Source organism: Marinobacter sp. ANT_B65 (assembly GCF_002407605.1).
Taxonomy (GTDB): domain Bacteria; phylum Pseudomonadota; class Gammaproteobacteria; order Pseudomonadales; family Oleiphilaceae; genus Marinobacter.
Genome location: NZ_NXGV01000001.1, coordinates 1,258,152 through 1,315,458 on the forward strand (window position 1 = coordinate 1,258,152; position 57,307 = coordinate 1,315,458).

The window sequence follows — 57,307 nt, forward strand, 5'->3', positions numbered from 1 at the left end:
GTGGTTTGTTGTGCGCTCGATCTCTTTTATACGCTCTGCATCCTGCAGACTGAACTCACTGATCATCTTGTCCAGGAAAGCGTTGGCGCTTGACGTAAATTCGGGAACTTCAGTGATTTCGGGGTGCGCTGCCAACTGCTGCAACCATCGGATTTCGACGGTCACGCGGTTCCTGATCAGGCCATACTCACTGAAAATGTCACGGAAAACGCTGACTTTACTGCCGTAGCGTCCATCGACCGGGGAAATGGCGGTCAGGGCGTTGAGTTCCATCGAAAACCTCTCAAATAATCAAAGAATCGGTTCAGAAAAAAGGGATGTAATATGATACACCAGCACCGCCGGTGAATCAGTGGTAACGGGTTACTAATCAAATGAGCGGTTCGCTTGCTCCGCAAGTTCCCGCGCATGCTGGATCACCTTGCGGCGGGATAGAATCAGTTGCCAGCGGCGGCCACCGGTTTGTCTCCAGAGCACGGCAGAGCGAATGCCTGCTAGCAGTAGTGCCCGGACTTTGGCAGCATTTTCGTCTCGTTGCAGTAGCGATGGGTTGCCGCTTACCTGAATGCGCAGACGGAAAGTGCTGATGGTATCCGTGTAGATAGAAGCCAGGTTACTGATCAGGTTTGTATGGACATAACCGAAGTGGCTGGCGGTATGGCGGGCCTGCTCTATACGGCTGCCTATCACTTCCATCATGTCGTTGTTCCGGTTGAGCTTTGACTCCAGGTGAATCAGGTTCAGTACGTAGCGAAGTACCTCGATATCCTGTTGTTTGCTCTGTTCGCTCATAACTGTTGAGAGCGTAACCAGTCCCTCGCGCACGTCAGTCAGTTCACCGCCATAGACATCAAGCGTGGTCGCCGGATTTGTTGCGAACAGTGATCGCAGACAGGTTTCCAGGCTGGTTTCGTTGCAGTGTCCGTTGTTAGCGATCTGTTGAACCAGATTGGCGGCCTGGAATACGCCCGCTAACGCCAGTGTCTGATCGTGAAGCGAACGGCTCATTGGCTTGATTCCTGATCATGAGAAGAGCGTGATGTGAGAGCAAGCCGGGCGGGAAGGGCCTGGTCGTCACGCCATGTCTCGGTAATTACCGCTCCCCCCAGGCAGATTTCGCCATCATAGAAAACGACAGACTGTCCGGGTGTGACGGCCCTCTGGGCCTCATCGAAAACGACTTTGACGCCTCCTTCGATAACCGTGACTTCGCAATCCTGATCAGGCTGCCGATAGCGGGTTTTTGCCTTGCAACGGAAAGAGCTTGCCGGTGCCTCGCCCGCGACCCAGTCAACCGGATCGGATAGCAGTCCCCGGGAGAACAGCAGTGAGTGGTGCTTGCCCTGGACAGCGGTCAGCACGTTACGCTCAAGGTCTTTTCCGGCAACGTACCAGGGATCGTCTCCGAAGTTGCTGAGTCCACCAATGCCAAGGCCCTGGCGCTGGCCAATAGTGTGATACATAAGGCCCTGATGCCGGCCGATTACCTGCCCTTCCGGAGTTTCGATATCACCTGGCTGTGCCGGCAGGTATTGTTTGAGGAAGTCGCTGAACTTGCGCTCGCCGATAAAGCAGATTCCGGTGGAGTCTTTCTTGTCGTGAGTGACAAATCCCTGCTGTTCAGCTATCCGGCGAACTACCGGCTTTTCCAGCTCTCCGACCGGGAACAGTGTACGGGCGATGCGTTCACCGGAAACTGCATGCAGGAAGTAACTCTGATCCTTGTTGCCATCAAGGCCTTTCAGCAACAGGGCCCTGCCTGAACCATCCGCAAGGGGGCGTTGACGGGTATAGTGCCCGGTGGCGATGTAGTCTGCTCCGAGTGTGAGGGCATAGTCCAGGAACGCCCGGAACTTGACCTCCTTGTTGCAGAGGATGTCCGGATTAGGTGTGCGCCCGGCCTGATACTCAGACAGGAAGTGCTCGAATACCCGGTCCCAGTATTCCGCAGCAAAGCTTGCCGTATGGAGTTTGATGCCGACGGCATCTGCGACTGCCTGGGCATCTGCCAGATCGGTCATGGCGGTACAGTATTCGGTACCGTCGTCTTCGTCCCAGTTCTTCATGAACAGGCCTTCGACCTGGTATCCCTGATCTTTGAGTAACCAGGCCGCAACCGAGGAATCGACGCCGCCGGACATGCCGACGATTACGTGAGTGTTTTCCGGGAGGCGGGCTTCGGGAGATGGATTTGTCATGGCAAGTCGGGGCACCGGTTCAAAACGCGGGAGTTTACCATTTTGTGCTGGTCACGTCTGCGAGTCTGTGATCACGTCCAGAGGATAGCAGCGTCCCTTCCGGTAATCTTCGATACTTCTGATAACCAGTGGGCTACGGACTCTGTCGCCCAGCTCACGAATATCTTCCAGAGATAGCCAGTGGGCAGCGATTATGCCAGTGTCCAGTTCTTCTGTTACCCGCCGGCGGGCTTTGCCCGTAAAGCAGAAGCGATAGTAGGTTATGCCGTTTGCCGGCGCCTTGTAGGTATAGAGGCCCAGAAAGTTTTCCGGCTCAATATCCCAGCCTGTTTCTTCCAGAGCTTCCCTGCGCACGGCGTCCAGAATTGCCTCGTCTTCCTCAATGTGCCCTGCAGGCTGGTTGAATACAATTTGCCCGCTGCTGCGTTCTTCAACGATCAGAAAACGACCAAGCTCATCTTCTACAACCACAGCAACCGTGGCATGGGGTGTCCAGATCATGATCTTCGGATTCTCCTTTGCATCCTGGCTCTGGCAGGTCGGGCGCGCGCAGGGTGCTTTTCAGTTTGGGTGGCTGCTGGCAGGTTGACGGATATTCTCCGGTATTTGCCCGGCTCAAGGCCGTCCAGGGTCCAGTCGCCGATACGATAGCGGATTAATCTCAGTGTCGGAAAACCGACAGCAGCGGTCATCCGTCGTACCTGTCTGTTGCGCCCCTCAGTTATGATCAGCTCAATCCAGCTGGTGGGCACCGTATCGCGCCGGCGGACGGGCGGGACTCTTGGCCACAGTTCCGGCTCTGGTATTTTGCGGGCCTGTGCCGGCCTGGTGTGGCCATCTTTAAGCCTGACGCCGGTAGAGAGTTCTCTTATTGCGCTTGCTGAAATATCGCCTTCTACCTGAACCCAGTAAGTTTTTGGCATCTTCAGGGCCGGCGATGCAATTCGATGCTGCAGCGCGCCGTCACTGGTTAACAGCAGAAGGCCCTCCGAGTCGTAGTCCAGTCTCCCGGCCGGGTAGATGTCAGGAATACGAATCCAGTCAGCCAGAGTGGCTCGGGGTTTTTGTCCGGCGGCGCGCTCATCTGTAAACTGGCAGAGCGCCTGGAAGGGCTTGTTGAAAAGGATGAGATCGGCCATGGCGGCTCCCCGGGCCTTGGAATTGGAATCAGGGTTAGAGGGTACTCAGAAAACGCGATATTTGAAAGCGCAGGCCTGATCCGGCCCTGGGCTTCGGTTGAATGCAGACAAACTCAACCCGCCGGGTTCAGCCCGGCAGGCTGGCTCATATGTGTTCGGCCTGCTCTATGGTTTCTTCAGGCGTTGGCTGCACGCGGGGGTGCATCGCCGCGGTCTGCGTCATCAGGCTCAGCTGATTGCTCCTGAGTATCTGTAGTGCCCACCTGGGGCTGCTCGCTGGCCGTTTCTTCGGGTACGATGTTGACCGCGTGTACACCTTTATCACTGGGCTTTTTGTCAAAATTGACTATCTGACCGGCTTTCAGTGTCTTGTAACCGTCAATCTGAACCGATGAAAAGTGGGCAAACAGGTCGTCACTGCAGCCATCTTCTATGATGAAACCGTACCCTTTGGCATTGTTGAACCACTTGACTTTGCCTCTTGGCATAATGAACTCCCCTGTACTTTTACTGTCACTTGTTGTTGTTCCGTGCGCTGACCGGGCCTGGTATCGCATTTGTGCCGGACTCTGTTACATGAATGTCTCATGTATTTACATTATTTAACACTACGGACTAACTGTCGACGAAACCCGGAGTCGAGTCAATAGCTTCTGTTACGTTAATGTGTGGTTGAAGGCAGTCCGGACGCGGTATCATGACCGTATAAGTAAATATCTCATCCCGGGGTTGGTGTCTCACTTGAAATCCCGGGGCCAGGCAACCACATTGATGAAAGGCACCGATAACCGGTAAAGAATGATGCGGACTATCGAAAATTCTCTACTAGTATTAAATCAGGGGGAGGATGAACAGCCTGGGCGTCATGATGACCTCAGCGTTGCCCCCGAAAAACCTGCGCTGAAGCGTCCGTCTCAATACAAGGTGATGCTTCTGAATGATGATTACACACCCATGGATTTTGTTGTGGATGTATTAATGACCTTCTTCGGAATGAATGAAGAAAAGGCGACACAGGTGATGCTGCTCGTCCATACGCAGGGAAAAGCGGTATGCGGGGTTTATACCCGGGACATCGCGGAAACAAAGGCGGCACAGGTAAACCAGTATTCCTCGGAATGCGAGCATCCGCTCCTTTGCGAGATTGAATGTGCAGACTGACAGACGGCGGGGTGGCCCATGCTGAGCAAAGATCTTGAAATTACGCTGAATACGGCCTTCAAAAGTGCCCGCGACAAGCGTCATGAATTCATGACAGTGGAGCATTTATTGCTGGCTTTGCTGGATAATGAATCGGCGGTGGGCGTTCTCAAAGCCTGTGGTGCAGATCTCAAGCAACTCCATGATGAGCTGATCGAGTTTGTGGACTCCACAACACCTTTAATTCCAAGCAGTGACGATGAGCGCGAGACCCAGCCAACACTTGGCTTCCAGCGAGTGCTTCAGCGTGCTGTGTTTCATGTGCAGTCTTCGGGTAAGAAAGAGGTTACCGGAGCCAATGTTCTGGTCGCTATTTTCAGCGAGCAGGAAAGTCAGGCTGTGTACGTGCTCAAAAAACAGAGTGTTGCACGGATTGATGTCGTTAATTTCGTTTCTCATGGGATTTCCCGTGTACAGGGAGCGGAAGATCAGGATGGTCACGAGCAGATTTCTCACGATGAGGCTGCTGATGAGGGTGCACCGCCCAAGCCTCTTGAAAACTATGCAACGAACCTGAATGAACAGGCGCGTCAGGGTCGTATTGATCCTCTTATCGGCCGCGAGCATGAAGTTGAGCGTGTGGTGCAGATACTGGTACGCCGGCGCAAAAACAACCCTTTACTGGTTGGCGAAGCTGGTGTGGGTAAAACAGCTATTGCTGAAGGGTTGGCCAAACGTATTGTTGATGGTGAGGTGCCTGGCATCATCGCCGATGGCGTGGTGTACTCTCTGGATCTTGGTGCTCTGCTTGCAGGGACCAAGTACCGTGGTGATTTTGAGAAACGACTCAAAGGGCTGCTTGCTGATCTGAAGAAAGAAAAACACGCAATATTATTCATTGATGAGATTCACACCATTATAGGGGCAGGGTCTGCCTCTGGCGGCGTGATGGATGCCTCAAACCTGCTCAAGCCTATGTTGAGCTCGGGAGAGATCCGGTGTATCGGTTCCACCACGTACCAGGAATTCCGGGGTATTTTCGAGAAAGACAGCGCGCTGGCCCGTCGCTTCCAGAAGATTGATGTGAATGAGCCCAGTGTTGAGGATACCTATCTGATTCTCAAAGGGCTGAAGCCGAACTTCGAAAAACATCATGATCTGAAATACACGGACAGAGCATTGCGCGTGGCAGCAGAGTTGGCGGATCGTTACATCACGGATCGTCACCTGCCGGATAAAGCTATTGATGTAATCGATGAGGCTGGTGCACGTCAGCGTCTTATGCCTGAGGACAAACGCCTGAAAACGGTCGATGTTCCGGAAATCGAGGATGTGGTCGCCAAAATTGCCCGTATCCCACCGAAGAATGTTTCCACCAGCGACAAGGATCTTCTGCGTAATCTGGAGCGGGATCTTAAAATGGTGGTGTTCGGGCAGGATCCGGCCATTGAGTCTTTGTCTATGGCAATCAAGCTGGCTCGTGCCGGCCTGAAGGCGCCGGAAAAACCGGAAGGTTCTTTCTTGTTTGCCGGGCCCACAGGCGTTGGTAAAACAGAAGTAACCAAGCAGTTGGCCAAGGCGCTGGGGGTTGAGCTGGTTCGGTTCGACATGTCCGAGTATATGGAGCGCCATACGGTGTCCAGGCTCATAGGTGCTCCTCCGGGGTATGTGGGCTACGATCAGGGTGGTCTGTTAACTGAAGCTGTAAACAAACATCCGCACTGTGTGCTGTTGCTGGACGAAATCGAGAAGGCGCATCCGGAGGTCTTCAATCTGTTATTGCAGGTTATGGATCATGGTACTCTGACCGATAATAACGGACGCAAAGCTGATTTCCGCCACGTTATTCTTGTGATGACTACGAATGCGGGAGCTGAAAGCATGGCTCGGCGTTCGATGGGCTTTAGCGAGCAGGATCACAGCAGTGATGGTATGGAGATTATCAGCAAGACCTTCACACCTGAGTTTCGCAATCGTCTGGATAGCATTATTCAGTTCGGAGATTTGCAGCGGGGAACCATCACCCATGTTGTGGATAAATTCCTTACCGAATTGCAGGCGCAGCTGGATGAGAAACACGTGGTGTTACACGTGGATGATGCTGCGAAGCTGTGGCTGGCTGACAAGGGTTATGATGTCACTATGGGGGCTCGCCCGATGTCGCGCCTGATCCAGGATAAGATCAAGCGTCCGCTTGCTGAGCAGATCCTGTTTGGCAGGTTATCCGAGAAGGGCGGCGATGTTTTTGTCCATCTCAAGGATGACGATCTGGTTTTTGACTATGAGGATGAGCCTGCGGAAGCCGTTTGACCGGTGTGCAGGCTGGGCGGAAATTTCGCCCATAAAAAAACCGCTGCATTCATGCAGCGGTTTTTTTATGTGTCCCGGACGTCGCTGTTGCCTTAGCGGGCGCGGTAAACAATCCGGCCTTTGCTCAGATCATAAGGCGTCAGTTCAACCTTAACCTTGTCGCCAGTCAGGATACGAATATAGTTTTTACGCATCTTGCCAGAGATGTGAGCAGTCACAACGTGTCCGTTGCTCAGCTCAACCCGAAACATGGTATTCGGAAGGGTATCAAGAATAACACCTTCCATTTCAACGACATCTGATTTCGCCATTCAGTAGAAACCTCTTTTGGAATACTTTCCGTAATTTTAAATTGCGCAATTCTGCCTGATTTTCAGGCGTTTGGCAAAGTGAGTTAGTACGTAGAACCTGGAAAAGGCGCCTTATTGCCTTATAACAGGCTATTTTCAACCAAAAGCCGGCGCTAAGCGATATCTATTGTCTGCCATTGGCCACTACGTAGCGCTTCTATGGGTCTGAAGCGGGTTTTGTAATTCATTTTTCTGCATTGCTTTATCCAGTAGCCCAGATAAAGGTGGGGCAGGTTACGCCGCCTGGTCTCTTCGATCTGCCAGAGAACAGCAAAGGTTCCCAGGCTTCGATGTTCATAGGTCGGGTCGAATACCGTATATATGGCTGAGAGCCCGTCATCCAGGGAATCTATAGCCGCAAGGCCTATCAGGGCTCCGTCTATCCGCATCTCCAGAAACCAGGAGTCCATAGCACCTTCAACGAGAAACGACGTGAACTGTTCCCGCGAGGGTGGATACATGTCGCCGTCTTTATGCCGTAGCTCCACGTAGTTGGCATAAAGTCTGTAATAATTTTCATCGAAGACTGCAGGTACAAGTCTGCACTCCACATCGCTGTTTTTTTTCAGAACCCGGCGCTGACTGCGGTCTGGCTGGAAGTCGGTTACGTTCAGCCTTACGGGAATACATGCGTTGCATGCTTCGCAGTGGGGCCGGTAATAGTGGGATCCGCTACGTCGGAAGCCCAGTGATGTCAGTTGGCTGTAAAGTTTTTTATCAATTTGGGCCCGGGGATCGACAAACATGGTTGTCGCTTCACGATCAGGAAGGTAACTGCAATCGTGCGCCGGTGTTGCAAAAAATACCAAGGTTCTCAGGCTACTCATTCAAGCCTCCCGCCCGCGCCATTGCCAATGGAGTGTCCAGTCGGTCTGATCCGGTTTCCGGTCTGCGTATGTACCGATTATAGATAAAAACTTACTTCTGGGTATGGTGCATGCACCCATAGTCAGAAGGTGGTCGCTTTCTACCTGGCAATCCATCAGACGATAACCCCAGTCCTGCAGTTGATGGGCCAGATGAACCATCAGGACTTTTGAGGCGTTCGTTTCCAGAGAAAACATGGATTCGCCGAAGAAACACTGGCCCATGGCCAGCCCGTACATACCTCCAGCCAAATCGCCATTCTGGTTCCATACTTCAATGGAGTGCGCAACTCCCTGGTGATGAAGTTCGGAATAGCTGGCGATCATGTCGTCGGTTATCCAGGTACCTTCGCTTCGGGTGGAGGCGCACAGGCGGATGATGCGGCTGAAAGCCTGGTCGGTGGTGACCCGGAAGCGTCCCTGGTTGAGGGTTCGGCGCAGGCTTCGAGAGATATGGATGTCTTCGGGGAAGAGCACGCAGCGAGGGTCTGGAGACCACCAGAGTATGGGCTGATCGTCGCTATACCAGGGAAAGATGCCACTGCGGTATGCAAGGATCAGGCGTTCTGTGGACAGGTCGCCGCCCAGCGCGAGGAGGCCATCGGGGTCGTCGAGGGCTTCTTCGGCTGGGGGGAACCATAGTTGGTCTGGGTCGAGCCAGGGTAGTGAGGTCATCCTGCCTTTTCCCTGTTTATCTTAATCCTGATGATCCAGGAATTTTTCCGCATCCAGAGCGGCCATGCAACCAAAGCCGGCGGAAGTGACGGCCTGACGGTATACGTGGTCGGCTACGTCGCCAGCAGCAAATACGCCCGGAATACTGGTCTGGGTGGCCATGCCCTGTAAGCCGGAGTTGATTTTCAGGTAGCCGTTTTCCATATCCAACTGGCCTTCGAAAAGGCTGGTGTTTGGCTTGTGTCCGATGGCGATGAACACGCCAGCAAGGTCAATGTCCTGCGTGGAACCGTCATCCATGCTTTTGATGCGCATGCCGGTTACGCCGGTACTGTCTCCCAGTACCTCATCGAGGGTGTGATTCCAGACGATGTTGACGTTGCCGTTTTCGGCCTTTTCGAAAAGCTTGTCCTGCAGGATTTTCTCGGCGCGCAGGCTGTCGCGGCGGTGAACCAGGGTGACTTCCGCGGCGATGTTGGACAGATACAGGGCTTCTTCGACAGCGGTGTTACCGCCACCGATGACGGCGACTTTCTGTTTTTTGTAGAAGAAACCGTCGCAGGTCGCACAGGCGGAAACGCCCTGGCCCTTGAAGCGCTCTTCGGATTCAAGGCCGAGATACATGGCAGATGCGCCTGTGGCGATAATAAGGGCGTCGCAGGTGTACTCGCCGCTGTCGCCTTTTAACCGGAAGGGACGCTGCTGCAGGTCAGTTTCGTTGATGGTGTCGTAAACGATACTGGTTTCAAAGCGCTCAGCGTGTTTTTGCATGCGCTGCATAAGCTCCGGACCCTGAACGCCGTCGTTGTCGCCGGGCCAGTTGTCTACGTCGGTGGTGGTCGTGAGCTGGCCGCCGACTTCGATTCCGGTGATCAGTGTCGGATTCAGGTTGGCTCTGGCGGCGTAAACTGCTGCAGTGTATCCGGCAGGGCCGGAGCCGAGGATGATCAGCCGGGAATGTTTGGTTTCGCTCATCGGTGTCTCTCACTAAATCGGTGCGTGTCAGGCTTTTTCAGAGCCAGTAATGCGGGAAGATGAAAAGGCTATCACGAAAGCAGCGGGCTGCCATTTGTTTTGGTCAATTCCATTGATAAAGCTTTGCTATCTGTCCTCCGGTTATGCGAGTACAGATACATTGGCCAACAGTTGTCGCACGCGTTCTGCGCTTTTGCCGGATTCGCCCTGTTCGAGACGGTGCTCGGCAATCGATGGGAACACTGCCTGAATATCGTCTGGCAAGGCGTGGTGCCGGCCTTCCATCAGGGCCCAGGCCTTCGTGGCCCTGAGTAATCCAAGCCCGGCTCTGGGTGACAGGCCATAGACTAATCCTGGCATACGGCGACTCTGCTCCAGCAGGCGCTGAATGTAGTCCAGGAGGGCAGGGCTGGCAGTCACGCGATTTACCTCATCCTGGAGTTTTACCAGGTTGGCTTCGGAAAGCAGTGTGCTGAGCCGGTCCGTCATTATACGGCGGTCTTCGCCTTCCAGTAGTTCTCGCTCGGCCCTGGGGTCCGGATAGCCAAGCCGGATGCGCATCAGAAACCGGTCGAGCTGAGATTCCGGCAAAGGGTAGGTGCCGCCCTGTTCGGTCGGATTCTGGGTGGCTATCACGAAGAAAGGGTGTGGTAACGGGCGGGTTTCGCCCTCAATGGAGACCTGACGCTCTTCCATGGCTTCAAGCAGCGCACTTTGGGTTCGTGGCGAGGCCCGGTTTATTTCATCCGCCAGTACAACCTGGGCAAAAATTGGCCCAGGATGAAATAAAAGGCTGCCAGCCTGTTTGTCGTACATGGAATAGCCCAGTACGTCAGCGGGCAGCAGGTCGTTGGTGAACTGAATACGTTGGTAGCTGAGTCCCATGATTTTGGCCAATGCGTGGGACAGTGTTGTTTTGCCCATGCCGGGGATGTCTTCAATCAGCAGATGGCCTTTGGCAAGCAGTCCGCACAGGGCCAGGCGAACCTGACGCTCTTTTCCAAGCAGGATTTGGTTCAGTTCTGTAACAACAGTGTCTACCAGATTTTTCATTCCGGGCTCAGTCCCTTACTCTTTTGAGAATATCGCCATAGGCGTCGATGCGTCGGTCTCTCAGATATGGCCAGATGCGGCGGATCGATTCGCTTCTCTGACGATCAAGGGTGACACTCAGAATGCACTCAGTGCTCTCATCGCCCCGGGCCAGAAATTCCCCCTGAGGGCCGCAGATAAAGCTGTTCCCCCAGAAATGAATGCCAGCGGATTGCCCTGTCGGGTCTGGTTCGATGCCAACCCTGTTGGGAGCTACGACAGGCAGGTTGTTGGCAACTGCGTGGCCGCGCTGAACGGTTACCCAGGCCTCCAGCTGGCGTGCCTGTTCATCCTGATCGTCGGTCGTATCCCAGCCAATAGCTGTGGGGTAAATCAGTATCTCTGCGCCCGCCAGTGCCATCAGGCGGGCCGCTTCCGGGTACCATTGATCCCAGCATACGAGAACGCCCAGTCTGCCTACTGAAGTTTCGATGGGGGAGAACCCGCTGCGGCCATCGTTAAATTGGGCATCTCCGGGGGTGAAATAGAACTTCTCGTAGAAACCTGGATCGTCCGGAATGTGCATTTTGCGATACAGCCCGGCTATGGATCCGTCGTTTTCGATGACGATGGCGGTGTTGTGATAGACACCGTTCATGCGGCGCTCAAAAACGGAGCCGACGATAACAACTCCCAGTTCACGGGCCAGATCCGAAAGCCGTTCGCTGGTGGGGCCGGGAATAGACTCGGCCAGGTCGAATATGCTTGTGTCCTCAGTCTGGCAAAAGTACTGAGTTGCATGAAGTTCCTGCAGAACGATCAGTTGAGCGCCACCTGCAGCTGCTTTGCGAACGAGCATTTCTGTTGTCGCCAGGCTGGCTGACTTGTCTTCACTGCATGCCTGCTGAATAGCCGCAATTACGAGCTGGCCCGAAAGCGGATGCTTGCCAGGGTTGTTGCTCATAAAGAAACTACTCCTTGGGGAATTTGCATGGTGACGCAGTGCAGGCTGCCATGTTGTTGCACCAGGGCGCGACAATCAATGGGAATAATCTCGCGTTCGGGAAATATCTGGCTGATAATTCTGATCGCTTCTTTATCCTGGGGTGCATTATAAACCGGTAACAATACTGCGCCATTTATAATGAGAAAGTTGGCGTAGGTTGCGGGGAGGCGTTCGCCATCATCGCCGAAAACCGGGTCGGGCCAGGGCAGTGGCGTCAGCTTGTAAGGTGAGCCATCGCGCTGCCGGAATTCCCGCAGATCCTCTTCCATGGCAGCCAGGGCGCTGTAGTGCTCATCAGCGACATCCGGGCAAGTTACGTAGCATATGTGGTCCGGAGCGCAGAACCTTGCAAGCGTATCAATGTGGCTGTCCGTATCGTCTCCTGCAAGATAACCGTGATTAAGCCAGAGAATGCGGTCTGCCCCCAGTATTTCAGACAGCAGTTGTTCAATGGCTCCACGATCCATGGAGGCGTTGCGCGTCGGAGTCAGCAGGCATTCGCTGGTAGTGAGCAGTGTTCCCTCCCCATCCGATTCAATGGAGCCTCCTTCCAGCACAAAATCCACAGGCTGCATGGGTGTGGTGCCGAACACTCCGAAATTGGCGAGGTGCCGGTTCAGGGCGTCATCCTTCTCCCAGGGGAATTTCCCGCCCCAGGCGTTAAAGCGGAAGTCCAGCAGGGCAGGCCCTTCATCTGTGGTTATGGTAATCGGGCCGTGATCGCGGGCCCAGGTATCGTTTGCGGGAGCCGGCACGGCCTGTACGCGCCCTGGCAGGCCTTGCTGGTTGGCCCAGGCATTAAGGTCCCGTTCCAGATCCTGCAATCTGACAACGTGTTCACAGCTGATAACCAGGTGTTCGAAGCGCAGAACTGAGCGGGCGATTTCAAGGAATACCGGCTCAACCTTGTCAAGACTCCCTGCCCAGTCAGTACCGGGGTGGGGCCAGGTAAGTATAACGGCGCTTTGGGGCGCCCACTCAGCGGGCAACACGCGTAGGGATGTCACTTTACAGTCACCTTAAAATTGCAAAAGCCGCCATTCTTTATAGAGGGCGGCATACCGTCAGGGTGTGTATTCTGGCTGACGGGCGGGGAAACACAATGCTTGATAATGTCAGCGCTGGTGTTTCAGTACCGAGTGAATAACACGGTCATTTTCAAAATAGACCACAAAATTATCGTAGTGCCATTGGCTGATCGGTGGCTGTCCGACGGGGCCTTCAGCTTTTGCCGGCTGCCCCCATGAGGCCCGCACTGATGCCTGTGTCAGTCCGGTCCGGGGCAGTTTTTCCTGGCTTCTGTCGGCCTGGCTGCCAACGGGAACGCGAAGCTCTTCGGCCAATACACCGGAAGCCGGAGTCAGGGTAAGTAGTATTGCCGTTGCCAGTGTCCCCGTCAGGGCTCGCTTTACTGTCATTGATGGTTCTCCACTAATACTGAGGCCGCCGGCACTTACTCCGGTGACATGGATAAAACGTAATATCCGAGAAATTCGGGTAAAAGTCACATGTTTTCGCCAGTCTACTCTTTTTGTCGCTGGCGAATTTGATAACGCATCACATGTCGGGCGATTTGCTGACGGTCTCTGTCGTGAATCCGGACAAAACCGGTATGAACCCTTGTCCTGCCTGTTCCATCAACCTGAACATCCAGAACCTGGGCGACGGCTCGGGGCCGGGAAAGTTCAGGTGGGAGAGTCATGTGAAGGGTAAGCCTGTCGCCGGCCTTCCATGCTTGCGGGCTTGCGCAAAATGACAGGCCGCCCTCGCTCAGGGTTACCTCCTGCCAGTCCTCAGGTTGCAAGGGATTTTGCTGAAAGGCCATAATGCGCGCAAGCGTGTCCAGCTTGCTGTTCAGGGACTTTACGAGTCCTGTGAGCAAGCGATCCTGATCTGCCAGGCTGGCAAGCTGGGATTTGATGTCCTGGTCCAGGCGCCTGAACTCTGCCTCCAGATTTTCGAGGTGGTCGTCATCAAAGGAGGCTTCACTGACGCCAGTTGATGGCTGCAGCTTATGGATCTTCAGGCCAATCCGGTCTTCGATCCGGTAAAACTCCCGGCGCTCAGGCACATAATCATCTGTCGGTTCGGATGGTGTATCTTGGATGTGCATTCAGTGCTCCGTAATATGAGTTCTGGCCAGTATCAAAAGTTTAGCAGTTTCCCCCGGCGCTGAATGGCTGTTGGGAATTCCAGACCACGATTGACCCGAAGGTAGCAACAGGCACCTCTTCATGTTCAGACCCTTATCGTTTTGTATCGGCTTGCGCTATACCGCAGCCAAACGGCGTAACCACTTTATCTCGTTTATCTCTCTCACATCCATGATCGGGCTGATGCTTGGTGTTGCAGTGCTGATCATCGTGCTTTCAGTCATGAACGGGTTCGATCGCGAGCTTAAACAGAGAATTCTGGGAATGGTACCCCACGCCATTATCCAGAGCAGTGGGCCGCTGGAGGATTGGGAAGCGGTGGATGCTCAGGTGCAGCAGCACCCAAGGGTTCTTGCCGCCGCTCCGTTTATTCAGGGGCAGGGCATGGTCACTGGTGGTGGTGAGGTGCGTGGAGTCATGCTCAATGGCGTGTTGCCTGAGGAGGAGCGCACAGTATCCATCATTGAAGATCACATGATTGAAGGCAAGCTGGACGACCTGGTTGCGGGCGAATTCGGGATCATCGTTGGCCGAACCATGGCGGCCAGTCTGCGTTTGCAGTTGGGCGACAAAGTGACCGTTGTCTTGCCTGAAGCCACAGTAACGCCGGCAGGGGTCTTGCCACGACTCAAGCGATTTACGGTGAAGGGTATTTTCAGCGTAGGCGCCGAACTCGATGGCAATTACACGCTTGTTCACATGGATGATGCTGCCAAGCTGATGCGAACGGGTGGCAAGGCCCAGGGCGTCAGGCTGCTGGTGGATGATCTTTTTGCCGCGCCCAAGGTTGCAGAAGAGGCGGCGAGAGGGCTTTCAGGCCGTTACTATATTTCTGACTGGACCCGTACTCATGGAAACCTTTTCCAGGCAATTCGCATGGAAAAAACCATGATCGGGCTGTTGCTGATGTTTATTGTGGCCGTTGCCGCATTCAACATTGTGTCTACCCTGGTCATGGTGGTGACGGACAAGACAGCGGATATTGCGATTCTGCGCACTATGGGGGCAACACCCGGGCGTATTATGAGGATCTTTATTGTCCAGGGCGCCGTCATCGGGATTTTTGGAACATTGATCGGTACTGCGCTCGGTATCCTTGGTGCGGTTAATATCAGCGCGTTTATTTCATGGCTTGAAGGGGTGCTCGGCCACAAGTTTCTGAGTGCTGATGTTTACTTTATCAGTTATCTGCCTTCTCAGTTGCAGTGGCAGGATGTGGCCATCATAAGTGGCTCTGGCCTTGCGCTAAGCCTGTTGGCAACTATATATCCGGCGTGGAGAGCGTCACGGGTGGATCCTGCGGAGGCTCTGCGTTATGAATAAGGAAAAGGGTGCCATGAAGGATATTCCCCTGGTAATTGACTGTCGTCAGGTTACCCGTACCTATACCCAGGGGCCCGAAGAGCTCACGATATTTTCTGATATCTCGCTGGAGGTTACTGCGGGTGAAACCGTTGCGATTGTAGGGAGCAGTGGCGCTGGTAAAACAACCCTGCTGAACCTTCTTGGCGGACTGGACAAGCCTTCGTCCGGGCATATCGCAATTTGTGGTAAGGATATTCACCGGTTGTCTGAGGGCGGGCGAGCGCGTTTTCGTAACCGGCATCTGGGCTTTGTTTACCAGTTCCATCATCTGTTGCCTGAATTCACTGCTCTTGAGAACGTTATGATGCCCTGTGTGCTTGGGGGTATGGCTGTCGCCGGCGCGCGGTCCCGGGCGCAATCAGTTTTACAGAAAGTCGGGCTTGCTGAGCGCCTGGAGCATAAGCCTGGTGAGCTTTCTGGCGGCGAGCGTCAGCGTGTTGCTATTGCTCGCGCATTGGTGAATGAACCCGATTGCGTTTTGATGGATGAGCCGACCGGTAATCTTGATGAACACACGGGTGAGGGCGTGCGAGACCTCATTGAGTCCTTGCGTGATCAGTTGGGAATTGCGTTTGTGATGGTTACCCATGACATGAAGATGGCCCGGAGTCTCGGGCGGGTATTGAGGTTGGAGCAGGGCAGGCTGGTTCAGGAGGTCTGATCGTGTGATGAGCGCCGGAGTTCTCTTCTCGCACGGAGGCGTAACTGCCAGTCGGTGCGGATTTTCCGGCGCCAGATAAATTGTATTACCAGGTAAGCCAGACAAGCGGATACTGTGGCGACCATCAGTGAGCCCAGATACAGTGGAATGCCTATATCCAGCAACCGCTCACTGATCCACGACCATGAAAGCTGGAAATCGAAGCTCAAGACCGGCCGGTTGAGCACCCAGGCTCCTACCTTGTAATTGAAATAAAACATGGGGGGCATGGTAATGGGGTTGCTGATCCATACCAGCACTACCGACAAAGGCAGGTTTGCGTTGAACCAGATGGCAAAGAAGGCTGCGGCCAGCATCTGGAATGGCATCGGGATAAAACAGAAAAAGACACCAATCAGAAACGCCCGGGCGACACTGTGACGGTTGATGTGCCAAAGGTTGGGTTCATTAAGGATATCGCCAAGAAAACCAAGCGATTGCATCGCTTGTACCTTCTCAGGTGATGGCAGATAGCGTTTCATGAACTTCTTTGGCATTGGGAAGCTCTACTTTCAGGTCGAATGAAACTCCGGCGCCAAGGAATCGCCGACGGGTTGAGTCATCGGGAGGACAAGGATTGTCCGGAAATTCTTCAGTGCGCTTTGCAATACTGGGCGTTTTCGCTTTTTCCTGCGGCGTCATCTTACTTTATAGATTGGCGGTGTTGCCACCTCCAGTGTGGTTGCCTGGTCTCGCACTTCCAGCTTTGTTGTGGTTTTTGCGCATTCGGAGGCCTCTGTTCCTGGTCTTTCGAGTGTCTTTTTTTGGTCTTTCCCTGGGTCTTTTGTGGGCATGTCTGTGGGCTCACGAACGCCTTGAACAGAGGCTTCCAGCGGGCCTTGAGGGTGAAAAACTCCTCGTTTCCGGTTACGTATGTGACCTTCCTGCGGCCGGCAGCTTCAACAGCACTCGCTTCAGCTTTTGTGTAACCCGATGGTACGGGAGTTTACTGACCCCCGGGCAGCATGATGCACTGCCGGAAAAGTTGCGTCTGGCCTGGTATGGTCAGCCTGTCGGCGGGCTTCCGGGGCACAGATTACGCCTGGAAGTGGTACTTAAAAGGCCTCATGGCACTCTGAATCCAGAAGGGTTTCGCTACGAGGACTGGCTGTTCCGAAAAGGCTACCGGGCAACAGGAAGCGTGCGTAGTGCGGTTCCGGACCCTTCCGTACGCTGTTCGCTGCCATGCCAGTATCATCGTTTGCACACAGGGCTGGCGCAGTGGGTCGACGAGCAGTTCGCTGATGCCCGGTACCATCCATTGATTGCTTCTCTGCTGATCGGAAACCGGGGGCATCTGTCTTCCGGGCATTGGGACGTGTTCAAGGCTACAGGCACCATTCATCTGGTCGCTATCTCGGGCCTTCACCTCGGGCTGGTGGCTCTGGGCGCAGGTTTTGTGGCTCGCCGGCTTCTGCTGACATTGTCCTCTTGCCGTATGAGTGAGAGCTCTGTGCGTTTTATGATATTCCTGACGGTCATCATATGTTGCACACTCTATGCGTTGGCTGCCGGTTTTACGGTGCCTACCCGGAGGGCGCTCGTGATGGTTGCTGTCGGAGGCTGGCTGCTACTGATGGCAAGGCAGGTATCCCCCTGGCAGTCTATCGTTGTGGCTCTCGGACTGGTGCTGTTCCTTGATCCTTTTGCCCCGCTGGATCAGGGCTTCTGGCTGTCATTTGGAGCGGTTTCGGTTCTGATCTGTGTCTTCGCAGGCAGGTTGAGCGGCCCCGGCTGGCTCGCAGGTCTTGTTCTCGCTCAGGGAGCTGTGTTTTCGGGGCTTTGGCCTCTACTTGAATTAACAGGCCAGGGTCAGCCGGTTGCCGGATTGCTGGCTAATCTTGTTTCTGTTCCCTGGGTATCGCTCGTGGTGATGCCCATATTGATTGCGGGCGGGTTAACGCTTGCCCTTTTTCCCCGCATATCTAACTCTGTTATTCCGATAATGGATGCGACGCTTGATGTGATGTGGCGTTTTCTCGAATGGGTTGCAGGCATAAGCTGGCCAGAGCTTGAAGGAACTGTCCCGGAAATTTTTGCCTTTGGTCTGCTGGTGCTGTTTATCATCATTATCCCGATAAGGGTGTTTCGCGTTACTGCGACAGTTCTTGTGCTGGCCTGGGTTGTTATGGCGAGGTCTCCCGCTGAGACTGGTAATCCCTGGGTCTCCAGGCCGGAAGTGTGGGTATGGGATGTCGGGCAGGGCTTGTCAGGGATGTTGCGGGAAGGCAACAAGGTGTTGCTGTACGACACAGGGCCTGAAGTGGACGGTGTTTTTTCCGCAGCAGAGTCGGTAATTCTGCCAAACCTCAGAGCGCTGGGCATCAGGCGCATTGACACCCTGGTTGTGAGTCATGCAGATAACGACCACTCCGGAGGCCTTTCTCTGCTCCTGGATAAGTTTCAGGTTGGCCGGATAGTTACAGGTGAGCCTGAGGCTATTCATCAAAAGCTGGGCCTGAGGGGTGGAGAAGGGGTGCGAAAACCGGTCAGTATTCAGAGCTGCGCTGGTGACGGCAAACTGGCAAACGAGGTTCAGCTTAACTTCTGGCAGGCAAATGGGATGCAGGAAGGTAATGATGCCTCCTGCGTCCTGACCGCCCGGTATGAAAATGCGGGGGTTGAGTGGGTCTTTCCGGGCGATATAACGGTTTCGGTAGAGCCCGGCTACCTGAAGACCATCGAGGCAAGGGTTTTGGCGAACCCGCCCCGGGAGATGGTTGTTATTGCGCCTCACCATGGCAGCAAAACATCGTCTTCTGATTTATGGGTCCGTACGCTTGGCCCGGACAGGGTGATCTACACGGCAGGATACCGGCACAGATACGGTCATCCTCACCCGGGGGTAACGGCCCGTTACCGTGAGGAAGGAGCAAAGGCATATAGCACTGCCTGCTCGGGTGCTCTTACTATGTCAGTAACTGATGGAACTGTTCAGGTCCGGGAATCACGACACCAGAGTCCCTTCTGGATAAGTGGTCCGGGGCTTGCCAGAGATCAGTGTAAAATACCGTGACATAGTGGGTGTGGCCTATGACGGAAGCTATGCTAAAGTAGCGCCGCTTGTAAACAATCAGGGAGATCAAGCGTGTTCGAGCTGTTGAAAGCTGGTGGCATTCTGATGGTGCCAATTATTGCCTGTTCCATTCTGGCGCTTGCGATCATACTGGAGCGTTTCTGGACGCTGAGGGTATCCCGGGTCGCGCCGCCTCAGACTACCAATGAACTGTGGCGGTGGATCAAGAAAAAAGAGCTTAATGGTCGTAAGCTGAAGGCGCTGCAAGCCTCTTCACCGCTGGGCCGCATTCTCGCTGGCGGCTTGATGAATGCGAAACACGGCCGTGAGATCATGAAAGAAAGTATTGAGCATGAAGCCAGCCAGGTCATTCATGATCTGGAGCGTTTCCTGAATCCGCTGGGCACCGTTGCGACAATAACCCCTTTGCTTGGTCTCCTCGGGACTGTCATAGGTATGATCAAGGTGTTTGCTGAAATCCAGCTTGCGGGTGTTGGTAATGCCGGCAACCTTGCTGGCGGCATCTCCGAGGCTCTGATCACTACAGCTGCGGGCCTGAGTGTCGCGATACCGGCACTGATCTGTCATCGCTATTTTATCCGGCGGGTAGACGAGCTTGTGGTTGGTATGGAGCAGGAAGCCATCAAACTGGTTGAAGTTGTGCACGGTGATCGCGAAATCGACGTGGAAGGGGCCTGAACGCTGTGAAGTTCACACGCCAGAGAAGTCAGGAAGTTGGTGTAGATCTGACGCCGCTGATCGATGTGGTTTTCCTGTTGCTGATTTTCTTTATGGTCTCTACGACCTTTACACGGGAAAGCCATTTGCAGGTGGAACTGCCTGAAGCCAGTGGTGAGCCAGCTTCACCGGCGGAGGTGAAGCAGATAGACGTAGTGATCAACGCAGAGGGTCAGTACGTTCTTAATGACAAGGCTTTGGTTAATAACCGTCGTGAGACGCTGGAACGCGGGGTTAGTGAGCTCGCCGAAGGTGATACAGCTCTTCCGTTCATCATCACTGCAGATGCCCGAACCGCGCATGAGTACGTAGTCAGGGCCATGGACGTTGCCGGTCGCCTGGGATTCTCGCGCCTGAGTATTACCACTGAACGTGAGGCCGATAGCCAGTGAGTCAAGCCGGATCGCTACCTGACCCTGAACATGTCAAATCTGGCGAGACCTGGCCAACCTACAAGCGGCTGCTGGCTTATGTAAAACCATTCTGGTTAGCTTTTTCTCTGGCTGTCGTCGGTAATGTTATCTATGCGGCGGCCTCCACCGGCATGGCAGCGGCAATGGAATATGTCATTGCCGCCATCGAAAACCCTACGGATCAGAACCGGTTGCTACTGACGTTTCTGATCATCGCAGTGTTTTCGTTCCGGGGCCTTGGTACGTTCATGAGCCAGTATTTCATCAGTTATGTTGGGCGAAAGGTTATCAATGCGCTCCGCAACGACGTGTTTAACCGGCTGATGACACTCCCATCCCGTTACTTTGACGAAAATGCCGCCGGAAGGCTGGTGTCCAAGCTTACCTTCAATGTAGAGCAGGTAGCGGAAGCTGCGACTAACGCCATCACCATTACCTTGAGGGAAGGCCTTACAATTTTGGGCCTGCTCGGGTTCATGCTTTACACAAACTGGAAGCTGACGCTGGTTTTCCTTGCGGTAGGGCCGTTGATTGCGGCTGTTGTCAGCTATGCGAGCAAGCGCTTTCGTAAAATCAGCCAGCGTATTCAAGGCTCCATGGGCGATATTACTCATGTGGCATCTGAATCCATTGCCGGCTATCGGGTAGTTCGAACCTTTGGTGGTATTGAGTATGAAAAGCAACGCTTTCAAAAGGTTAATGACAGAAATCTAAAGCAAAGTCTCAAGATGGCATCTACCCAGGCTATCAGTGTTCCTGTAATTCAGACGCTGGTGGCAGTTGCCATTGCTGCGCTTGTCTGGACCATGTTGTCGCCGGAGATACGGGGAGAGATGACAACGGGGCAGCTGGTGGCCTTTATTACAGCCGCCACCACCATGGCGAAACCTATTCGCCAGGTAACGTCAGTTCACGCCAAGATTCAGAAGGGCGTGGCAGCCGCGTACGATGTGTTTGAGACCATTGACGAAGCCCCTGAGCAGGACCCTGGAACTTATGCGCCTGAGCGTGTAGAGGGAGCCATCGAGTTTGACGCAGTGGCTTTCCGCTACCGTGATCAACTCGACAATGTTCTTGAGGGGATATCTGTTGAAATTCCGGCAGGACAAAGCGTGGCTCTGGTGGGGCGTTCTGGAAGTGGAAAATCAACACTGGTTAGCCTGTTGCCAAGATTTTATGAATATACGGGCGGTGATATCCGGATTGACGGGCGTTCGCTTAAGGACTTTTCCCTCAAGGCACTCAGATCCCAGATTGCACTGGTTACCCAGAATGTTGTGCTCTTTAACGATTCTATCGCTGCCAATATTGCCTATGGTGCGCTTAGGGACTGCAGCCGGGAAGAAATTCGCGAGGCGGCAGCAAAAGCCCATGCCCTGGAGTTTATCGATCGTATGCCGGATGGTCTGGATACCGTGATCGGAGACAACGGAGTGATGCTCTCCGGCGGCCAACGTCAACGTCTTGCAATCGCAAGAGCGTTGCTCAAAGACGCGCCTGTCCTGATTCTCGATGAGGCCACTTCCGCACTGGATACTGAATCGGAACGCCATATCCAGGAAGCGCTTGAAACGGTTATCCAGGGCCGGACGACGCTTGTGATTGCCCACAGACTCTCGACCATTGAGAAGGCCGACCGGATTCTGGTCATGGATAATGGACGCATTGTGGAATCCGGGTCCCATAAGGACCTTCTTGCCAGTAATGGTGTCTACGCCCAACTGCATCAGATGCAGTTCAGTGAGCATTCATGACCTCCCTCGTAGAGCGCCTTTGGTATGGAAAAGGCCGCCCGCTCGCTATTCTGCTGCCATTTTCCTGGCTTTACCGGGCGGTAGCTGAATCCAGGAGACGTAATGCCCTGAATATGCACGCACGGGCGTTACCGGTACCTGTTTTGGTTGTTGGAAATATCACCGCAGGCGGTACCGGTAAATCCCCGCTAACAGGCTGGCTTGTAGATGAAATCCGGGCTGCTGGCTGGCGGCCGGTGATTCTTAGTCGCGGCTACGGCGGTAAAGCATCCGGTTACCCACTCCTGGTAACAGAGGATACCTTGCCATCACTTGCAGGGGATGAGCCGGTTATGCTGGCTCAGGCAACCGGTGCGCCTGTAGTGGTTGATCCGGACCGTTGCCGGGGTGCGGCGTTTGCCCTGGATAATGCCCTGGGCGACGTGCTCATCAGCGATGACGGGTTGCAGCATTATCGCTTGCCCCGGGATATTGAACTGGCGGTGTTTGATAGCGCACGGGGCATCGGGAACGGCGCTCTGATTCCGGCAGGGCCTCTGCGCGAGCCAGTCAGTCGGCTGGACAGTGTAGATTTTGTTATTGTAAATGGCGCCGCTCCAGACGATGGACAAGACCGGGTTCCAACGCAGGGGCCAGGGGGGATTACGCACCCACATATCTACACCATGAATCTTGTCCCAACACGTCTTGTTAACCTGGGGGGCGGGGAAGTCAGAGCCCCGGAAAGCCTCCAAGGCAAACGAGTTCGTGCAGTAGCCGGTATCGGTAATCCGGGGCGTTTTTTCGATACACTCAAAGAGTTGGGGGCAAAGGTGACGGCAGTGCCTTTTCCTGATCACCATCATTTTCGCCCGGAAGATCTTGGTACCGATTCTGACCAGATGCTGGTGATGACGGCCAAGGACGGGGTTAAGTGCAGAGGCTTTGCACCCGATAATGCCTGGGTGCTGCACGTCGAAGCAAAGTTGCCAAAGACGTTTTCAGAGGCTGTCCTTGAAAAGCTGCGAGCCTGCTCCGGACCGTCAACCTCTTAACTGTCAGAGAGATTTGTATTATGGATAAAAAACTCTTGGCCCTGCTGGCCTGCCCGGTTTGTAAAGGTGACCTGAAGCTCAATGAAGCCAGAACTGAACTGGTTTGCTATCAGGATGCCATTGCATTTCCCATTCGCGAAGGTATTCCTGTCATGCTGGCTACTGAGGCCCGCACTCTCTCCACAGATGAACGCCTTCACAAAAACTGAATCAGCTCCCTGCAGGATCGAAACCCCATGTCTTTTACGGTTGTGATTCCGGCCCGCTATGCCTCCACCCGGTTGCCTGGTAAACCACTGCGGGATATTGTCGGCAAGCCTATGGTTCAGCACGTTTGTGAACGTGCATCTGAAAGCCGGGCGAGCCGGGTTGTTGTAGCAACGGACGACCCGCGTATCCAGTCTGCCTGTGAAGCATTCGGCGCCGAAGTGGTTATGACGTCGCCCAACCACGTAAGCGGTACCGATCGCCTGGAAGAAGTTGTACGCAAACTCGGGCTGGATCCGGATCATCGTGTTGTTAATGTTCAGGGTGATGAACCCTTGATCCCGCCGCGGTTGATAGACCAGGTTGCCGAGAATCTCGATCTCTACCCTGAAGCAGCCATCGCAACACTCTGCGAGCGTATTCACGACATTGAGCAGGTCTTCAATCCCAACGTTGTAAAGGTTGTTTTTGATCTAGAAGGGATGGCTCACTACTTTAGCCGGGCGCCCATTCCCTGGGCGCGCGATCACTGGAGTGAAACAGGTCAAGATACTCTTTCGGCGCCCAGTGCTGGCGCAGCCCTGAACGATGGTGCCGGATATTTTCGTCATATCGGTATTTATGGATATCGTGCCAGTGTGCTCAGCCGTTTTGTCAGTTGGCCACCTGCACCAACAGAGCAGGCGGAATCGCTGGAACAGCTTCGGGCTCTTTATAACGGCGCCCGGATTCATGTTGAGGTAGCTGCGGGTACCCCACCGGCAGGTGTTGATACTGAAGAAGATTTGCAGCGAGTCAGGGAGTGGATGGTCAAATCCATTAAAAGGGGAGCGCACGGGGCATGAGTATCCGTGCAAGTGTGCTTTTTGTTTGTCTGGGTAATATCTGTCGTTCGCCGACCGCGGAGGGCGTGTTTCGCAAGATGGTTGAGGCGGCCGGGCTGGAGGAGCAGATTCACATCGATTCCTGCGGCACCAGTAACTGGCACATAGGCAAGGGGCCTGATCCCCGGTCGATGGAGGCAGCCGGGAGGCGTGATATCGATATCAGCGCACTCAAGGCCCGACAGTTTACGGAAGTGGATCTGGACATCTTCGATTATGTGGTCGTGATGGATAGGCAAAACCTTGCGGATGTGAAGGATGTCTGGCACCAGAATGGAGGTACAGAGCCGACACTTTTTCTCGAGTATGGTCAATCGGATCTCGTTGAAGTTCCTGATCCCTATTTCGGTGGCGAGGACGGGTTTGAGCGGGTGCTTGACCTGATTGAAGATGCAAGTGAAGGTTTGCTCCGTGATATTCAGGAGCGTATGGCGTGAGGCAGCAGGCCGAATTTTCAGAAAAACTAAAGGAAAATGTTGGGCTTTCAGCATTTAATACGTTACGCGTACAGGCAGTTGCCCGGTTTTTCTTGGATGTCGGCAGCCTGGACGATTTACGCGCTGCCCTGTCATGGGCTGAAGCCAGGGGGCACAAAATACTGGTGCTCGGCGGTGGCAGTAATCTGGTTTTTGCCGGTGATTTCGACGGCCTCGTTATTCGTATGAAGATGGCTTCGCGTTGCTGGGAGCGGGTTGATAGTACTGGTGCAACACTGGTCTTAGGCGCTGGTGAAAACTGGCATCAAGCGGTGCTGTATGCGGCCAGAGCAGGGTATCGGGGTGTTGAGAACCTGGCACTGATACCTGGTACAGCCGGCGCTGCTCCTGTTCAGAATATAGGCGCTTATGGTGTTGAGCTGTGCGATACGCTGGTTTCTGTAACAGCTCTGGATCTCGAGTCCAACGAGCTTGTATGCCTTGATAACGCGGAATGTTGCTTTGCATATCGTGACAGCTTGTTCAAACGATCGCCTGGGCGTTACATCATTACCGAAATCAGATTGCGCCTGTCCCGTGATAAGCCCTTGCAACTGGGCTATCGGGACCTTGAGGAGTATCTGGGTGAGTCGCGTTCTCCGGATCTGAATGCTCTGGCGGTTGCCGAGGCTGTGATGGCTGTCCGTCGCCGAAAACTGCCGGATCCGGAGATTATTCCGAACGCTGGCAGTTTTTTCAAAAATCCTGTTGTGTCTGTCGGGCAATTTACTGAACTGCAGTCGGCACACCCGGATATCGTCGGTTACCCTCAGGAAAACTCAGTAAAACTGGCGGCGGCCTGGCTGATAGACCAGTGTGGGTGGAAGGGATATCGTAATGCCCGGGTAGGTGTTCATAATCGTCAGGCGCTGGTGTTAATCAATCATTCGGATGGTAGAGGGCAGGATGTGCTTGAACTGGCTTCGGATATTCGCCAGTCAGTGCAGAAACGCTTTGGTGTGACTCTCGACATGGAGCCTGGAGTTGTAGGCGGCTGACTGTTCACGATTGAACACCCAGCCGCCTGCCTTATAGTCTACAGCCCTGTGCGGGGCGATGCCTTGGCAAGAAGCGGCAGCGCGTCCTCTATTGCAATATCCTGTTTTTCAGCGTCCCTGCGTCCTTTGTATTCCAGCGTGCCGGCTGCAAGGCCACGATCAGAAATGACAAACCGGTGGGGGATCCCGATCAGTTCCATATCAGCAAATTTCACTCCCGGGCGCTCTTTGCGGTCATCCAGGAGCACGTCATAGCCAGCCTCTTTCAGCTGCTCATAGAGCTTCTCGCCAGCCTCTGCTACCGAGGGTGTTTTATGGGCGTTGAGTGTAACAATGGCCACCTGAAAGGGAGCAATGGAATCGGGCCAGATGATTCCTTTTTCATCGTGGTTCTGCTCAATTGATGCAGCTACGATGCGGGAGACGCCAATTCCGTAACAGCCCATGTCCATAATCACCGTTTTACCATTCTCATCAAGTACCGTGGCGTTCATGGCAGTGCTGTATTTGTTACCGAGCTTGAAGATATGACCGACTTCAATGCCTCGGCGTATCTCCAGCGTACCCTTGCCGTCGGGGCTGGGGTCGCCCTCAACAACATTACGGATGTCTTCAACGCGGCCCAGCGGCAGGTCCCGTTCCCAGTTGACGCCGGTCAGATGGTAGCCTTCCCGGTTAGCACCACATACAAAATCAGCCAGATGAGCCGCGCTGCGGTCTACGATAACGGGAAGCTTCAGGCCTACAGGGCCGATAGAGCCGGGCTTACAGCCGATCGCCGCCTCGATTTCTTCGTCGGTGGCCATGGTCAGAGGTTCTGCAACGCCTTCAAGGTTTTCTGCCTTGATCTCGTTCAGTGTATGGTCACCACGCAGGATCAGAGCGATCAGTCCGGCATTACCTTCGTCGTCGGCCTGGGCCTTCACCAGCAGTGTTTTTACCGTACGAGTGGCTTCGATATTCAGGAACTGTGAAATGGCCTCAATGGTTCGCTGATCCGGAGTTGCAATTTCCTGCAGTTGTTCAGCCGGTGCAGCACGTTCGCCGGATGGCGCCACAGCTTCAGCTTTTTCAATGTTGGCCGCGTAATCACTGTCAGTACTGAACACTATGTCGTCTTCGCCCGAAGAGGCGAGCACGTGGAATTCATGAGATGCATTGCCGCCAATTGCTCCCGAGTCTGCCTGCACCGGGCGGTAATCCAGCCCGAGACGGTCAAAAATGGCGCAGTAGGTTCGATGCATTTCCTGATAGGTTTCATCCAGAGACTCTGCGTTCACATGGAAAGAGTATGCATCCTTCATGATGAACTCCCGGGCGCGCATTACCCCGAAGCGGGGGCGGCGTTCGTCGCGGAACTTGGTCTGAATCTGATAGAAGTTAGCTGGCAGTTCTTTATAGCTTTTCAGCTCATTACGGACCAGATCGGTAATCACTTCTTCGTGGGTGGGCCCAAAGCAGAATTCACGGCCGTGGCGGTCGTTCATCCGCAGCAGTTCTCCGCCATATTGGGTCCAGCGCCCGGATTCCTGCCAGAGCTCTGCTGGCTGAACGGCTGGCATCAGAACTTCCTGGCCACCATTCTTGTCCATTTCTTCGCGAACAATCCGCTCAACTTTACGCAGTGTTCTCAGGCCCATGGGCAGCCAGGTATAAAGGCCTGCGGCCAGTTTCCGGATCATACCGGCACGCAACATCAGTTGGTGGCTGATAACCTCGGCATCAGACGGTGTTTCTTTCTGGGTTGCAATCAGATAACGGCTTGCTCGCATCGTGGTTTCCGTTCATTGGTGTTTCATAGAAGGGTAATTCGTAAAGTGTCGGTTATTGTACGGAGCATGCAGCACAAGGTACAGATGGCGAATGCTGCATCAGGACAAATACCCCAGCGGAAGGGCCGTACTGTCAATGACACGCCTCAGTACAAAGCTTGAGTGAACGCCGCTGACTCCCTGGATCCGGGTAATCCGGTTGAGCAGAAACTGGTGGTAGTGGTCCATGTCCGGTACCACTACTTTGAGCATGTAATCGGCATCGTGGCCGGTAACCAGGTAGCACTCCAGAACCTCAGGATATTCGCCTACTTTTTCTTCAAAGGCTGCGAATCGTTCAGGCGTGTGCCGGTCCATTCCTATCAGAATAATGGCTGTCAGGGACAGCCCCAGTTTTTTGTGATCAAGAATGGTTACCGTGCGCACAATGATGCCGGCATCCTCAAGCGCCCGAACACGCCTCAGGCAAGGTGAGGGCGATAGCCCCACTTTTTCTGCGAGTTGCTGGTTGGTCAGGGAGGCGTCTTTCTGTATCTGGTCCAGAATACGCCGGTCAGTTCTGTCGATTTGTATGAGTGTTTGAGTCTTTATAGGCATAAAATTGTCTGATTGTTCATTTTTGTGAAATTAATGACCTTTAAATTACGCTTTTGACTTTGAGTTAGCAATCACCTGCTTCAGAGAACAGGTTAAGCTTTAGGTTATTGATACACAGCCCCGAACAATGCAACGGAGAATGACAGACATGGCTTTTGATCATCGCAAATACCCGGCTTTCCGGCCCGTAGCAAAAACAGACCGCCGCTGGCCTGATAAGGTCATTGAAAAAGCACCCACCTGGTGTGCGGTGGACCTTCGCGATGGGAACCAGGCTCTGGTAAAGCCCATGAATGTTGCTCAGAAACAGCGCATGTTCGATTTGCTTGTAAAACTGGGGTTCAAGGAGATTGAAATCGGTTTTCCTGCGGCCAGTCAGCCGGATTTCGACTTCTGTCGCAAGCTCATTGAAGAAAACCGGATTCCCGACGATGTCAGAATCCAGGTGTTGACCCAGGCCAGACCGGAGTTGATCGAGCGCACCTATGAAGCGCTTGCGGGCGCCAGCCGCGCTATTGTTCACGTTTATAACTCCACCTCAACGGTGCAGCGGGAACAGGTGTTTGGTCTGGACCGGGCCGGGATTCTTGATATTGCAGTTAACGGTGCCCGGATGGTCAGGGATATTGCGGCGCTTAACCCGGGTACTGAGTGGACATTCCAGTACTCGCCAGAAAGCTTTACTGGTACTGAACTGGATTTTGCGGTTGAAGTTATAGATGCAGTAACCGACGTATGGCGCCCGGATGAAGGGCAGCCGGTTATCATCAACTTGCCTGCCACGGTGGAGATGGCTACTCCGAACGTGTTTGCAGATCAGATCGAATGGGTATGTGACAACATTCGCAGGCGGGAGCACCTCAGTATCAGTGTCCACACCCATAACGACCGGGGTTGTGGTGTGGCTGCGGCAGAACTGGCCGTTATGGCAGGTGCAGACCGCGTGGAAGGCACACTGATGGGTAACGGTGAGCGTACGGGTAACATGGATCTGGTGACCATGGCCATGAACCTGTATTCCCAGGGCATTGATCCGATGGTTGATTTGTCCAACATGGCGGAAATCACAGATGTTGTTGAAGCCTGCACTGAAATTTCGACTCACCCGCGCCATCCCTACGCTGGTGAACTGGTTTTCACTGCGTTTTCCGGAAGTCACCAGGACGCTATCCGCAAGTGTCTGGCGCGGAGAAAAGAAGGGGATATGTGGCACGTTGCCTACTTGCCAATAGATCCGTCTGATCTGGGTCGCCGATACGAAGAGGTTGTGCGTATCAACAGTCAGTCGGGCAAGGGTGGTGTTGCCTATGTTCTCGAACGGGATTACAACATCAGCCTGCCGCGCTGGTTGCAGATTGAGTTCAGCAAGTTGGTTCAGAAAGCTGCGGAGACTAACGGTGGCGAGATTGATTCAATGTCCATCCACGGTTTGTTCGAGCAGCGGTACCTGAAGGTCCACGAAGGCTGGGCGTTGCGTGCTTACGATTTGCACAGGGATGATCAGGGTGTGTTTGCTGAGGTAAGTTTCGGCAGTGAGCAGGCCCCCATACGTATTGAAGGCCGTGGTCTTGGCGCGGTAGAAGCAGTTTCGGCTGCCCTGCAAGACCGCTTTGGGTTTGCAATAGCCGTCGAAGCTTATGACGAGTTTGCATTGGGAGAGGGAACCCGGGCCAATGCGTTGGCTTGCATACGTCTGACTGCTGGTGGCAGGCATTGTAGTGCGGCAGCGTTGGCTGAGGACACAACCTCTGCGACTTTGCAGGCACTGTTTTCTGCCGTAGCCCAGGCGGCAGGTGAATCTTCAGATGAAGCAAGCTGTCAGGAAACTGCTATAACCGCTTAACTCAAAAAGAAAAAGCCGGCACAAGTGCCGGCTTTTTCTATCTTCTCGTTCCCGTGAGGGGCAGAGGACGAAAAATAACCTCAGACCGGGGTTACGTTTTCCGCCTGCGGACCTTTAGGGCCCTGTGTGACGGTAAACTGCACCTGCTGACCTTCTGTCAGAGTGCGGAAACCGCTGGAGGTAATGGCACTATAGTGTACGAAAACGTCACTACCACCATCCTGAGCTATGAATCCGAAACCCTTGGATTCGTTAAACCATTTTACGCTGCCTGTCTTTGTATCGGACATTGATCTTTCCTGTATTTCTGAGATTTCCCCCCACGGGGCACTGAAGATTTTCCACAGCAATTTCAGTATAGACCGAGTTTGGGGGGCGTCAATGTTTTTTGGATGCTTTTAAATCCTTTAAAAACAAAAAGTTAGACTTTTTTCAGTATGGTTCGCCCAAACTGTTCGCTGATCTCTTCAAGGATCGCCGGATCATCGATAGTGCTTGGGACTGCGTATTCCTCACCATCGGCAATCTGCCTGATAACACGCCGCAGAATCTTGCCTGAGCGAGTCTTTGGCAGACGGTCTACCACCAGGGCCCGACGGAAGCAGGCGATCGCACCGATTTTATCCCTTACCATCTCAATAAGTTCTTCCTCCAGCTCGTCGTGGTCGATGGTAGCGCCGTCTTTGATGAGCACCAGCCCGAGTGGGACCTGACCTTTCAGTTCATCGTGCGCACCTACCACGCAGCATTCTGCGATAGCTGGGTGGGAGGCAACCACTTCTTCCATTTCGCCGGTAGAGAGCCGGTGGCCTGCCACGTTAATCACATCGTCTGTTCGGCCCATAACAAAGACATAGCCGTCTTCATCAATAAAGCCGCCATCACCTGAACTGTAAAACCCGGGAATAGGATTGAGGTAGCTGTCCTGGAATCGCTGATCATCGCCCCATACTGTCATCAGGCATCCTGGCGGCAGTGGAAGTTTTACTGCGATCTGCCCTTGCTCTCCTGCTGGCATCTGACTGCCATCCAGGCTCACAACCTGTACGTTATATCCAGGGGAGGGAACGGTCGCCGAGCCGGGCTTGGTCTCCATTGTCTCGATTCCCACCGGGTTGCAGCAAATGGCCCAGCCGGTCTCTGTTTGCCACCAGTGATCCAGTACCGGGAGCTTGGTGTGTTCCCGGAGCCATTCGTAGGTTGGAGGGTCCAGGCGTTCACCGGCAAGGAAAATGCGCCGCAGGGAACTGATGTCATAGCGTGAAAGCTGATCGGCTTCCGGGTCTTCCTTGCGCACAGCGCGGAAAGCGGTAGGCGCTGTAAACAGAAGGTTTACGCCGTGATCCTGAACAACCCGCCAGAAAGCACCCGCATCGGGGGTTCTGACCGGCTTGCCTTCGTAAAGTATCGTTGTGCAGCCAGCAAACAGTGGGGCATAGACAATATAACTGTGGCCCACAACCCAGCCTACATCTGAAGCTGCCCAGAAGATGTCACCCGGGTTAGCGTCATACACCAGTTTCATACTGTATTTGAGAGCGACAGCATGCCCACCGTTGTCTCTGACAACACCTTTGGGCTTGCCTGTGGTGCCAGAGGTGTAAAGCACGTAAAGCGGGTCTGTTGCTTTCACTGGCACGGGATCAGCCGGCTCGGCGCTGGCTACCAGATCACTCCAGTCGTAATCACGGCCGGTTTGCATTTGGGCTTTAGCCTGCGGGCGCTGGTAGACAATGCAGAAATCCGGCTTATGTGAAGCCTGCTCAATGGCTTTGTCCACCAGGGGCTTGTATTCGATTACTTTTGTGATTTCTATGCCGCAGGAGGCCGTAATCACCGCTTTGGGTTTTGCGTCTTCAATCCGTACCGCGAGCTCGTGTGCTGCAAAACCGCCAAAGACTACTGAGTGAACGGCGCCAATACGGGCACAACCCAGCATCGCAATAGCGGCTTCCGGAATCATCGGCATATAGATGATTACCACGTCACCCTTGTTGATTCCCTGAGCTTTCAGGGCACCGGCAAAACGGGCAACTTCGTCAGTCAGCTCATTGTACGTATAGGTGCGTTTTGCACCCGTAACCGGTGAATCGTATATGAGGGCTTTCTGGTCGCCCCGGCCTGCCCGGACATTGGCGTCCAGCGCTATGTCGGATGTGTTGAGCATGCCATCAGGAAACCACTGGCCATGGCCGTTGTCGGTGGCTTGCCAGATGGTCTCTGGTGCTTGTGTCCAGTCGATCTTGCCTGCTTGTTCACGCCAGAAATCTTCCGGCTTGTCGATCGATCTCCGGAACTCTGAGTGGTAATCCATACATTCTGCCTCGTTGTGCCATTTGTTGTTTTGCTATCCGTATATTCCAACTTTAGGCGCTTTGAGACAGTGATCCAGTAGACCATAGGATTAGTTCGCAGGTTTTTTCAGGCTAGTTTTCGTCCACTTTGACGGAGGTCACTTTTGCGTCGATGGTTCCATGTGCTACGCGTGCAGAAATCCTGTCGCCGGAGGCGACATCAGTTGCATTCCGGATGATATTCCCGTGAGTGTCGCGAACGATGGCATACCCGCGCCCCAGCGTAGCCAGGGGGCTTACAACGTTGAGTGTTCCTGCGGTGTGCTCCAGACGGTCCTGTAGCTTTGTCAGGATTCCCTGTATGGCCTTGTCCAGCTGTGAAGCTGACCGGGCCATTATTTCACGGCTATCCGCGAGCTGTCTGCGAGGGGATTGCATGGCCAGTCGCTGGGCCAGGTGTGTACTGCTTGTCTGCGACCGTTCGAGGCGCTGGTGTATGGATTTGCCCAGTCGCAATTCCAGGTCGTCCAGCCTCTGGGATTTTTCCTGTAGTTCGCGCCTTGGGTCACGCAAACGTGCGGAGAGGTGTTCCAGTTTTGTCGTCAGTCTCTGCAGGGCTCTTCTGGCGGCATTTGCCAGCCGGAACTCTCTGTCGTTGATCTGGCGAAGCATATCACTCTGGTCGGGAGATACTTTCTCTGCCGCCGCAGATGGTGTGGGTGCTCGCAGATCCGCTACAAAATCTGCAATAGTTACGTCGGTCTCATGGCCGACGGCGCTCACCGTCGGAATAGGGCAGTCAGCTATGGCCCGTGCAACGGCTTCCTCATTGAAGCACCAGAGGTCCTCCAGAGAGCCGCCGCCGCGGCCGATGATCAATACGTCAGCTGCTCCATGTGCCCGGGCCAGCTCAATAGCCCTTACGATTTCCGCTGTCGCGGGCTGGCCCTGAACGGTTGTGGGGTAAAGCGTGACAGGTATGGCTGGGCAGCGGCGTGCCAGAACCGTGAGAATGTCGTGTATGGCCGCGCCGGTAGGAGAGGTAATAACGCCAATGTGTGCTGGCAATGTGGGAACCGGTTTTTTCCGGCCAGCTTCGAACAGTCCTTCTGACTGCAACTTACGCTTCAGCTCTTCGAAGGCTTGTTGCAGCGCTCCAAGGCCTGCCGGCTCCATATGCTCAACGATAACCTGGAAGTCGCCGCGGTTTTCGTACAGGGTGACCTTGCCGCGAATACGTACCTGGTCGCCTTCCTTCGGAATACTACGGATGCGTTGATTCATACCCCGGAACATGGCACAGCGCACCTGACACTTGCTGTCCTTCAGAGAGAAATACCAATGCCCGGACGAAGGCCGTGAAAAGCCCGATAACTCACCCTCTATCCACACTTGCATGAAGCTGGATTCCAGCAGGTGTCTGGCCTGATGGTTCAGTTCGCTGACGGTTAGCGCTCTGGGCCGGGTATCCTGAAACACGTGATTCACCAAAAGCTCCTGACCGGCGTATACGCAATAGCCGAAAAAAATGAGTGTAAAGTGCTTGAATTTCAACCGCATGCGGTTTTTGACAGGAAACAGCGCAGTTTACTGACCTGCGACACCTCTTTATAATAGCCCGATTACGCATTTTACTTTGCGGCTGCACCTTCTTTCCCTTCAGGTGCCGCACGGAAGGTTCAAATTTAGCACGTTCAAAAGGCCTATCCCAATGCTGCGAATTGCCGAAGAAGCTCTCACATTCGATGACGTTCTGCTGGTTCCCGGTTATTCCGAGGTTTTGCCCCACCAGGCAGATCTGCGTACCAGACTTACCCGGACCATTACGCTGAACATACCGCTGGTGTCAGCGGCTATGGACACCGTGACAGAGGCTGAGCTGGCCATAGCCATGGCACAGGAAGGCGGTATCGGCATCATGCACAAGAATATGAGCGCTGAGCAGCAGGCTGCAGCGGTACGCAAGGTCAAGAAGTTCGAAAGCGGCGTGGTCAAGGATCCTATTACTGTAAGCCCTCAGAATACAGTGCGTGAGCTTGTTGAAATCACGATGGCCAACAACATCTCCGGCCTTCCTGTTGTTGACGGTTCCGAGCTGGTTGGAATTGTCACCGGTCGGGACATCCGTTTTGAAAGCAGTATGGGTACACCGGTTCACCAGATTATGACGCCGAAAGAAAAACTGGTCACAGTAAAAGAAGGAGCCAGTGTCGATGAGGTCAAAGAGCTGCTGCACCGTCACCGGATTGAAAAAGTTCTGGTGGTGAATAACGACTTTCAGCTTCGGGGTCTGATTACTGCAAAAGACATCCAGAAATCCAAGGATTACCCACTGGCGTGCAAAGACAGCCAGGGGCGTTTACGTGTGGGTGCGGCGGTTGGTACCGGCGGTGACACCGAAGCGCGTATTGTTGCACTGGCAGATGCAGGCGTAGATGTGATTGTGGTGGACACCGCTCACGGCCACTCCCGTGGTGTGATTGAACGGGTACGCTGGATCAAACAGCACTACCCTGATTTGCAGGTGATTGGTGGCAACATCGCCACAGGCGAGGCGGCAATCGCTCTGGCTGATGCCGGTGCGGATGCAGTGAAAGTGGGTATTGGCCCCGGTTCTATCTGCACCACCCGTATTGTGGCTGGTGTGGGCGTGCCCCAGATTTCTGCGGTTTCCAGCGTCGCTGAAGCGCTGGCGGACCGTGATATTCCGTTGATCGCTGATGGTGGTGTACGTTTTTCCGGTGATATTGCCAAGGCAATAGTGGCTGGAGCCCATTGTGTAATGGTCGGCAGCCTGCTGGCGGGTACCGATGAAGCACCAGGGGAAATTGAACTGTACCAGGGCCGCAGTTACAAAGCATACCGCGGCATGGGTTCATTGGGCGCAATGGGGCAGGGCTCCAGTGACCGTTACTTCCAGGACGCCAGCAAGGGTATCGAGAAGCTTGTGCCTGAAGGAATTGAAGGACGTGTTGCCTGTAAGGGGCCGATGCGCAATATCATTCATCAGCTGATCGGCGGTCTGCGTGCATCCATGGGTTATACCGGAAGTGCGACCATGCCGGAAATGCGCACCAATCCCAAATTTGTTCGTATCACCGGTGCCGGTATGCGTGAAAGCCACGTACACGATGTAACCATCACCAAAGAATCACCAAACTACCGCGTCAGCTAAAAGCAGACAGCCCGGGTGCGGCTCCGACCGGAGTCGCACAGCTTATTTTTTCCGAGGATTCCATGGCCCACAATATTCATGACCACCGTATCCTGATTCTGGATTTCGGTTCCCAGTACACCCAGCTTATTGCCCGCCGTGTGCGTGAAGTTGGTGTGTACTGCGAAGTCCGCGCTTTTGATATCACAGATGAAGAACTGCAGGCGTTTAATCCCAAAGGTATTTTGCTGGCCGGCGGCCCTGAATCCGTTACTGAGCTTGGCGGGCCGCGTGCTCCTGAAGGTCTGTTTGATCTTGGTATTCCCGTGCTTGGCATCTGCTACGGCATGCAGACCATGGCCGAGCAGTTGGGTGGACGTGTGGCCAGTTCTGAAAAACGCGAATTTGGCTATGCGCAGGTGAAAGTTCGCGCCAAGGGCCCTCTGTTGCAGGACATTACCGATCACCTGACTTCTACCGGTGAGTCCCTGCTGGATGTGTGGATGAGCCATGGTGATAAGGTTGTGGCCATGCCTGAGGGCTTTGAGCTGCTGGCGTCCACCGAGAGTGCCCCGATTGCTGCCATGCAGGATCTGTCACGTAACCTTTACGGCCTCCAGTTCCATCCGGAAGTAACCCACACCCTGCAGGGCAAACGTATTCTGGAGCACTTTGTGCTGTCTATCTGTGGCTGCGAAGCCCTATGGACGCCTGCGAAGATTGTTGACGACGCTGTACAGAAGATCCGCAAGCAGGTGGGTACTGACAAGGTGCTGCTGGGCTTGTCGGGTGGCGTAGATTCTTCCGTTACTGCTGCATTGCTGCACAAAGCCATTGGCGACCAGTTGACCTGTGTATTCGTCGATAATGGCCTGCTTCGCCTGAATGAAGGCGATCAGGTAATGGATATGTTTGGCAGCAGCATGGGCGTTAAAGTCATTCGTGCAGATGCTGAAGAGCGCTTTCTGACTAATCTCAAAGGCGTCAGCGATCCCGAGAAAAAGCGCAAGATTATCGGCAACACCTTCATTGATGTGTTCGATGAGGAAGCCACGCGTATTAAAGATGTGAACTGGCTGGCTCAGGGCACCATCTATCCGGACGTGATCGAATCGGCCGCCTCCAAGACAGGCAAAGCTCACGTAATCAAGTCTCATCACAACGTGGGTGGCTTGCCTGAAACCATGAAGATGAAGCTGGTTGAGCCTTTGCGGGAGCTTTTCAAGGATGAAGTCCGTCGCATCGGACTTGAGCTGGGCCTGCCATACGATATGGTCTACCGCCACCCGTTCCCGGGGCCAGGCCTTGGTGTGCGGATTCTGGGCGAAGTCAAAAAAGAATACGCCGATATTCTGCGTTGCGCCGACGCCATTTTTCTGGAAGAACTGCACAGGGCCGATCTGTACCACAAAACCAGTCAGGCGTTTGCTGTGTTCCTGCCAGTCAAGTCTGTGGGCGTAGTTGGTGATGCCCGTCGATATGAGTGGGTTGTTGCACTTCGCGCCGTTGAGACCATTGATTTCATGACAGCTCGCTGGGCGCACCTGCCTTACGATCTTCTTGAAACGGTTTCCAACCGTATTATCAATGAAATTAGCGGAATATCCCGCGTAACCTACGACGTCTCGTCCAAGCCGCCGGCGACCATTGAGTGGGAATGATCACACGTTAGGTACTAGCTGGTACTAACTGGCATTAAATGATACTTAAGCCCATGTTTTCATGGGCTTTTTTATTTTTATGTCTGGCAGTGTTTGGCAACTGATGGCAGCGGGAAGCACCGCTTGAGCGTGGTATCCAAGGTGGTATTATCGAGACATGATGCCATGAGTGATAGCCGATACCATGCTGCTTGATCCTTTGTGTTCATGGTATCGAAATTATTTAAATATCTGTTTTTATTGATTTTAATTCCATATTTTCGGGTGATCTTCCAGCATGGTATTGGAATCGAAGAAGGATAAGACTCTTGCTGACCGATACCAAGCTGCGCAACCTCAAGCCGAGGGATAAACTCTACAAAGTGAATGACCGGGATGGCCTCTATGTGGCTGTCACTCCTGCCGGTTCTATCTCATTCCGTTACAACTACTCGATCAATGGCAGGCAAGAGACAATCACCTTTGGTCGCTATGGCGTTGGGGGGATCACTCTGGCAGAAGCCCGTGAGAGACTTGGTGAAGCCAAGCGGATGGTCGCCGATGGAAAGTCGCCAGCGAAGGAGAAGGCCAGAGACAAGGCGCGTGTTAAAGGGGCTGTAACCTTTGGTGCCTGGGCGGAAAAGTGGCTACGTGGCTACCAGATGGTCGACTCTACCCGTGATATCCGCCGCTCGGTTTATACGAGAGAGCTGGAAACGAAATTCGGCAATCAGAAGCTGACCGAAATCACCCACGAGGACTTGCGAGCACTAACCGACGCCATCGTAGAGCGCGGTGCGCCTGCTACGGCGGTTCATGCGCGTGAGATTGTACTCCAAGTATACCGCTGGGCGACTGAGCGAGGCCAAAAAGTTGAGAACCCGGCAGACCTGGTTAGGCCAGCAAGCATTGCCAGGTTTGAGCCGCGGGATAGAACCCTGACGCCCGAAGAAATCAGCTTGGAGTGAAATCAACTTTAGCGAAGCGCTCTGGACGATCCCCAAAGAACGGATGAAGCGGCGAAACCCTCACATGGTGTTTCTATCCAGGCAGGCCATGGACATCCTCATCGCTTTGAAGACCTTCTCCGGAGGATCGGAGTATGTTCTGCCGTCACGCTACGATTTTGACGTCCCCATGAGTAGTGCCACGCTGAACCGGGTAATGACGATGACTTACAAGCTGGCTCAGAAAGAGGGGCAGCCGCTTGCTAAATTCGGCCCGCACGACCTGAGACGAACAGCCAGTACCTTGCTTCATGAAGCCGGTTACAACACCGACTGGATAGAGAAATGCTTGGCACATGAGCAAAAAGGTGTGAGGGCGATATATAACAAAGCCGAGTATCGTGATCAGCGTACATCTATGTTGCAGGACTGGGCGGATATGTGTAGTGGTCAACTGATTCCGGACACGGATTTAAGTTTTTCTTCCGCCAGCGCCGGAGCGATTCCACCATTGAGGGTATGCGGCCGCTCAGTGTTGTAATACCCCATTAGATAGCTGCTGATATCTTTCTTAGCAGCCGTCAGGCTGGGATAGCCCATCGCCGGCACCCACTCTGTTTTCCGGCTCCGGAACAGGCGCTCCATTGGCGCGTTGTCCCAGCAGTTACCTCGGCGGCTCATGCTCTGCACCATGCGGTAGCGCCAGAGCCTTTGCCGGAACTTGCGGCTGACATACTGAGTCCCTTGATCAGAATGGAACATGACTTTCTCCGGACGTCCTCGCTGCTCCCATGCATGATCCAAGGCCTGAACAACCAAGTCCGCATCTGCCGTGTCAGACATCGCCCAACCAACCACGCGACGGGCATATAGATCCAGCACCACCGCCAGATAGCTCCAGCGCTGGCCAGTCCAGATATAGGTAATATCACCACACCAGACTTGGTCCGGCTGTGGCACATCAAACTCGCGATCCAGCCGGTTGGGAATGTCCAGCCGCTCCACTGTGGCGCGTTTATAGGCGTGAGATCCTGGCTGCTTGCAGACCAAGCCTAACTCGCCCATCAGCCGGCGCACCTTGAAGCGACCGATCTCAATGCCTTGGTCGTTCAGCAAGCCCTGTATGGTGCGACTGCCTGCGGAGCTGCGGCTTTTGTTGAACATCTCGTTAACCCGGGCTCTCAGGGCCACACGCTCAGCATCCACGCGCTGTATCCTCTGGCGATGTTCGTAGTAGCACGAACGGTTGATACCAAAGGCTGCGCACAGCATGTCGACCGGAGCCTGCTCTCTCAACTGGTCAATCAGCGTGTACGTTTCCAGTCGTCCGACATCAAGAGAGCGGTAGCCTTTTTTAATATAGATTTCTCCATTTCCAGCCGCCGGCACCGGTCTTCCAACTCCTGAATTCGCTGCTGCTCCGGCGTTATAGCTTTGCCTTTGGGGGTGACACCTTGTCGTTCATCGCTGAGCTGCTGAACCCAGCGACGCAATGCTGATTCACCAACGCCCATAGATGAGCTGGCCTGGGCAATGCTGTAGCCCTGGTCGAGCACAAGACTGGCGGTTTCCTGTTTGAATTCAGGGGTAAACGTACGTCGCTTTCTAGTCATCGAACACCTCTCAATGGCGAGCATTCTCGCCTAAATAGGTGTCCGGTTTCATTAGACCACTACAAAGCAATGTCGCATTGAGGCGAGGTAATGGTCGTTCGAGCAAGCAGTAGTTGCCTCGAGCTGTCAGCCGAACTGGCCCAGTCGCTAGTCTCCAAAGCGTCTTGAGGAGCACCCTGGCGAAGTCTCGGTTAGTTATGTAGAATAACGCCATTGCACAGACATTTGCGGGGCGCCTTAATGAAATTTGCTGATGTCAAGAGTGAGACTCTGAACTTGCGCGTCTCCCCTACCTTCAAGCGAGCCTTGAAGGAGGCTGCAGACAATGAACAACGCAGCATGGTGAACATGCTTGAGGTGTTGTTAAGTGATTATTGCGACCGTAAAGGGATCGAGCTTACTGACCTCCAAGCTATACCTCCGGCCGACAAACGGGCACGTACAGGCCAAAGAACTCATGCCGAGGCTTCTGTATGACCTTCCGCTATTTGGGCTCGAAGTCTAGGCTCATAGATCAAATTACTGTTTATATGCCCCCCCCAAAAGAGGGGGCATTCTTTGTGGATGCCTTCTGTGGGACAGGTGTGGTGGCTGAAGCGGCCGCAGCTTTGGGCTGGAACGTCCGCATCAACGACAATCTTTACTCGGCGGTAATCTCCGCAGGGGCTCGCCTTACCAGCAAGAAACAGGCGGCTTTCAAGAAGCTTGGTGGTTATGAGAAAGCCATTGCCAAGCTCAATGCTACTGAGCCCAAAAATGGTTTCATTTGGCGTGAGTACAGTCCTGCGTCGTTTGACTCATGTGGTATTGAGCGTCGCTATTTCACGCAAGACAATGCAGCTCGAATCGATGCCATGCGCTCCCTTATAGCTGATTGGAGTGGATCGGGGACTATTGATGAGTTGGAAGAGCGACTACTGATCGCAGATCTCTTTGGCGCGTTGAATCGGGTAGCTAATATTGCAGGCACCTTCGGCTGCTTCCTGTCTAAGTGGACAACTCAATCACAAGGCAAGATTGCTATGCGCTGTCGTGAACTTAAAGAGAGTTGTGTGCGAGTAGAAGCTACAGTAGGTGATGTGTTTAATGTGCCTAATGCCGCACAGGACTTAGTGTACCTAGACCCGCCATATACCAAGCGCCAGTATGCCAGCTACTACCACATTCTTGAAACGGTGGCTCTAGGTGACGAGCCTGAGGTTACTGGCGTGGCAGGCCTGCGTCCCTGGAAAGACCGGGCGTCTGACTTTTGCTATAAGACTCGCGCTCTGAAAACTCTCTCGCGTTTGGTGCAGAGTCTGAAGTCTCAGAAGGTGCTTCTTTCGTACAGTAGTGAAGGGCATATTTCTATGCAGGACATGAAAACTGAGCTTTCCAAAATCGGTAAGTCTACCATGCATCCTCTAGGGGCGATTGGGCGCTATCGTCCAAACAAGGTTGCCAGCAGTACAGGGTCGGAAGTGAACGAATTTTTGGTAGTAGTTGAGCGACCCATGTTTCAGCTTTCAGGTGCACAACCGAAGGTTGTTAAGGCCAGATCTATCCTTGTAGAGAACTATGCATGAGTGCTCCTAGGCCGCTTGAAGCTGAGTATCTAGCCCCAGCAGAAGCTGCTCTTACCAAAGCCGTTGGCGGTAGCCAAGGGCCATTAAGCTTTGAGCTTCGTCTTCAAGTGTTGGAGGCTACTTCTTCGCGTTTCGGTGGGTTTGACCTAGCAGCTTTTCACAAGGCCTTTGGAGTGCAAAGTAAGCGGCCAGCTGCCGAACTCTTGGAGCTTTCGGCTCCAGTGGCAAGTGCTATTGAACGTTCGCCCATTCATCCAGCACTGGCACTTAGTGCATTGGCACGCGAGACGTTGCATGAAAATGATCGAAAGAACACGGGGGCCTATCATACGGACTTCCGACTGGCCTCACGACTGGCGCAGCTTGCCGCTCCTAAACTGACCTACAAGAGTAAGGTCATTGACCCTGCTGGTGGCGCGGGAATTTTACTCGCGGCCCTGACTCATGCTGTGTGTGGCATGGATCGGGCAAAGGCGGCACATTGGCTTGCTCATGGGGTGTATGCAGCGGATTTGTCGGTAAACTCGCTGCGTGCGGCACTACTGAGCCTTGCCTCCTTCACGGATGACGTGGCAGCACTTAAAACCATGCGGTCGCACTGGTACTGTGGTGATAGTTTGATGGCCGAGGACAAGGTCTGGGCAGCCATGGCCCCTGAGGGCTTTGATGCTGTGATCGGCAACCCTCCTTGGGAAAAGGTCAAGCTCTCACGCCATGAATTTATGAAGTCCTCGGGAACGCAGCGGCACTATGGGGCTCAGATTCACGGGCTCGATGAAGAGAGCTTTGCTATCCAGCGCGATGAGGTTGCTAACTATTCACGGCGGCTGTTGGCTCGTTATCCAGTTCTTGGCAGTGGTGAGCCCGATCTTTATATCGCTTTTACAGACCTCTTTTTTGAGCTTTGTAAGGGGCAGGGCATCGTGGCCGCCTTGATCCCCGGCGGGCTAATTCGCTCGCAAGGTACACAGGTGGTACGCCAGAAAATTTTCGAAGCAAGCCAAAGTGTGTCCTTGTCAATCATCGATAACCGAGCCCGATTTTTCGCCATTGATACACGTTTCAAATTTTTGGCTGTCGCCTTGGTTAAGGGTGGTCTTAAGAAGAGCAAGCGCGAGCCTATCCAGCTCTTGCATGAGCGGGGCACTGCTACGGGTTTGGAGACCACGGGCACGGCCACCATTGGCCGTACTGCACTGGCGGCTGTTCGAGCTGACCTAAGCCTTCCAGAAATCCGCAGCGTGGCTGAGTGGAAGCTCTTTTCGAAAATCGTTGAGGCGGGTATCTCGTGGGAAGAGCCTGGCAGCGGTTGGACCCCTAAATTTTGTCGTGAGGTTGATATGACCAAGGAACGTTCTAAATTCCTCAGTCATTCTACTTCTGGAGCTGTGCCTCTTGTGGAAGGGCGTATGGTGCAGGCCCATCGTTTCGGCGTGAAGGGGCATGTATCAGGCTCAGGCCGCAGTGCTCGATGGGAGACCTATCCCATCGGAGGATCACGTCTGTCACCTCAGTTTTGGATTCGCCCTTCGGACATCCCCCGAGCTAATCAGCATCGTATTGATTTACTGCGTGTAGGCTTTTGCGACATTGCGGGACAGACCAATGAGCGTTCTCTCATGGCTGCTTTGATTCCTGCTGGTGTGGTATGCGGCAACAAGGTGCCCACGATCCTCTTTCCTGAAGATCCATCAGAAGAACGCCTGTTGGTCTGGGTGGCCATCGCTAATAGCTTCGTATTTGATTGGATGCTCAGGCGTGTACTCACAACTACAGTGAATTATTTCCTACTTCAAAGTATTCCATTGCCAAGGCTCGCTAAGGGTGGCTTACCATGGCAAAAGCTCGTGATTGCATCGAGAGAATTACGCACTATCGATAATGCTGGGGCGACTCATGAGACTTGTGAACGGATGGCTCAGCTAAGAGCGGAAATAGATGCAGAAGTAGCTGTGGCTTATGGGCTCAATCTGAAGGATATGGAGCTAGTGCTTCAAGACTTTTCAATTTTGGATAGGGGTCAATTGGCGCTTTCAGGAGAGGCCAAATCTACAATTACCCAAGACACTGTTTTGGCCGCAATGGCGAAACGCACAGCAAGTCACTCTACAGTTTGGAGTCACCGCGTAGAAGAGGCTCGTGCTTTGGGAGCCATGGCCTATGTGCCCTCAGAGCTTGCTCTGAGTAGCGAAGAAATAGAAGAAGGAGCAAAAAAAGGTGGCTAATGGAGTAAGGCAGGTAGCCCGTATTCTTTATAAAGAAATTGTACCAGGGGATATCAGGAAAATCTTGGCACAGTCCAACGATTCTGACACAGGAGGTGGGGCGCGTGATTTTCGCTTCGGTTCTTACAAGTCGTTGCTGCCAGCTATCCAGCAAATGTTTCCGAATACAGTTAAGGAAAAGCGGAAACGAGATGGTGTGGTCGAGCATGTTGACGTCTTCCAGGGAGAGTTTTTTTGGTACAACGATAAGGGAGAAGTTGAGCACAAAGAGTCTTTCTTTGAGCCACCTACTGATGTGCGTCCTTCGGAAGGGCGTATTGCTCGTGTTCATGAATACGGATGCTTCGATACTAATCGCCTACCCCAAGGGGGGGTAGATAACCGTGTTCTGCTCCTTTTAATCCAGCTTTACGACGGGTCGGTGTGGCCTTTCTATGTCGAAGAGAAAACACTACGCATCAGAGGTAAGTGGGATCCAGTGGTAGCTGAAGAAATGCTGAACTGTTTGAACGCTAAGCGTGCTGCCAATCGGGCGGTGATCGGTTACCGAGATTTTACCAGTCTGGATAGGTACTGCAATGGTAAGTGAAGTCTGCGAGCAGGCCTTAAAGCTCCTTTGTCGGTCGCGCAACGTGTTAATCTCTGGGCCACCCGGCACGGGAAAGTCGAGGCTGCTGGCCGAAGTTGCCTTCGCGTTTGAAACGGCCTTTGGCATTTCTCCCGCCAGTGAATATCCACAACTCAATCCTGTGGACGGCATACCTATCCCACCTACCGCAGGAAATGCTAATAATGATATTCCTGCACCCACAAAGATGAATCGTAAAGTATTTCGGACAGTTTTTCACCAAAACTCCAAATATCGTGATTTTGTGTCCGGCATTACGCCAACGATCAATAAAAGCGTGGGGGGCGCGGACTTTTCTATCGTCAAGGGCACCCTTTACAGAGCAAGTGAACACGCCAAGTTGCCCAATGGGGCAGCGCTTTTGATTATTGATGAAATTAATCGAGGGCCCGCTGTACAGGTTTTTGGTGGCGCGATTGTGGCCGTAGAGTCTGACAAGCGGCTATCTGCGGATGGAACCAAGCGGGCCGAAACTCAATTTTTTGAAATACTCGATCCATGCAGTGGTGAAATTGTTGAGTACGCGTTGCCTCATGACTTGTATATATTGGCAGCGATGAACCAGGCTGACGCTTCAGTTGAACCCTTGGATGTGGCTTTCCTGCGTCGGTGGGAGCCCTTACGTCTTGAGCCTGATGAGAAGACCTTGAGGGCCTTTTATGGTCTCGCGACCAAAGGGAACGATGTGCTTCCTATTCTCCCGACTGGTGTGGTCGATGCTTTGGAAGCGTCGGTGAGAGCATGGGTGGCAGTCAATGAACAAATTGCCTTGGGCCGTGGCCCTGAGTTTCAAATCGGTCATGGTGTGCTCATGTCTGATGTAAACCCGCAGGCGATTTCGTTACAAGAAGTGTTGGGTGCGCTTTGTGTTGGTTGGGCCAAAGTGAGGGCGCATGTAGAGGAAGTTTTCTTCGGCGACACAAGAGGCATTGCAGCTACTCTCAATGCGCTGGATGGGCCTTCTTTTAATCCGTTCAAACTTACGGAAACGACTTTTGCAGATGACTTAAGGCTTCGGCTAGAAGGCCCCCCCAATTTTACCGAGAACGACATTTACTCTACGCTAAGAGCTTTTGCTAGGGAGTAGGGTTTGGCGTACACCCGGACACGATTGTCATTGGTCGAGTATGGCTCACCCATTGACCTGAGCCATGAGATCGCATCAGCTATAGGGGTAGATCGCGCTAGGGCCAACACTCTTTTGGTAGAAGTAGGCAATCGGGCTGCATCGACCTTAGGCTTCAGTTACAACCCGATTAGCGTGGATGCTAAAGGCGCTAGAGCTATCGATTTCGCTGGCCTTATTCGATTGGCTCCATCGCTCGAATTGGAAGTGGCGCCTAAATTTCTAGGCTTGGATAACTTCGACGCTCAGTGGCGTGAGGATTTTTTCTTCCTATCGACGCTTTCACGACATGGTCGGCTTTTAGATACTGAGCGTTTGTTGGCATCTGGCAATACGCCGCGTGACCTTGCTACTTTAGTGGCCCGATCCATCACGAGTATGTACGAAGTGAGAAAGCGAAGGCCACTCCGTAGCTATCGAAGAGTGAGAGAGGCCGATTTCTTCATTGATGGGGATCCCGACCCGTTAGATCTCATCTTTCCCTCCCCAGATGGCTTTGAGCAGGAACTAATTCGTTTCGATCGATGGAACGGTTGGAATGCAGACATCGTAGGTGCGGCCAAAGAATTGTTGCCTGAGGTACGCGATCCATCTGTGGTTGGTTCCTTGATACGCCTCATTGAAGATTTGTCGCCCCAAAATGCCCCAACCAATCGCCGGAGACCTATCCCCCCGAGGCACAGGACTTGGAAGCCTTTGCACGAACTATCCATTGGTGTGCTAGGCGGATTGGGCCTCAGTTACACCCAAGGAAAAGTTCATGCGCCTGGCTACTTGGTTACGACTTGGCGGGTATGGGAGGATTTGTTGACGCTAGCTGCCAGATTGGGTTTTGGGACTTCAGCGGTAATGTCACAGAAGGGATTCTCATTGGGTACCAAGATCAAGATTGATACGGGTGGTGTGAGCAAAATTTCGGTTTACCCAGACTGTGTGATTGAGTCTGATGGTAACCGGCCTAGGATGCTTTTGGATGCTAAATACAAAGGCCATGTGGAGAAAGGGAAGCTTCGCATTGCAGAGTCCGATGTTTATGAAGCGCTGGCTTTCTCTAGGGCTGCGGACTGTAATTTGGTGGTGCTGGCATACCCGGCTAAGCCGGGTAACAAGTCCCAGCAAGTGGGCACTTGTACGATCTTCGAGAGCATCCAAGTAGATGATGTTCGGATTGTGGGCATCCAGATCGAGATCCGTGGAATTTCTAAGCGTGGAGCGTTGCGGCAGCTTTCCAGAACCCTCGCTAACGTTATTCCATCTGCGTGTGTTTAATAGATATGCCATTTCTATGAATGGTATTTCTGATGGTTTTTATTTTCTTTTGTTTTTTATGTTTTTGTTTTTATTGTGGTTTTTTGTCTCATTGATAATAGAGTGGGAGTGATCCCGCGTCAGCTGTTCGATAGCACGGACTGGTAAATAGTAAAAAAGCCCATGTTTTCATGGGCTTTTTTGTTTTTGTGTCTGGTGATGTTGGCTGGCGGTCAAGCTCTTGTTGTTGACGGTGGTATGCAAGAGCAAGCTCATCGATGAACGCTGAAGAGAGGCACCGTGAGCGGATTCCATAATCAGGGGCTGCAGCGTGGATTTGCCGAGCAGGATCTGAGGTTATCCGCCGCTTTGAAGCCGCCCGTGGAAATCGGGTGGAGCCCGAGCCTTGTGTGTGCGTGACCCGAGTCATGATGCTACGATCCGCTGAAGTCCGTCTAACGACCAAAGGGCGCCTGTCATCGAAATATGGACATATCAAAGCATTTGCCATCCAGCGATAGCCTGGCTGCAGCAGCAAGCGGTGTATCGACCCTCGCCCTGGATCTCAACGATGGTATCGATATCGACGTGCACCATCATCAGCAGGCACAGGTGCTGCTTTCCACCCAAGGGGTGTTGATGGTCACCACCCGGAGTGGCTGCTGGATAGTGCCGAGCAACTATGCGTTGTGGATACCGCCCGGAGTTCGGCACCGCACCAGAACGCTGGGTGCCGTCAGCATCAAAAGCGTCTACCTTGACGAGCGAACCATCAGCCTGGGCGGGGACTGCCTGGTGCTGGAAATAACACCGCTAACCAGAGAGCTGGTGATTGCAGCGTCACAGGTTGATGGAAACGAACACCCGGATCGGCGTAACGAGCTCGTATTCAGCTTGCTGCTTGAGGAGCTGTCCCGGGCTGAAACCGGGTCGGTTTTCTTGCCACTTCCTCAGAAAGGTCCGCTGCGTGACCTGTGCCATGGTCTCGTGGCTACGCGGACTCTGGATTGGGGGCTGGCCGAATGCGCCACACACTTGGGCGTCAACGTAAAGACCATTCAGCGGTGGTTTGCCCGTGAACTGGGTATTACCTATGGAAAATGGCGCAAGCAGGCCCGGTTGCTGGTGGCACTGGAAGAGCTTGCGCTGGGACGAAGCATCCTTGATGTGGCTCTGGAGGCCGGTTATTCCAATCCCAGTGCCTTTACCGCAATGTTTCGCCGTGAGTTCGGTATCGCGCCAACGGCTTTCCAGCGATCCCAGCACAAAACATCTGATTGATGGGCCCTGTATAACAAGCAAGCGGGACGACTCACTGGTTGAGCCGGGCTTGTCTGTCGTCCCGGTGCGCCTGTCAATAACAGGCCATTCTTCCGAAAATGTCCATTAATCGACGATTGAGGTCTATCCGTCGTTAGACGGGGGTGCCGGGTGTTGGCAAGCTTAACCCCCCTCGACAATCCCGGTTACGCGCAATGATCGACAATCAATCTACTCCACTCCAGCACGAGCTGCTGAAACAGTTAACAAGGATTGCGGATGCTCTGGAGCGGGCATACCCCGCCGAACAGGATCAGCAACTGGACCCTGATATCATCGCCTTTCAGTGGCAGTACCGTCTGACGCAAGGGGGAAGGAAAGCGGTTTTGCTTCCCGTTCCGAACCCGGGACTGATCAGTTTTGAACAACTGAAGTCGGTAGATCGGCAGAAGAAGCTCATTCGGCAAAATACCATCCAGTTTCTTGAAGGCAAGCCTGCCAATAACGTGCTGCTGACGGGCTCACGGGGCACGGGCAAGTCTTCGCTGGTGAAGGCCTGTCTGCATGAATTCCACTATCAGGGTCTTCGGCTGGTTGAAATTGACAAGGAAAACATCGGTGATCTGCCGGAAGTCATCGATATCCTGAGCCGCCAGCAGGGCAAGTTCATATTATTCTGTGATGATCTGTCTTTTGAAGAGGGTGACATAGGCTACAAGCGCCTCAAAACTGCCCTGGATGGCTCCATTGCCGGACAAGCCACCAATATCCTTATCTACGCCACCTCCAATCGTCGCCACCTCATTGCCGAGCGTATGTCAGATAATCTGAATATGACCCGGGGGGCAGACAACAGACTCCATCCTGGTGAGGAAATCGAAGAAAAGATCTCCCTGTCCGAGCGGTTCGGACTCTGGATATCCTTCTATGGCTTTTCGCCTGATGAATACCTTGAAGCCGTCAGGCATTGGCTGAAAGAGTACAGGGTACCGGATGAGGCCTATGAAGAAGCGGTCATACATGCAAACCGCTGGGCAACCCAGCGAGGCTCCCGTTCCGGGCGTATTGCAGCGCAATTTGCCCGTGACTATGCCGGACAATTTTCCTGAGCTTTGTATTTAAAGTCCCGACAGGTACTGCGAGATGAGCGATTTTCTGAAGCTGAGCAAGAATACGGGCGGCCGTGATTTTATTGTTGGCGATATTCACTTCAAAATGCCGGATTTTTTCCATGGCCTTAACGAACTTAATTTCAATCCAGCGCGCGATCGTATTATTTCTGTCGGGGATCTGGTCGACCGGGGCCCCGATCCGGCTGGTGGATTGAAGCTATTGGATGAGCCCTGGTTTCACATGGTGATGGGCAACCATGAGCAGATGCTCATTCAGGCGTACGATAATGATCCATGCGGATCTTCTCCTGCAGGAGGGGCGGCCTGGTGGGATTTGATCGATCAGCGGTCCCGCCTCCGGATTGTCCAGCGACTCAAATCTCTTCCGGTTGCGATCGAACTGGAATCTGAGCAGGGGATAATCGGGATAGTTCATGCCGACGTCCCTGTCGGGATGGGGTGGTCCGATTTCAGGGACGACCTGGTCAACGACGAAACGAAACATTACGCGCTTTGGGGCCGGCAGCGGGTCAGAGAGGCAATAGCGTCAGGCGTTCATGGTGTCTGGCGTGTTTGCGCGGGCCATACCAGAGTTCATGCACCACTGCGGCTGGGCAATTATCTCGCCCTCGATTGCACCGGTGGAAACGAGGGTGCTCTTGCTTTCTACGCTGTTGAGGAGGATCGCATCTACACTTTTAACAGGTGTAGTAGTCCATCAAGTAATCATAGACAGTAATGATTACTGGCAGGTAGTCGTCGTGCAAAAGCCCATGTCCTCATGGGCTTTTGTGTTTTTGGTGGATGACTTCAGATACCAACTCCCCAGAATATCCACTCCACCCGCACGCTTTTTGCACAATGCGTTTGTAGACTTTCCGACTAATGAAGCAGGCAGTCTACCGGTGCGGCCTTTCCGGCATTATCCGGAGATTGATGATGAGAGCCGGCAGGCCTGGTCAGGAGTATAAGATGTTAATCCATCGGAAAACCTTTAAATGGTTCATTGCACTGTTTGGCGCATCCATTGTGCCGGTCTGGGTTGGCATAATAATGCTGGCGCGGTTGTGCCGCGCCATGCGCCAGCGTGCAGAGCGGCGCAGTGATTACTTGCGGGCGATGACCGCCTGTCTGGAAGCGCGCGGTTATAGCGTGCGTTGAGCAGTGATTTGTTCGGGAGGAAGGCAATTTATTGTTTTTATGTGATAATTCATCGATAGAGACAGTAAGTGGAATAGACGGAGCTTCAACTTAAATCCTGATGCGCATATTGCTTGTCGAAGATGAACAGAAAATCGCCGACTTTGTCTGTGAAGGGCTGAGTGCCAGAAACTTTGCAGTGACCCATTGTGCTGACGGGCACCGGGGGTATGAGGCGGCCAGGGGAAATCTCTTCGATGTGATTATCCTCGATATCATGCTGCCGGGCCGTGATGGTCTGGATATTCTGCGTGCGCTGCGGCAGGAGGGGGTAGAGACCCCGATCATTCTGCTCACCGCCCGTAACGAGCTGGGTGACCGGGTACAGGGGCTGGAGATGGGGGCGGATGATTACCTGGCCAAGCCTTTCTACGTGGAGGAGCTGCATGCCCGTATTCAGGCGGTGTTGCGGCGCCATGGGGGATCGCCTTCTCATCTGGTTCGGGCGGGATCGCTGGAGCTGGATTGCATCAACCGCACTCTCAGTTGTCAGGGGCAGTCGGTTGAGCTCACCAGCCGGGAGTTCAGTCTGCTGGAGTATCTGATGCGTGCTCCCGGTCAGGTGCTGACCCGGGGGCAGCTGCTGGAGCATGTCTGGGGCTATGATTTTGACCCCTGTACCAATGTTGTGGATGTGTGCATCAAGCGAATCCGCCGCAAGATCGCCGGGCTGGACAGCGCCGGTACAATGGCGGGCATCATCGAATCCGTTCGTGGTACCGGCTACCGCCTGAGTCCCCGTTGAGGCCAGTGTATGCATTTTTACACCCGCATTTTTGCCATTTCCGCCCTTACGGTGGGGGTGGTTCTGGCGACCGTCATCACCCTGAGCTGGTCACGGATTATGCAGGTGGAGCTGGAGCATCTGGATGCCCGTCTGTGCATGGAAGCAAGACGCATTATTCCCCGATTTGATGACCAGGGTATGGCGCGTAATCTGCCTGTTCCGGGAGACACAGGGGAGGCGGCGCAGTCGCTGCTGGCGGATCTGGTAAGCAAGTTGCGGGTTGGCTCACCGGACATGCTGATGTTCCGAACCGAATCCGTTTCCCCTTATTTTCAGCTTGCTACCGCAGACCAACCGACCCGCAGGTTGATTGCCGAGCTGGACTGGACCATTGCCGGCCAGGGCCGCAGCCGCTGCCAGGTGGCCTCCTTTGAACAGGAAGGAGGATCCTGGCGGGCCGGTTTGTTACAGGTTGAGGATAAAACCAGCCTGGTAGCCGTGGATGTGGCTACCACAACCAGCGGACTGAAAGACACCCTGAGCAAGGCTCTGATTGTAGTGGTTCCCATCTCTCTGCTGTTCAGTGTGCTGGGGTCCTGGTTGATTGCCAGCCACACCATTCGTCCGATTAACCACCTGCAGCGAGCCATGGAAAGGGTGACGAAAAAGGATCTCAGTCAGCGCCTCTCCAGCAAAGGGGAAGACAGGGAATTTCAGGTGCTGATCGAAGCCTACAACACCATGTTGGACCGCCTGGAGGATAGTTTTCAGCAGGTTTCCCGCTTTACTGCCGATGCAGCCCATGAACTGAAAACGCCGCTTACCGTGTTAAGGGGCAAACTGGAGCAGGCAGTGTTGAGCGGGGATACCTCCCGGCTGGATCTGAATGCCATTCTGGATGAGGTAGGGCAGCTGGCGGCGATCACCCGCAAACTGTTGCTGCTGTCACAGGCGGATTCCGGCTCCATGGCACTGCATCTGGAGCCGGTGGATATTTCCGGGCTGCTGGAGGAGATGATCGCCGACATAGAGCTGCTGACAGAAGGGCAGGAGGTGCAATGCACCCTTGAGCCGGACCTGGTGATCCGGGGGGATCTGGTGCTGTTGCGCCAGCTGCTGAACAATTTGCTGGCCAATGTGATCCACTATGGCCTACCCGGGCGGGAGGTGAGCATCCAGGCTCGCCAGAACGGCCCATTTATTGAAGTTCTGATCCGTAACTATTGCCTGCCCATGGCCGCTGAGGTCAGGAACCAGCTGTTCGATCGCTTTTACCGGGGCAAGCCTGAGCATACCCGGGGTATCTCCGGCAGCGGCCTTGGCCTGAGCCTGTCCCGGGAAATTGCCCGCGCCCACGGCGGTGACCTGACTCTGGAGCCCAGTGCACAAGACATTGTGTTAATGAAGTTATCGCTTCCCGTCGTTATATGACAACATTGTCACTCGTGCTCTGAGGCTGATCGATAGACTTACGGTGACTCACTGAATAGTTACCTTAATCGCTGTGGATATTGGGCCATGAACCCGAAAATCCTTTCTCCTTTTGTCATCTTTCTGCTTGTCGTCGTTATTGTTGCTGGTGTTGGCTACCAATACGCAAGGGAGGGGGAGGCCCCGCCGGCCTTCATCACCGATACCGTCAAGCGCGGCTCTCCACTGCCAATCCGACACATGCATGCAGCGGCGCCCTTCGAACGCCAAACCAGACTGCGAAGAGAAGCGTGACCCGGATAAGCGATCCCATCGTCATGAATGAAAGGAATTGAGCTTGACCCAGACACCCAATTAGAGAAGCGGAATTACCATGCTTTTGCGTATAACGGCTTGTTGCCACAGTTTCCGCCCGAAAGGCCTTCTTTTATGAAAACATTACGCATCTTGATCCCGATTGTGTTGTTGTCGACCGCGGTTGGAGGCTGGTTCTATTTCGCCCAGAACGAACCCGAGGCCCCTCCGACGACGGCTCTTGTCAGACTTGGCACCGTTGAAGAGACAGTGCTGGCGTCGGGCACGATGGAGGCCAAACAATTGGTCAGCGTTGGCGCACGGGTATCGGGTCAGATCGAAACACTGGCGGTCGCCCTTGGCGACGAGGTCGAGAAGGGTGACCTGATTGCGCTGATCGACAGTCAGGACCAGCAGAATGCTGTGCTGACGGCAAAAGCGAACCAGGCCAATATCAAGGCCCAGATCGCCGCCAAGAATGCCAGTCTGGTCAAGGCCAAACGGTCGCTGGACCGGCAGATAAAGCTGACCACCTCGGATTATGTATCGAAAGAGGATCTTGAGGCAACTCAGGCCGAAGTTGATGTCTACAAAGCCGAGCTTGACGCGCTGGCCGCACAGCAAAAAAGCGCTGAAGTCACTGTATCAACTGCGCAAATCGCGCTTGACCGGACCAGGATCACTGCGCCGATTTCGGGAACCGTCGTGGCAATCGTCAATGACGAAGGCCAGACGGTGAATGCCTCGCAAAGCGCTCCGACAATCGTCAAGCTTGCCGATTTGGACAGTATGGTGGTGAAGGCGGAGATATCCGAGGCTGACGTGGTGCATGTGAAACCCGGGCAGCAAGTGTTCTTTACTATCTTGGGAGAACCGGATCACAAATTCTCTGCAACTGTGCGCGCTATCGAGCCTGCGCCTTCGGCAATTGAGACCAGCGACACCATCTCAACCGATGTGGCGATCTATTACAATGGGTTGCTGGAGGTGGACAATCCAGACCATCTGCTGCGCATCGGCATGACGACTGAAGTCTCGATCATTCTGGACAAGGCGGAAAACGTGTTGACCGTGCCGTCCGCGGCGCTGAGCAATGACGCTGATGGCTATACCGTCAAACGGTATGATGCCGCAGACGGCACAACGACGACTGTGCCAGTTGAGGTCGGGCTGAACAACAAGATCAGGGCCGAGATCATATCGGGGCTGAGTGAGGGCGATGAGGTTGTTACCGGCACCGCCGTCGTGGCCCCCTCTGCGTCACAGAGCAATACCAGCACGCCACGGGTGAGAATATGACGATGGAGGTACCGCTGATTTCAGCACGCGGGATCTCGCGCAGCTTTCAGGCTGGCGATGAAACCATCACTGTCCTGCGCGATGTTGACGTTGACATCAGGTCGGGTGAGATGGTGGCGATCATTGGGGCTTCTGGCTCGGGTAAATCAACGCTGATGAACATCCTCGGTTGCCTCGATCGCGCCAGTTCGGGCAGCTACAGCTTTGCCGGTCAGGATGTGAGTGAACTCAGCCCCGATCAGCTTGCTCAACTGCGGCGCGAGCATTTCGGCTTTATCTTCCAGCGCTATCAACTTTTGCCCGATCTTGATGCGGTGGGCAATGTCGAGGTGCCCGCGATCTATGTTGGAGAGGGCCGCGCGGCCCGGCACCAACGGGCCTCTGATCTGCTGGGTCAGCTTGGCTTGGCCGACCGCTTGGACCACCGCCCGGGCGAGCTTTCGGGGGGCCAACAGCAACGGGTTTCCGTGGCGCGCGCCTTGATGAACGGCGGCGAGGTGATCCTGGCGGATGAACCCACCGGCGCGCTTGATACAAAAAGCTCCAGGGAAATGATCGAGTTGCTGTTGGAACTGAACCGCAAAGGCCACACCGTCGTCATGGTCACCCATGACCCCGAGGTCGCCCAGCATGCCCATCGCACGATCGAGATCAGTGACGGGCGGATCATCTCGGATACACAGACGGCCGCCAAGGATGTAACGGATGCCAACCGGTTGGAGCACGCCCCGCGGAAAACGGGCACCGGGGCTGCGCTGTTGCGGCTGCGCGAGGCGTTTGAAATGTCGTTCAAAGCGCTTTTGGCCCATCGGGTGCGCTCGGTTCTGACGATGCTGGGCATCATCATCGGTATCGCCTCTGTGGTGCTGGTGGTCGCGTTGGGAACAGGCAGCAAAGAAAAGGTGCTCGAAAGTATTTCATCGCTTGGGAGCAGCACGATCACTGTTCGCTCGGGCACGGGGTTCGGCGCGCGCGATGCGGCCAAGGTGGAAACGCTGATGCCTTCGGATGGAGATGCGCTGGCTCTGCAACCCTATGCCGACAGCACCTCGCCTTCGGTCGCGACCCAACGCAACGTTGTCTATCGCGGTACCGCCTCGGATGCGTCGATCAACGGGGTGAGCGGGGATTATTTTCAGGTCCACAATTACAACACCGTGACCGGCAGCACCTTCGCGTCCGACGATGTTATCGACCGCAGCCAGGTCGCGGTGATCGACGAGGATACGCGCGACACCTTTTTCGACGCGGGCGACGACCCGGTTGGCAAGGTTCTGCTTCTGGGTGGCGTGCCGGTGCGGGTGATTGGGGTGGTGCGGTCCAGCGGGGCAAGCTTTGGCCCGGAATCACTGAATGTATGGGTTCCCTATACCACGGTGATGACGCGGATTTCCGGGCAGAATTTCCTTGATAGCATCGAGGTGCGGGTGAGCGATGATTACGACACCTCGCTTGCCGAGACAGAAATCAACGCTTTGCTGACCAGCCGCCACGGCACCAAGGATTTCTTCCTGACAAACTCCGACACGATCCGCGACGCTATGACCTCGACCACGGAAACGCTGACCGTGCTGGTGGCGATGATCGCTGTGATCTCGCTGATTGTCGGGGGGATCGGGGTGATGAATATCATGCTGGTATCCGTCACCGAGCGCACAAAAGAGATCGGCGTGCGCATCGCGATCGGGGCGCGGCGGTCGGATATTGTGGCGCAGTTCCTGATCGAAGCCGTTCTAGTTTGCCTGACAGGTGGCGTCATTGGGATCGCCGGAGCCCTGATCGGCGGGCAGATGGTGGTGTATTTTTCGACCGATGTGCAGTTGAGTTTCTCGGCTACGGCGATTGTTGTGGCTTTCCTGTCCTCGACCCTGATCGGGATTACCTTTGGCTATTTGCCAGCGCGGGCGGCGGCAAGGCTCGACCCGGTGGTCGCGCTTAACCACGCGTGAGAGAAACCGGGTGGTTTGACTGGTCCTAAGTGAACGCCTTCCATCGCAGGTGGTGAAAAATGAGGTTCAATCGCCACTCCCAAAGTTCAGCGATCAGTTTGGACCTTTCTTCGCTGGCGCAGAAAGCCGTCCGCCGTAATCTACACAAGAGCTACGCTGCACCGCAGCGAGAAAGCCGCCATTCGTCTTTGGTGCAGAGAGTATCGGGCGGCCCATGATCAAGTTGCGGACAGAGCCGCCTATCGTTGACGCAGCTATTGCTCACGCATAAAACCTTTGCGCTTGAGCCCAAACCGTCACAGTCGCAAAGTCAGGAAAAAGTCGTTCCGAGATTTTCCGTTGATCCTAACGCGCGAGCCTGTCCCTGAGTTATGAGCTGGATCTATGGAATCGTATCGATGCCCTGGCGGATGCCAGTCAGCTGGCGAAGACATTGTTCGTTGAGTTTAACCAGTCAGGAATCCGTCACTCGCTAAAAACCGCAGGGTGACGTCTGATTCCGAATCCCCGGGATATCCATTTCATCTGCACGTTTTATGCACAATGTGGCTGTAAACTTTCTGATTAGTGGAGCGAGAGCAGGTTCGTGTCTGTTCTCGCTGTCAGCGACTGCTGGGTCTGACAGGATTTTACATTGCTTCAATGCGGGGCTGGGTGAGAGATGACTGAACATTCATTGCCAGTAAACTTAAACAGACCGTTACGCCGTCTGTTCCAGATCAGGAAAAGCAAGCTGGTCTTTGCTTATCTTGCGATACTGTTGATTCCATATGTAGCCACCTTTTCATTGAATATTGACTACAAGGGGCTTTACTCGGCAACGCTTGTGTTTCTGAACACGGTTGCCATGATGGCATTTTTTGTTCAGTTTCCTCTTGCGGGCCGCTTCAAACACCTTCCAGTGTTTTCAAATATCGACTGGAGTATGTCGAAGCACAAGACGGCAGGAAAATGGATAGGCTTCTTCTTTTTACTCCATCCGGTGTTGATACTGGCGCCGCGCTTTCTGGTCTCTTTCGACGATGGCATGACAAGCCTGGTTGAAGCGATCACATCTCCGCAATTGCTGACAGGATTGATTGCCTGGGTTGTGATGATCCTGTGGATCCTGCTTGCCATCTTCAAAGACAGGCTCAGGATCAGCTATGAAACCTGGCATCTGACGCACCTTCTCGGGTTTGTCGTTATCTGTGTGCTTGCCTCCCTGCACGTAACCAGTGTTGGCCGTCACGGTCAGTTTGACGAGCATTTCAACATGCTCTGGTGGGGGCTGTGCGCAATGTCGATGGGGCTCGTTCTTTTTAATCAACTGGTCAAAAAGAACAACCTGAAAAAGTCACCCTTTACTCTGGTCAGTATCACCCGGGGTAGCAGCAGAGACTGGCTTGTCAGGCTTCGGAATGATTCGCCAAAGGATTTCAGTTTTGAGGCGGGGCAGTTTATCTGGATAAACACCAGTGGCTCTGCCCATAGTATGAATGAACATCCGTTTTCGATTGCATCCAGTAGTAATGAGTTACCTGAAATCAGGCTGGTTATCAGAGAGCAGGGTGATTACACGTCACAGCTTGACCGTTTAACCATTGGTCAGAAAGTCTATGTGGACGGGCCATATGGCAGCATGAGTTTGCGTGACAGCGAATCTGCCAGGGGCATCACATTGATTGCTGGCGGTGCAGGTATTGGCCCGATGTTGAGCCTGTTGAGAGAGCTGGCGGCAAACCATGATCCGCGTCCGGTTCGGTTGCTCTATGGCAACAAGGATTATGAGCAGATGGTGTTGCAGGACGAGATTCAATTGCTGCAGCACACCATGCCGGACTTTACGCAGCAATTGGTGTGCGATAACCCCACGAACATTCCCGGTGTTCGCCAGGGTGTCATTGGCAAAGATGTTATCGCAGAGGCTATCGACCCCGAGCTTGCCAACGACTGGGCGGTTTATCTTTGTGGT

Annotated in this window: 53 protein-coding genes and 1 pseudogene (2 of these 54 only partly in view); 32 read left to right on the forward strand and 22 right to left on the reverse strand. The window is 53.9% G+C overall.

What is annotated here, in order from left to right; genetic code table 11:
- The 6 genes from purB to CPA50_RS19835 all read right to left on the reverse strand — a co-directional run.
- A protein-coding gene (purB, locus tag CPA50_RS05900) for an adenylosuccinate lyase (protein WP_096781498.1) crosses the window boundary here: on the reverse strand, nt 1-273 show its 5' portion. Its footprint begins 1,095 nt before the window's first position; 273 of the gene's 1,368 nt are visible here — the first part of the coding sequence; its start codon is at nt 271-273; the stop codon falls past the left edge of the window.
- 93 nt (nt 274-366) lie between these two features.
- A complete protein-coding gene (hflD, locus tag CPA50_RS05905) occupies nt 367-1,008 on the reverse strand; it encodes a high frequency lysogenization protein HflD (RefSeq protein ID WP_096781499.1) in 642 nt (213 codons plus the stop codon).
- Nucleotides 1,005-2,198 (reverse strand): tRNA 2-thiouridine(34) synthase MnmA, encoded by a 1,194-nt coding sequence (mnmA, locus tag CPA50_RS05910; RefSeq protein ID WP_096781500.1) that lies wholly within the window; start codon nt 2,196-2,198, stop codon nt 1,005-1,007. The genes hflD and mnmA overlap by 4 nt, the downstream gene beginning before the upstream one ends.
- 51 nt (nt 2,199-2,249) lie before the next feature.
- Nucleotides 2,250-2,699, reverse strand: coding sequence for an NUDIX hydrolase (locus CPA50_RS05915; RefSeq protein ID WP_096781501.1), 450 nt, complete (start codon nt 2,697-2,699; stop codon nt 2,250-2,252).
- The gene (locus CPA50_RS05920) at nt 2,696-3,337 is read right to left on the reverse strand and encodes a pseudouridine synthase (RefSeq protein ID WP_096781502.1); all 642 of its coding nucleotides are present in this window, start codon (nt 3,335-3,337) and stop codon (nt 2,696-2,698) included. The genes CPA50_RS05915 and CPA50_RS05920 overlap by 4 nt, the downstream gene beginning before the upstream one ends.
- Nucleotides 3,338-3,513: 176 nt before the next feature.
- Nucleotides 3,514-3,825, reverse strand: coding sequence for a cold shock domain-containing protein (locus CPA50_RS19835; protein ID WP_096781503.1), 312 nt, complete (start codon nt 3,823-3,825; stop codon nt 3,514-3,516).
- Between the two features lie 313 nt (nt 3,826-4,138).
- Between CPA50_RS19835 and clpS the strand changes: the two genes are divergently transcribed.
- Together clpS and clpA are read left to right on the forward strand one after the other, a co-directional pair.
- Complete coding sequence (clpS, locus tag CPA50_RS05930; protein ID WP_096781504.1) at nt 4,139-4,498, forward strand: ATP-dependent Clp protease adapter ClpS; 360 nt, start codon at nt 4,139-4,141, stop codon at nt 4,496-4,498.
- An 18-nt stretch (nt 4,499-4,516) separates the two neighbouring features.
- Nucleotides 4,517-6,787 (forward strand): ATP-dependent Clp protease ATP-binding subunit ClpA, encoded by a 2,271-nt coding sequence (clpA, locus tag CPA50_RS05935; protein ID WP_096781505.1) that lies wholly within the window; start codon nt 4,517-4,519, stop codon nt 6,785-6,787.
- A 92-nt stretch (nt 6,788-6,879) separates the two neighbouring features.
- Here clpA and infA read toward each other — a convergent pair whose 3' ends face one another.
- The 9 genes from infA to CPA50_RS05980 form a co-directional block, all read right to left on the reverse strand.
- Nucleotides 6,880-7,098: a translation initiation factor IF-1 gene (infA, locus tag CPA50_RS05940; RefSeq protein ID WP_096781506.1), complete on the reverse strand. Its 219-nt coding sequence runs from the start codon at nt 7,096-7,098 to the stop codon at nt 6,880-6,882.
- Nucleotides 7,099-7,250: 152 nt separating this feature from the next.
- Entirely contained in the window at nt 7,251-7,964 is a 714-nt protein-coding gene (locus tag CPA50_RS05945; protein ID WP_096781507.1) for an arginyltransferase, read from the reverse strand.
- Complete coding sequence (aat, locus tag CPA50_RS05950; protein WP_096781508.1) at nt 7,965-8,678, reverse strand: leucyl/phenylalanyl-tRNA--protein transferase; 714 nt, start codon at nt 8,676-8,678, stop codon at nt 7,965-7,967. It lies immediately after the preceding gene.
- A 21-nt stretch (nt 8,679-8,699) separates the two neighbouring features.
- Complete coding sequence (gene trxB / locus CPA50_RS05955) at nt 8,700-9,653, reverse strand: thioredoxin-disulfide reductase (protein ID WP_096781509.1); 954 nt, start codon at nt 9,651-9,653, stop codon at nt 8,700-8,702.
- A gap of 141 nt (nt 9,654-9,794) precedes the next feature.
- A complete protein-coding gene (locus CPA50_RS05960) occupies nt 9,795-10,706 on the reverse strand; it encodes an AAA family ATPase (RefSeq protein WP_096781510.1) in 912 nt (303 codons plus the stop codon).
- 7 nt (nt 10,707-10,713) lie between these two features.
- Entirely contained in the window at nt 10,714-11,649 is a 936-nt protein-coding gene (locus tag CPA50_RS05965; protein ID WP_096781511.1) for a carbon-nitrogen hydrolase, read from the reverse strand.
- Nucleotides 11,646-12,698, reverse strand: coding sequence for an agmatine/peptidylarginine deiminase (locus CPA50_RS05970; protein WP_179397156.1), 1,053 nt, complete (start codon nt 12,696-12,698; stop codon nt 11,646-11,648). The genes CPA50_RS05965 and CPA50_RS05970 overlap by 4 nt, the downstream gene beginning before the upstream one ends.
- Before the next feature lie 108 nt (nt 12,699-12,806).
- Complete coding sequence (locus CPA50_RS05975; RefSeq protein ID WP_179397157.1) at nt 12,807-13,109, reverse strand: hypothetical protein; 303 nt, start codon at nt 13,107-13,109, stop codon at nt 12,807-12,809.
- A 104-nt stretch (nt 13,110-13,213) separates the two neighbouring features.
- Nucleotides 13,214-13,804, reverse strand: a complete 591-nt coding sequence (locus CPA50_RS05980) for a PilZ domain-containing protein (RefSeq protein WP_096781512.1) — start codon at nt 13,802-13,804, stop codon at nt 13,214-13,216.
- 121 nt (nt 13,805-13,925) lie between these two features.
- Here CPA50_RS05980 and CPA50_RS05985 point away from each other — a divergent pair, with 121 nt between their 5' ends.
- Both CPA50_RS05985 and lolD read left to right on the forward strand, forming a co-directional pair.
- Nucleotides 13,926-15,167, forward strand: coding sequence for a lipoprotein-releasing ABC transporter permease subunit (locus CPA50_RS05985; RefSeq protein WP_096781513.1), 1,242 nt, complete (start codon nt 13,926-13,928; stop codon nt 15,165-15,167).
- A 13-nt stretch (nt 15,168-15,180) separates the two neighbouring features.
- Entirely contained in the window at nt 15,181-15,870 is a 690-nt protein-coding gene (lolD, locus tag CPA50_RS05990) for a lipoprotein-releasing ABC transporter ATP-binding protein LolD (protein ID WP_227519584.1), read from the forward strand.
- Here lolD and CPA50_RS05995 read toward each other — a convergent pair.
- Complete coding sequence (locus CPA50_RS05995; RefSeq protein WP_096781515.1) at nt 15,858-16,406, reverse strand: DUF2062 domain-containing protein; 549 nt, start codon at nt 16,404-16,406, stop codon at nt 15,858-15,860. The two genes, lolD and CPA50_RS05995, sit on opposite strands and share 13 nt — an antisense overlap.
- A gap of 98 nt (nt 16,407-16,504) precedes the next feature.
- On the opposite strand from CPA50_RS05995, the gene CPA50_RS06000 reads away from it, so the two are divergent.
- The 9 genes from CPA50_RS06000 (at nt 16,505) to murB (ending at nt 25,429) form a co-directional block, all read left to right on the forward strand.
- Entirely contained in the window at nt 16,505-18,925 is a 2,421-nt protein-coding gene (locus CPA50_RS06000) for a DNA internalization-related competence protein ComEC/Rec2 (RefSeq protein WP_264753989.1), read from the forward strand.
- A gap of 72 nt (nt 18,926-18,997) precedes the next feature.
- Nucleotides 18,998-19,624 carry a MotA/TolQ/ExbB proton channel family protein gene (locus tag CPA50_RS06005; RefSeq protein ID WP_096781517.1) on the forward strand — a complete coding sequence of 209 codons (627 nt, stop codon included), beginning with the start codon at nt 18,998-19,000 and terminating at the stop codon, nt 19,622-19,624.
- Nucleotides 19,625-19,629: 5 nt separating this feature from the next.
- Nucleotides 19,630-20,055 carry an ExbD/TolR family protein gene (locus CPA50_RS06010; RefSeq protein WP_096781518.1) on the forward strand — a complete coding sequence of 142 codons (426 nt, stop codon included), beginning with the start codon at nt 19,630-19,632 and terminating at the stop codon, nt 20,053-20,055.
- Nucleotides 20,052-21,830, forward strand: coding sequence for a lipid A export permease/ATP-binding protein MsbA (gene msbA, locus CPA50_RS06015; protein ID WP_096781519.1), 1,779 nt, complete (start codon nt 20,052-20,054; stop codon nt 21,828-21,830). Before CPA50_RS06010 ends, msbA begins: the two co-directional genes overlap by 4 nt.
- Nucleotides 21,827-22,864 carry a tetraacyldisaccharide 4'-kinase gene (gene lpxK, locus CPA50_RS06020; RefSeq protein ID WP_096781520.1) on the forward strand — a complete coding sequence of 346 codons (1,038 nt, stop codon included), beginning with the start codon at nt 21,827-21,829 and terminating at the stop codon, nt 22,862-22,864. Before msbA ends, lpxK begins: the two co-directional genes overlap by 4 nt.
- A gap of 20 nt (nt 22,865-22,884) precedes the next feature.
- A complete protein-coding gene (locus CPA50_RS06025) occupies nt 22,885-23,073 on the forward strand; it encodes a Trm112 family protein (protein ID WP_096781521.1) in 189 nt (62 codons plus the stop codon).
- Nucleotides 23,074-23,100: 27 nt separating this feature from the next.
- Nucleotides 23,101-23,916, forward strand: coding sequence for a 3-deoxy-manno-octulosonate cytidylyltransferase (gene kdsB, locus CPA50_RS06030; RefSeq protein ID WP_096781522.1), 816 nt, complete (start codon nt 23,101-23,103; stop codon nt 23,914-23,916).
- Nucleotides 23,913-24,392 (forward strand): low molecular weight protein-tyrosine-phosphatase, encoded by a 480-nt coding sequence (locus CPA50_RS06035; RefSeq protein ID WP_096781523.1) that lies wholly within the window; start codon nt 23,913-23,915, stop codon nt 24,390-24,392. The genes kdsB and CPA50_RS06035 overlap by 4 nt, the downstream gene beginning before the upstream one ends.
- Nucleotides 24,389-25,429 (forward strand): UDP-N-acetylmuramate dehydrogenase, encoded by a 1,041-nt coding sequence (murB, locus tag CPA50_RS06040; RefSeq protein ID WP_096781524.1) that lies wholly within the window; start codon nt 24,389-24,391, stop codon nt 25,427-25,429. Before CPA50_RS06035 ends, murB begins: the two co-directional genes overlap by 4 nt.
- A gap of 38 nt (nt 25,430-25,467) precedes the next feature.
- On the opposite strand, the gene CPA50_RS06045 is transcribed toward murB, so the two are convergent.
- Nucleotides 25,468-27,201: a proline--tRNA ligase gene (locus tag CPA50_RS06045; protein WP_096781525.1), complete on the reverse strand. Its 1,734-nt coding sequence runs from the start codon at nt 27,199-27,201 to the stop codon at nt 25,468-25,470.
- A gap of 99 nt (nt 27,202-27,300) precedes the next feature.
- Nucleotides 27,301-27,798 carry an Lrp/AsnC family transcriptional regulator gene (locus CPA50_RS06050; RefSeq protein ID WP_096781526.1) on the reverse strand — a complete coding sequence of 166 codons (498 nt, stop codon included), beginning with the start codon at nt 27,796-27,798 and terminating at the stop codon, nt 27,301-27,303.
- A gap of 148 nt (nt 27,799-27,946) precedes the next feature.
- On the opposite strand from CPA50_RS06050, the gene leuA reads away from it, so the two are divergent.
- Nucleotides 27,947-29,641, forward strand: a complete 1,695-nt coding sequence (leuA, locus tag CPA50_RS06055; protein WP_096781527.1) for a 2-isopropylmalate synthase — start codon at nt 27,947-27,949, stop codon at nt 29,639-29,641.
- 80 nt (nt 29,642-29,721) lie between these two features.
- Here the strand turns inward: leuA and CPA50_RS06060 are convergent, their stop codons facing one another.
- From CPA50_RS06060 to xseA, 3 genes are all read right to left on the reverse strand, one after another.
- The gene (locus tag CPA50_RS06060) at nt 29,722-29,931 is read right to left on the reverse strand and encodes a cold-shock protein (RefSeq protein WP_096781528.1); all 210 of its coding nucleotides are present in this window, start codon (nt 29,929-29,931) and stop codon (nt 29,722-29,724) included.
- A gap of 131 nt (nt 29,932-30,062) precedes the next feature.
- Nucleotides 30,063-31,955 carry a propionyl-CoA synthetase gene (locus tag CPA50_RS06065; RefSeq protein WP_096781529.1) on the reverse strand — a complete coding sequence of 631 codons (1,893 nt, stop codon included), beginning with the start codon at nt 31,953-31,955 and terminating at the stop codon, nt 30,063-30,065.
- Between the two features lie 112 nt (nt 31,956-32,067).
- Entirely contained in the window at nt 32,068-33,426 is a 1,359-nt protein-coding gene (xseA, locus tag CPA50_RS06070) for an exodeoxyribonuclease VII large subunit (RefSeq protein WP_413772142.1), read from the reverse strand.
- A gap of 220 nt (nt 33,427-33,646) precedes the next feature.
- Between xseA and guaB the strand changes: the two genes are divergently transcribed.
- The 3 genes and pseudogenes from guaB (at nt 33,647) to CPA50_RS06085 (ending at nt 38,217) form a co-directional block, all read left to right on the forward strand.
- Nucleotides 33,647-35,110 (forward strand): IMP dehydrogenase, encoded by a 1,464-nt coding sequence (guaB, locus tag CPA50_RS06075; protein ID WP_096781531.1) that lies wholly within the window; start codon nt 33,647-33,649, stop codon nt 35,108-35,110.
- 62 nt (nt 35,111-35,172) lie between these two features.
- On the forward strand, nt 35,173-36,750 hold the full coding sequence (gene guaA, locus CPA50_RS06080; RefSeq protein WP_096781532.1) for a glutamine-hydrolyzing GMP synthase: 1,578 nt from the start codon (nt 35,173-35,175) through the stop codon (nt 36,748-36,750).
- Nucleotides 36,751-37,058: 308 nt separating this feature from the next.
- A pseudogene (locus CPA50_RS06085) lies at nt 37,059-38,217 on the forward strand (tyrosine-type recombinase/integrase).
- Here CPA50_RS06085 and CPA50_RS06090 read toward each other — a convergent pair.
- A protein-coding gene (locus CPA50_RS06090; RefSeq protein WP_096781533.1) for an IS3 family transposase occupies nt 38,127-39,289 on the reverse strand; the annotation gives its coding sequence in 2 pieces (ribosomal slippage) (nt 38,127-39,034 and nt 39,034-39,289; 1,164 coding nt in all). The pseudogene CPA50_RS06085 and the gene CPA50_RS06090 overlap by 91 nt on opposite strands.
- Before the next feature lie 240 nt (nt 39,290-39,529).
- Between CPA50_RS06090 and CPA50_RS06095 the strand changes: the two genes are divergently transcribed.
- From CPA50_RS06095 to CPA50_RS06170, 15 genes are all read left to right on the forward strand, one after another.
- Nucleotides 39,530-39,766, forward strand: coding sequence for a hypothetical protein (locus CPA50_RS06095; protein ID WP_096781534.1), 237 nt, complete (start codon nt 39,530-39,532; stop codon nt 39,764-39,766).
- Nucleotides 39,763-40,854, forward strand: coding sequence for a DNA adenine methylase (locus CPA50_RS06100; protein ID WP_096781535.1), 1,092 nt, complete (start codon nt 39,763-39,765; stop codon nt 40,852-40,854). Before CPA50_RS06095 ends, CPA50_RS06100 begins: the two co-directional genes overlap by 4 nt.
- Nucleotides 40,851-43,079 (forward strand): Eco57I restriction-modification methylase domain-containing protein, encoded by a 2,229-nt coding sequence (locus tag CPA50_RS06105; RefSeq protein WP_096781536.1) that lies wholly within the window; start codon nt 40,851-40,853, stop codon nt 43,077-43,079. Before CPA50_RS06100 ends, CPA50_RS06105 begins: the two co-directional genes overlap by 4 nt.
- Nucleotides 43,072-43,668, forward strand: coding sequence for a hypothetical protein (locus CPA50_RS06110; protein WP_096781537.1), 597 nt, complete (start codon nt 43,072-43,074; stop codon nt 43,666-43,668). Before CPA50_RS06105 ends, CPA50_RS06110 begins: the two co-directional genes overlap by 8 nt.
- Nucleotides 43,658-44,794, forward strand: coding sequence for an AAA family ATPase (locus CPA50_RS06115; protein WP_096781538.1), 1,137 nt, complete (start codon nt 43,658-43,660; stop codon nt 44,792-44,794). Before CPA50_RS06110 ends, CPA50_RS06115 begins: the two co-directional genes overlap by 11 nt.
- Before the next feature lie 3 nt (nt 44,795-44,797).
- Entirely contained in the window at nt 44,798-46,102 is a 1,305-nt protein-coding gene (locus CPA50_RS06120; protein WP_096781539.1) for a 5-methylcytosine restriction system specificity protein McrC, read from the forward strand.
- 465 nt (nt 46,103-46,567) lie between these two features.
- Entirely contained in the window at nt 46,568-47,362 is a 795-nt protein-coding gene (locus tag CPA50_RS06125; RefSeq protein ID WP_096781540.1) for an AraC family transcriptional regulator, read from the forward strand.
- A gap of 194 nt (nt 47,363-47,556) precedes the next feature.
- On the forward strand, nt 47,557-48,450 hold the full coding sequence (locus tag CPA50_RS06130) for an ATP-binding protein (RefSeq protein ID WP_096781541.1): 894 nt from the start codon (nt 47,557-47,559) through the stop codon (nt 48,448-48,450).
- Nucleotides 48,451-48,484: 34 nt separating this feature from the next.
- Nucleotides 48,485-49,192 (forward strand): metallophosphoesterase, encoded by a 708-nt coding sequence (locus tag CPA50_RS06135; RefSeq protein WP_096781542.1) that lies wholly within the window; start codon nt 48,485-48,487, stop codon nt 49,190-49,192.
- 233 nt (nt 49,193-49,425) lie between these two features.
- Nucleotides 49,426-49,614 carry a hypothetical protein gene (locus CPA50_RS06140; protein ID WP_143750725.1) on the forward strand — a complete coding sequence of 63 codons (189 nt, stop codon included), beginning with the start codon at nt 49,426-49,428 and terminating at the stop codon, nt 49,612-49,614.
- 100 nt (nt 49,615-49,714) lie between these two features.
- Nucleotides 49,715-50,398, forward strand: coding sequence for a response regulator transcription factor (locus tag CPA50_RS06145; protein WP_096781544.1), 684 nt, complete (start codon nt 49,715-49,717; stop codon nt 50,396-50,398).
- Between the two features lie 9 nt (nt 50,399-50,407).
- Entirely contained in the window at nt 50,408-51,811 is a 1,404-nt protein-coding gene (locus tag CPA50_RS06150) for an ATP-binding protein (RefSeq protein WP_096781545.1), read from the forward strand.
- 429 nt (nt 51,812-52,240) lie between these two features.
- A complete protein-coding gene (locus CPA50_RS06160; RefSeq protein ID WP_096782357.1) occupies nt 52,241-53,404 on the forward strand; it encodes an efflux RND transporter periplasmic adaptor subunit in 1,164 nt (387 codons plus the stop codon).
- Between the two features lie 2 nt (nt 53,405-53,406).
- Entirely contained in the window at nt 53,407-55,353 is a 1,947-nt protein-coding gene (locus CPA50_RS06165) for a MacB family efflux pump subunit (protein ID WP_413772154.1), read from the forward strand.
- Between the two features lie 676 nt (nt 55,354-56,029).
- Nucleotides 56,030-57,307 carry the 5' portion of a ferric reductase-like transmembrane domain-containing protein gene (locus CPA50_RS06170; RefSeq protein WP_179397158.1) on the forward strand. 90 nt of this gene lie beyond the right edge of the window, so only the first 1,278 of its 1,368 coding nucleotides appear in the window; the start codon lies at nt 56,030-56,032; its stop codon lies beyond the right edge, outside the window.

Bases quoted from the DNA above. Each gene is read 5' to 3' on its own strand.
- hflD (WP_096781499.1), bottom strand. From the start codon at position 1,008: ATGAGCCGTTCGCTTCACGATCAGACACTGGCGTTAGCGGGCGTATTC.
- mnmA (WP_096781500.1), bottom strand. From the start codon at position 2,198: ATGACAAATCCATCTCCCGAAGCCCGCCTCCCGGAAAACACTCACGTA.
- CPA50_RS05915 (WP_096781501.1), bottom strand. From the start codon at position 2,699: ATGATCTGGACACCCCATGCCACGGTTGCTGTGGTTGTAGAAGATGAG.
- CPA50_RS05920 (WP_096781502.1), bottom strand. From the start codon at position 3,337: ATGGCCGATCTCATCCTTTTCAACAAGCCCTTCCAGGCGCTCTGCCAG.
- CPA50_RS19835 (WP_096781503.1), bottom strand. From the start codon at position 3,825: ATGCCAAGAGGCAAAGTCAAGTGGTTCAACAATGCCAAAGGGTACGGT.
- clpS (WP_096781504.1), top strand. From the start codon at position 4,139: ATGCGGACTATCGAAAATTCTCTACTAGTATTAAATCAGGGGGAGGAT.
- clpA (WP_096781505.1), top strand. From the start codon at position 4,517: ATGCTGAGCAAAGATCTTGAAATTACGCTGAATACGGCCTTCAAAAGT.
- infA (WP_096781506.1), bottom strand. From the start codon at position 7,098: ATGGCGAAATCAGATGTCGTTGAAATGGAAGGTGTTATTCTTGATACC.
- CPA50_RS05945 (WP_096781507.1), bottom strand. From the start codon at position 7,964: ATGAGTAGCCTGAGAACCTTGGTATTTTTTGCAACACCGGCGCACGAT.
- aat (WP_096781508.1), bottom strand. From the start codon at position 8,678: ATGACCTCACTACCCTGGCTCGACCCAGACCAACTATGGTTCCCCCCA.
- trxB (WP_096781509.1), bottom strand. From the start codon at position 9,653: ATGAGCGAAACCAAACATTCCCGGCTGATCATCCTCGGCTCCGGCCCT.
- CPA50_RS05960 (WP_096781510.1), bottom strand. From the start codon at position 10,706: ATGAAAAATCTGGTAGACACTGTTGTTACAGAACTGAACCAAATCCTG.
- CPA50_RS05965 (WP_096781511.1), bottom strand. From the start codon at position 11,649: ATGAGCAACAACCCTGGCAAGCATCCGCTTTCGGGCCAGCTCGTAATT.
- CPA50_RS05975 (WP_179397157.1), bottom strand. From the start codon at position 13,109: ATGACAGTAAAGCGAGCCCTGACGGGGACACTGGCAACGGCAATACTA.
- CPA50_RS05980 (WP_096781512.1), bottom strand. From the start codon at position 13,804: ATGCACATCCAAGATACACCATCCGAACCGACAGATGATTATGTGCCT.
- CPA50_RS05985 (WP_096781513.1), top strand. From the start codon at position 13,926: ATGTTCAGACCCTTATCGTTTTGTATCGGCTTGCGCTATACCGCAGCC.
- lolD (WP_227519584.1), top strand. From the start codon at position 15,181: ATGAAGGATATTCCCCTGGTAATTGACTGTCGTCAGGTTACCCGTACC.
- CPA50_RS05995 (WP_096781515.1), bottom strand. From the start codon at position 16,406: ATGCCAAAGAAGTTCATGAAACGCTATCTGCCATCACCTGAGAAGGTA.
- lpxK (WP_096781520.1), top strand. From the start codon at position 21,827: ATGACCTCCCTCGTAGAGCGCCTTTGGTATGGAAAAGGCCGCCCGCTC.
- CPA50_RS06025 (WP_096781521.1), top strand. From the start codon at position 22,885: ATGGATAAAAAACTCTTGGCCCTGCTGGCCTGCCCGGTTTGTAAAGGT.
- kdsB (WP_096781522.1), top strand. From the start codon at position 23,101: ATGTCTTTTACGGTTGTGATTCCGGCCCGCTATGCCTCCACCCGGTTG.
- CPA50_RS06035 (WP_096781523.1), top strand. From the start codon at position 23,913: ATGAGTATCCGTGCAAGTGTGCTTTTTGTTTGTCTGGGTAATATCTGT.
- CPA50_RS06045 (WP_096781525.1), bottom strand. From the start codon at position 27,201: ATGCGAGCAAGCCGTTATCTGATTGCAACCCAGAAAGAAACACCGTCT.
- CPA50_RS06050 (WP_096781526.1), bottom strand. From the start codon at position 27,798: ATGCCTATAAAGACTCAAACACTCATACAAATCGACAGAACTGACCGG.
- leuA (WP_096781527.1), top strand. From the start codon at position 27,947: ATGGCTTTTGATCATCGCAAATACCCGGCTTTCCGGCCCGTAGCAAAA.
- CPA50_RS06060 (WP_096781528.1), bottom strand. From the start codon at position 29,931: ATGTCCGATACAAAGACAGGCAGCGTAAAATGGTTTAACGAATCCAAG.
- CPA50_RS06065 (WP_096781529.1), bottom strand. From the start codon at position 31,955: ATGGATTACCACTCAGAGTTCCGGAGATCGATCGACAAGCCGGAAGAT.
- guaB (WP_096781531.1), top strand. From the start codon at position 33,647: ATGCTGCGAATTGCCGAAGAAGCTCTCACATTCGATGACGTTCTGCTG.
- guaA (WP_096781532.1), top strand. From the start codon at position 35,173: ATGGCCCACAATATTCATGACCACCGTATCCTGATTCTGGATTTCGGT.
- CPA50_RS06095 (WP_096781534.1), top strand. From the start codon at position 39,530: ATGAAATTTGCTGATGTCAAGAGTGAGACTCTGAACTTGCGCGTCTCC.
- CPA50_RS06100 (WP_096781535.1), top strand. From the start codon at position 39,763: ATGACCTTCCGCTATTTGGGCTCGAAGTCTAGGCTCATAGATCAAATT.
- CPA50_RS06105 (WP_096781536.1), top strand. From the start codon at position 40,851: ATGAGTGCTCCTAGGCCGCTTGAAGCTGAGTATCTAGCCCCAGCAGAA.
- CPA50_RS06115 (WP_096781538.1), top strand. From the start codon at position 43,658: ATGGTAAGTGAAGTCTGCGAGCAGGCCTTAAAGCTCCTTTGTCGGTCG.
- CPA50_RS06125 (WP_096781540.1), top strand. From the start codon at position 46,568: ATGGACATATCAAAGCATTTGCCATCCAGCGATAGCCTGGCTGCAGCA.
- CPA50_RS06130 (WP_096781541.1), top strand. From the start codon at position 47,557: ATGATCGACAATCAATCTACTCCACTCCAGCACGAGCTGCTGAAACAG.
- CPA50_RS06135 (WP_096781542.1), top strand. From the start codon at position 48,485: ATGAGCGATTTTCTGAAGCTGAGCAAGAATACGGGCGGCCGTGATTTT.
- CPA50_RS06140 (WP_143750725.1), top strand. From the start codon at position 49,426: ATGTTAATCCATCGGAAAACCTTTAAATGGTTCATTGCACTGTTTGGC.
- CPA50_RS06145 (WP_096781544.1), top strand. From the start codon at position 49,715: ATGCGCATATTGCTTGTCGAAGATGAACAGAAAATCGCCGACTTTGTC.
- CPA50_RS06150 (WP_096781545.1), top strand. From the start codon at position 50,408: ATGCATTTTTACACCCGCATTTTTGCCATTTCCGCCCTTACGGTGGGG.
- CPA50_RS06160 (WP_096782357.1), top strand. From the start codon at position 52,241: ATGAAAACATTACGCATCTTGATCCCGATTGTGTTGTTGTCGACCGCG.
- CPA50_RS06165 (WP_413772154.1), top strand. From the start codon at position 53,407: ATGGAGGTACCGCTGATTTCAGCACGCGGGATCTCGCGCAGCTTTCAG.